The following is a 53,211-nucleotide window of genomic DNA, read 5'->3' on the forward strand; positions in this document are numbered from 1 at the left end:
TCGAGGTCGTGGTCGAGGACCACCAGCGGGTGGAAAAAGGCGACCTGCTGTTTCGTCTCGACCCCGAGCCCTACGAGATCGCGCTGGAAAAGGCGCAGTTGAATGTCGAGCAGGCCGGCCAGGAGAACGACCGGCTGCAAGCCGACCTGGCGGCGGCGCGCGCCTCGCTGACGGCCGCGAGGGCGAACGCCAGCGAGCTTAATAGCGAACGCCAGCGGGCGGAGTCGCTCATTGGGCGCCAGAGTATTTCCCGCCAGCAGTACGAGCAGCGGGTGGCAGCGGCGAACACCGCCGACTCCGACGTGCGCGCGGCCGAGGCGCAAATCACCAGCCTTGAAACCCAGTTGGGTGAGGAGGGCGATGCTAACCTGCGCCTGCGCCAGGCGCGCAATGCCCTTTCCAACGCCCAGCTCAACCTGGCGCGAACCGAGATTCGCGCCGCCGAGGCGGGGCAGGTCACCAACCTGCAGCTTCAGGCCGGCGACTACGTTCAGGCGGGCCAGCCGGTACTGGCGCTGGTCGGCATCGGCGCGGACATTATCGCGGATTTTCGTGAAAAGAGTCTGCGCCACGTGCATATCGGCGATGAAGCGAAGGTCGTGCTCGACGCGCTGCCCGGGCATATTTTCGAAGGCCACGTGACGGCGCTTGATGCGGGCGTGAGCGAAGGTCAGATCAGCGCCAACGGCCAGTTGGCGGATATCCCGACCTCGGATCGCTGGGTGCGCGACGCCCAGCGCCTGCGCCTGCACGTCAGCCTCGAGCATCCGCTCGAAGCCATGCCGCCCAGCGGCGCGCGGGCAAGCGTTCAGCTCTTGCCCGGCGAGCACCCGATCGCTCACCCTTTCGCCTGGCTGCAGGTGCACCTGATCAGCTGGCTGCACTATGTCTACTGATCCTCGGTCTACTGATTCCCGGTCGCCGGAACGCAAGCCTGGTGAGAGAGGGGGCATGGAGGTCCCGGCCTCCGGAAACGCGCCCAGTACGCGGGGCGGCATGTCGCTCAAGCGCGTGGTGGTCGAGGCGCTGGTCAATCTGTGGCCGGGGCGCCGTGCCGGACAAGGGGCGTCCAGAATGACGCTGGACGAAAACGGTCTACGCCAGTGCCTGCGCGTCGCCGGTGGCGCCACGCTTGGCTTTGTTATCAGTAAGGTCATGGGGTGGAACTACGGTGTCTTCTTTACTGTGTTTCCAATGTTTTTGCTGGGCATGGTGCCGATCCTCAGTGCCGGTATCATCCGCCAGTTCATGGCCAACGCCACCTTCAACGTGGTGGAGGTCAGCCTGATCATGGGGCTGTTACAGCACATGCCGGTGGTGATGACGCTGGTGGTGCTGTGTCTGTTTCTGTTTCGCTTCAACCTGATGGCCAAGGGGCCGCTGTTTCTGTATGCGGCCAATGGCGTAGTGACCCTGAGCGTGCTGCTTCACTTTGCAAGCTACCCGGGCGTCGACCTGGGTGAGCTGCTGATGGCCAACTGGCTGGCGAGCGTGCTGGCAGTGCTGCTGGCCATGCTGATGCACACGCTGTTTCCCGATGTGGCCCCGCGCCAGCCGCCACCTCGCGTCGCCAAGCCGCCCGAGCAGATCCGTCATGAAACGCTGATCGGCGGTATTACCGCAACGATCTCCTTCGTGGTGTTTCAGACTTTCGATCTACGCGACTCGCTCTCGGCGCAAATGGCCACGGTGCTGGTGCTGTTCGCCATGGGCTATGCCGGCGCCCAGGTATCGACGATAAAGCGTCTGGTGGGGACCTTACTGGGGTGCAACATGGCGCTGGTCATGCAGCTGCTTCTTTACACTCAGAGCAACCATTTTCTGCTGGCGATCGTGATCTTCTGGCTGGGGCTGATGCTTTTTTGCCGTGAGCACGTGTTCGAGGCGGGGGGCTCCGGGGTGGGATTCGGTGGTATGACGACCCTGGGAATACTGTTTGGCCAGTCGCTGGGCCCGAGTCAGGACATCATTTACAGCGCGCTCTACCGCTTCTCCTCGATGTTCGTAGCACTCGTGGCCACGATGATGGTGATGGGCTGCCTGCACAAATTACTCAACGCCTGGCCGCCTACATCGCTTACGAAAAGAAAGTGAGGCAACTTTTTCGACACCGGCTACTCTAAGAATTACCTGTACTGTTAAAAGACACTGATGTCTTCCCTACATACAGGGCTTTCCTACTAACGGATTAGAGGTAACAAGCCATGTCAGGTGCTAAAGAAGATAAAGCGAAAGGTGCTGCTAACAAGGCCGCTGGTAAAGTGAAGGAAGCGGTTGGTAAAGCCACCGGCAGCGACAAGACCGAAGCCAAGGGCCACGCTCAGCAAGCCAAGGGCGAAGCGCAAAAAGGCAAGGGCGAGCTGAAGGAAGGCCTTAAGAAATAGTCACTCCCAAATAACGAGACAGGGGCCGAAAGGCCCCTGTTTTAGTTTGAGTTACCTCCCATTGATACGGCGCTTCTCCCAAAACCGCTACTGATCGTTCAGCTCGGCAGCCAGGTTCACTTCCAGCCCGTACTCTCCTGCTTTAATCGTCAGTTCCATGTTGTCGTAAATCTCGCCCTGGCGGCGCAGGTTGTCGATCTCGGAACGAGCCAGCTCGCCGTTGTCGGTTTCGGCGATATCTGCCAGCGCCTGGAAAAACTCGCCGGTGAAGAAACCGTGCAGCAGCAGGTCTTCATCGACGACCGGTGCGTTCAGGCCCTCTTCAAGCGCCGAGGGGGCGTCCAGGCCAAAGCCCAGCGCCAGGGCGGACTCGGACATGGCCGCGTAAAGCTCGGGGGTTGAGGGCGGTAACATCATGCTTTTAACGCGCTGTGGGGCGCTGTTGGGGGTGAGCCCCAGCTGGCCGAGTTCCGGTACGAAGGCGCTGGCGGCTTGAAGCAGCGCCATCGGGTTGGCGGAGCCCAACGTCAGAAGGCCGTTGATCACGGGCTCGGCGTTCTTGACGTAAAGACGGTCGATACGCGCGTTCAGTCCGGAGAGCGACGGCGCCACCATCATCACCAGCGGGTTGCTCAAAAGCCCGTTGGCGTCGCTCCACATGCTATTGAGCCCGCTAAGCTCGGCACAGCTGAATGGGTTGTCGCGCAGCTGGCGCGAGTAGGTTTGAACGAGTTCGAGCAGCACCGGCAGATTGATGCTGAGACCGGCACTGGCAAGGCCCTGCTGGCGGCCCATCCCCGCGACCGGATTGGATAGCCGGCGAAGATCGGCAACGAGGTCGTCGTCGGTTTGTACGATCAGATTGACTTCCGAGCGCCCCATGAGATCGTACTCACGAGTACCCACTGCCAGGCCGGGAAGGCGGCGGGTCAGGCGGTCGATATCGGCCTGGCAGGAGGAGAAGTCCGGCGGCGCTTCGCCGGTAGACGCCAGAAGCGCGCGGGTGCCCGCGTGGCTGGGCGAGCCGAGCTCGTCGAAAACGCGCGCGGTACTGACCTGGCCGGCACCATACGGCGTGAAGCCGTAGCGGCTTTCGATCTCGGCAAGCTCGCCGGTGTCGGCAAGGGTCTCTTCCGGCAGCTCCTGCCCCAACACCTGGGTCATCAGCTCGTCGCTGGCGTTGGCGGGCATCAGCGCCAGCAGCGCCTGATGATCGACGATCGTGAGAATGATCTCGACGTCTCCCTCGGGGGTGAGCACCCAGTAGTCGGTTTCATCGAAGCGACCCGTGCGCGGCGCAAGTTCGGCGCGCGCCAGCACTCGCTCGAGGGTGTCACGAAACGCACTTTCGTCCTCGAGCTCGACGCGCATGACCGGCAGGATGCCCAGACCGTAAAGGCTCATGTGCGGCGAGGCCCTGAGCCCGCGGGCGTGCAGCTCGTCCAGCGAGTCGATGCTTTCGAACTCTTCACCCAGCGCGCGCACCAGTGCCAGTAGCGCCGCGTACTGCTCGTAGCGAGCGTCACCTTCGCGCTCGCGCAGCTCCTTGAGTTCGCGCTCTGCATCGCGCAGCTCCTCCAGATCCTGCTGGAAGCTACGGAAGACCTGGGTGCGCTGGTAGAAATCAAACGCCTCCTGTTCGGAGACGCTTTCGCGCGTGGCCATGAAGTAGGGTGAGTTCGCCGGAATATAGTTCAGCATCGACGCAGCGTTGGCCTGGTCATCGCCGCTACAGCCAACGAGCACGCTGCCGGAAAGCAGCGCAATCGAGGCCGCCAGGTAGGTTTTCTTGATCATGTTTAGTCCACTGGATGAAGGTCGCGGTTCAAGAATACCTAATCCCGATGAGCGCCTCCATCGCCTGGTTGTGTTGATACGTGCGGACTTGTTTGCCGTCAACGAACGCGCCGCCATTTACCAGAATACCCCCGGCCGATAATGGCAGGGGCATTCGGCTTATCCTTTCGAGCCCGGCGCTACACCTTCTGGTAGAGCGCACTTCCTTCGCGGCGAAATTTCTCCGCCTGCTCTTCCATGCCTTGCTGCGCCTCGTTCAACGTGTCGTGGTCCTTGTAGGTATCGCGAACCTCCTGGCTGATCTTCATCGAGCAGAACTTCGGCCCGCACATGGAGCAAAAATGCGCCACCTTGGCGGAATCCTTGGGCAGGGTTTCGTCGTGGTACTCCCGCGCCGTATCCGGGTCCAGCCCCAGGTTGAACTGATCCTCCCAACGAAACTCGAAGCGCGCTTTCGACAGCGCATTGTCGCGGCGCTGAGCCGCCGGATGCCCCTTGGCGAGGTCCGCCGCGTGGGCGGCAATCTTGTAGGTGATGATGCCGGTTTTGACGTCATCCTTGTTGGGCAGGCCCAGGTGCTCCTTGGGCGTCACGTAGCAGAGCATCGCGCAGCCGAACCAGCCGATCATCGCCGCCCCGATGCCGGAGGTAATATGGTCATAGCCCGGCGCGATGTCGGTCACCAGCGGCCCTAGCGTATAGAAGGGCGCCTCGTCGCAGTACTCGAGCTGCTTGTCCATGTTCTCCTTCACCAGGTGCATGGGCACGTGGCCGGGGCCCTCGATCATCACCTGTACGTCGTGCTTCCAGGCGATATGGGTCAGCTCGCCCAGGGTTTTCAGCTCCGCCATCTGAGCGTCATCGTTGGCATCGGCAATCGAGCCCGGGCGCAGGCCGTCGCCGAGTGAAAACGCCACGTCGTACTGCTTGCAGATCTCGCAGATCTCCTCGAAGTGGGTATACAGGAAGCTCTCCTGATGATGATACAAGCACCACTTCGCCATGATGGAGCCGCCGCGGCTGACGATGCCGGTGACGCGACTGGCGGTCAGTGGCACGTAGCGCAGCAGTACGCCCGCGTGAATGGTGAAGTAGTCCACGCCCTGTTCCGCCTGCTCGATCAACGTATCGCGAAACACTTCCCAGGTAAGGTTCTCCGCCACGCCCTTGACCTTCTCCAGCGCTTGGTAGATCGGCACCGTGCCGATCGGCACCGGCGAGTTGCGCAGGATCCACTCGCGGGTTTCGTGGATGTTCTGCCCGGTAGAAAGATCCATGATGGTATCCGCGCCCCAGCGGATGCCCCAGGTCATCTTGTCGACTTCCTCTTCGATGGACGACGTCACCGCCGAGTTACCCAGGTTGCCGTTGATCTTCACCAGGAAGTTGCGCCCGATGATCATCGGCTCGCTTTCCGGGTGGTTGATGTTGTTGGGAATGATCGCCCGGCCCCGGGCCACCTCGTCGCGCACGAACTCGGGCGTGATCTCTTCCGGGATGTTGGCGCCAAAGCTCTGGCCGCGGTGCTGGTGGCCCAGAATGCGCTCGACTTCCGCCGTTCCAAGGGCCTGGCGGCGCTGGTTCTCGCGAATGGCGATGAATTCCATCTCCGGCGTCACGATGCCTTTTCGAGCGTAGTGGAGCTGGGTCACGTTCTTACCCGCTTTCGCCCGGCGCGGGGTGCGCTTTAGATCGAAACGCAGCTGGGCAAGCGTAGGGTCATTGGCGCGGCGGTTGCCGTACTCCGAGGTCAGCCCCTCGAGAAATTCGGTATCGTCGCGCTCCTCGATCCACGCTCGGCGCAGCTCCGGTAGGCCTTTACGCAGGTCGATCTGCGCGGCGGGGTCGGTGTAGGGCCCAGAAGTATCGTAGACCAGCAGCGGCGGGTTCTCCTCGGCAGCATTGCTGGTGGTGGTCGGCGACAGCGTGATTTCGCGAAACGGCACGCGGATATCCGGGCGCGAGCCTTCGACGTAACGCTTGGTGGAGGCGGGCAGCGGGGCGATGGCGGCGGCGTCGACCTGGGCGGTTTCGGCCAAAAAATGCTGGGTGCGGCTCATGATGAAAGTCTCTCGTTGTGGTTGTTGTCGTACTAGTCGGTCAAATCCAGGCCCATCTGCCAGAAGTCGATCTCCAGGCGCGTGGCATCGCGGAATATCCGGGTAAGCTCCTCAAAGCGAGCGGGCGACACATCGGCCAAACGGGCGTTCAGCCATTCGAGCTCCGCGCGCATCGCAGCCTGGAACTCTTCGCCTTCATACATCGCGATCCAGGCATCGAATGGGTTGTCGCCCCCGCGCACGGTGCTTGCCTGGGCATTGAGCCAGTTGGCGATTTCGCCGTAGCCGACCAGGCACGGGGCGAGCGCGACGTGCAGATCCAGCAAGTCGCCGCGGCTGCCGGTATCCAGCACGTAGCGGGTGTAGGCGAGCGTGGCCCGCGCTTCGGGGAGTTCGGCAAGCTCCGATTCCGAAATGCCCCACTCGCGGCAAAAACCGATGTGCAGCCCCAGCTCCACATCGACGATGGCTTTCATGCCCTCATGGGCCTGGCGCAAATCCGCAAGTGTTGGGCTCTTGTAGGCCGCCAGCGCATAGGCGCGGGCGAAGTGAATCAGAAACAGATAATCCTGCTTCAGGTAGTGGCGAAAGGCGTCGTCAGGAAGGGTAGCGGTGCCCAATTGGCGGACAAAATCGTGCTCGATATAAGCGCGCCAATCGCTTTCGCAGGCGGTGGTGAGATCGGTAAAGCAATAGCCCATACATCCTCCGGGAGTAGAGATCCGAAGGGCAGGCGAGAAGATCGAGGGAGTGGCGCGGAAGGTGGCGAATTATCTTGAAAGAGGGTGCCGGCGCCATCGCTTGATCCCTACGCCGGTACCCGCGCTTTTCAAATAAGCGCATTAGCCGGATCAGGTTCAGCGGGACCAGCGCTTGGCGCTCTTAAAGAGCACGCCCTGCGCCATCTCAGCCGGATTCACCGGCACCCCGTCAAGCAAGTAGTTTGGCGAGTCTAGGGTGGGCTGAAAGGAGATGCAAGAGGGTATTCGAAGGCACTGCGTGTTAGTTTTAATTCGCTGCTGCCCTCAGGGGGCTCTCTATAAGCTTAAAGCTATCCGGGAATACCGACATTGAAGAAAAACAACGAAACCGGCTGGGAAGCCTTCTACACGGCCAATCAAACACGCCCCGCCTCACCGCTGTTACGGCGCGCCTTGGGTGAGCAATGCTTGCCCGTGGGTAACGGCCACGCCGTCGATTTAGGCTGCGGTAGCGGTATCGAAACGGCCATGTTATCGAGCGCAGGATGGAGCGTATTGGCAATCGACAAGGAGCCTAGGGCGATAGAACGCGTAGAGGCATTGAAAGCCGAGCTGCCCTCTACAGAGCTGATGGTTTGGGCATCGAGCTTCGAGGAGCTGGAAAGCCTCCCGCCTTCGGCACTCATTCATGCGGGGCTGAGCCTACCGTTCTGTCATCCAACCCGCTTCTCGGCATTATGGGGCTTGGTTCGTTCGGCGCTTGAGCCGGGCGGCGTATTCGCCGGCCATCTTTTTGGCAACGGGCATGACTGGGCTACCAACTCAGGTATGAACTTTCATTCGAAACGAGAAGTAGAAGCGTTATGCGATGGTCTGGAAATCGAGCTATTACGCGAAAGCGAAGGGGAGGGTGGGTTAGTGCTACATCACTGGCATCGGTTTGATCTGATCTTAAGAAAGCCGAGGAGGCGATGGAATAGCTAGTTCTGCGTGGTGACCGCCAAGCGCCGCCCAATTGCCAGGTATTCCAAAAATTGCTTTGCTAGTAATAGAATCAATAAGGTAGATTTGATCAGAGAGGCTAAATAATCTCAATGAACGCGCCTGCACGTTTATTAAGGTTATGCGGCCGGCTACATAATCGCTGTTAGCACTCAAGGAGCTACATCAATGAAACATACCCAAGAAGAAATAAGCCAAATCTGGGATCACGTGAAGAACAATAAATATGCAGGATCTTCAGCTCAACATCAGCCGGTGATATGCAGCGACGATGACGCGGAGCAATGTATTAGCATTCCGAACTCAGAGGGCACCGACCGAGAAGTTTATTCACGCAAAAACGAAGATGAAGAATGGAAAGTCGTACCATATGTAGGAGAACGTCACGCATGAAACTGGAGTTAACTTCTTACAAGGCCGGGCGCGGCTACGGTATCAGAAAGGAAAGGTAATGACGCAGTTGGACAAGCTTGCTCAAATAATCACTCGGCTAAAAACAAAAAAATTATCTTAGTTAAATTCGGGAATCCTCGCGGTCATAGGCTCAGCATCATTTCTTATCGCGGGTTATTGGGGGCTTATGCTGTCGACAGTCGTCCCAGATATGGTGAAAGCGAAAAATAAGCATGGTCTCCCTCCGCTGGCAATTGGGCTATGGCTGCTCTTGGGTGGATATTCGGCTATTGTATGGTATTTTGGCTGCATCGCCTCACGTTGCCATTCTTTATTATACGAGCGTTGGTTCAAGTGATCTGCTGTGCTAACAATCGCAGGCATGGCGACGTCTTTTCCATTGCGGCTTCGCCTCCATTCCAAAGCCGCGCATGCTGCGGGCGTTAGCCTCTATGATGATACGGGAATTTCAAGAAAGCGATTTTGAGAAAGTGAACGAAATTTACTCGCTGTCGAAGCTGGACGAACTTCGCTTTGAGCGAGAGGTATTCCAGTTATTGCCCCTGAAGGAGGACGAAAAACGACTTCGAGATCTCATGGAATCCGAAATTTTTGTTTATGAGGACGATGGTATTCTTGGCTATGGTGCTATTTACCAAAATGTAATTAGATCTCTTTTTGTCCATCCGTTGTATCGTGGCCAAGGGGTTGGTAGCGCGTTATTCGGTTATCTGATTGCTGAGGTTAGGACTCCTACTAAACTATACGTGGCGAAAAGTAACTTCCCAGCAAAATCCATGTACCATAAATACGGCTTTACGGTTACCGGGGAGTTTGAGGCGTCATATAACGGAAAATCAGTATTGGCAAACGAAATGGTGCGAATCAGTGAGTAAGGCTAACAAACGGCTGTTATCGCCCCTTCGGGGCTGGGACGGTCTTTCCGCCGCTGCGCGGCTACAAGTCCGCCCTAAAGCCGGGCGTTATACACAGCCCGAAACCAAATGAATAGAAGGTCGACTACTAACCATGAATCAATAATGATACCGAAGCTGCGCAATTAGCAGCGCATCGTTCGCTACCTTATAAACGATCCGATGTTCGTCGTTGATTCGCCGATACCAGTAGCCCGAAAAACCGTGTTTGAGCGGCTCTGGTTTTCCCACACCCTCGAAGGGCTGCCCTTGAATTCCCTTGATCAGCTTGTTGATGCGGGTAAGAATCTTCTTATCAGTTTTCTGCCAGTACAAGTAGTCTTCCCAGGCGTTCTCGGCAAAGATGGGCCTCACTCAAGCAGCTCCTTCTCTTGGCCGCCACCTTGTTCCAGCTCGGCCATAGCGTTCATCAAACGGCGTGCGTTATTGGGGGAACGTAGTAGATAAGAGGTTTCCTGTAGTGCCTCAAAATCTTCAAGCGAAAGCATGACTACCGAAGGCGCTTTGCCGCGCGTGATAATGACGGGTGAATGATCTTCGCAAACCTGCTCCATGATGCTGAGCAGCTCTTTGCTAGCGTGAGTATCGCTGATGGCTTTCATGGCGCGGCTCCCATATCCAGTTTTACATTTTGGCAGTATGTGTTCGTCTTGACGTACGTACCTTAAGGCGTACACTTTCTATGAGGCAACATACAAAAGGTGCGTCATGACCGCAATTACCGCCACTGAGGCGCGCAGCAATCTCTATCGGCTGATCGACGAGACCGCCGAGTCCCATCAGCCTATCGCGATTACGGGTAAGCGAAACAATGCCGTTCTAGTATCCGAAGAGGACTGGTCGGCCATTCAGGAAACGCTTTACTTGCTTTCCGTGCCGGGTATGCGCGAGTCGATTCGTGAGGGGATGGATACCTCTGTGAATGAATGTGCGGGGGAGCTGGACTGGTGACATGGAGGTTGATTTACACCAAGCAAGCGCAGAAGGATGCAAAAAAGCTGGCCTCCAGTGGCCTCAAGCCCAAAGCTCAGGAACTTCTAACGCTGATAGCGGAAGACCCTTACCGTAAACCGCCCCCATTCGAGAAACTCATTGGTGACCTGGCCGGAGCGTATTCGCGTCGTATCAATATTCAGCATCGTTTGGTCTACCAGGTACTCGAGGGCGAGTGGGTGATTAAAGTGCTCCGGCTCTGGAGCCACTACGAATAGAGTAAAACCACCCGCTGTCGCTAAATATTTTCTCTGTCGCTTCGCAGCTTTAACAGGCCGGGCCTTACTTCCTTCGGGCGCTTGATCCCCAAAGCGCCCGGCCCGTTCTACTCATCCTGCTATTGCTGCTTACTTAAACGCCCCAGCACCATCAACACCCCAAACTGCACCACCAGCCCCGCGATCAGTAGCACCCACACCGATTCCACCACCATCGAGGCCACGTACAGCAGCCCGCTGATGCTGGCAGGCACCAGCGCGTAGGGAATTTGCGTGCGCACGTGGGCGATATGATCCGAACCCGCGAAAATCGAGGCCATCACCGTGGTATCGGAAATGGGCGAGCAGTGGTCGCCGAAGATCGAACCGGAGAAAATAGCGCCAATCGCCATGCTGACCAGCGCCACGTCGCCGCCGGAAAGCTCGAACGCCAGCGGCACGGCAATCGGCGTGAGAATCGCCATCGCGCCCCAGGAGCTGCCGGTGGCGAACGAGATCACCATGGCGATCAGAAAGATCAACAGCGGCAGAAGGGCGGGCGAGAGCCAGTCGCGGGTCGCGTCGATCACGTGCTCGCCGGTGCCCAATGCCCCGGTCACGGTGCCGATGCTCCAGGCCAGCACCATGATCACCAGCGCCGGCAGCATGGTGCGAAACCCGGCCAGCAGCGTCTCTTCGCAGTCCTTTAGCGTCTGGCGCTGGAAAAGCGCCATGATCATGCCGGTGGCCACCATGGCGAACGCCGCCCAGGAGAGTGCGACACTAACGTCGGTGTCTTCCAGCGCGTCCATAATGGAAGCACCCTCGGCACCGCCGCCGGTGTACCAGAGCCCCCAGCAGGCCACGCTAATCAGCACCACCAGCGGCAGCAGAAAGTGCCACAGCCGGCCGCGACCTTCGGGTACTTCGCCCAGGTCCGCATCCACGTTGGAAAGCGGCGTATCGCCGGGGGCGACCAGCTCGCCGGTCTCCTCGGCGCGGCGCTGCGCTTTCGCCATGGGACCGAAGTCTCCAGCCAGCAGAATCATGGGTACGGAGGCGAGGCAGAGCAGGGCGTAGAAGTTCCAGGGAATCGACAGCAGAAAGAGCCGGTAGGGCTCCGCCGAGGCGAAGCTCAGCCCCACGAGTGCGCCGGCAATCAGCGAGACCTGATAGCCGATCCAGTCGGACACTGGCCCCAGAGTGGCCATGGGCGCGGAGGTCGCGTCCATCACCCAAGCGAGCTTCTCGCGGGACTGGCGCTGGCGCGCGGTCAAATCGCGCGTGGCGTTACCCACGATGACGGAGTTGACATAGTCGTTGAAGAAGATCACCACGCCCAGCACCCAAGTGAGCAGCAGCGAGCCACGCCCGGAGTGAATGCGCTTGGCAAGCGCGCGGGCCAATGCCTGGGAGCCGCCGGTGCGGTGCATGAAGGCCGCACCCGCGCCGAGTAGCGCCACCAGCGCCAGAAAACGGGCGTTCCACTCGTCGGTCATCACCTCGGCAAACCAGTCGAAGGTTTGCCCAACAGCGGCGATGGGGTTGCCCGCTACCAGCCAGCCGCCGATCCAGATGCTGACGAACAGCGAGACGTTGACCCGGCGGGTAGCAAGGGCCAGCGCGACCGCCACGATCGGCGGCAGTAGAGAAATGAGGGCTTCCATGGGGCGTTCCCTGTGATTATTAGCGTCTTTTTATTGTTAGCACGCTAAAGCAGGAATATGCAAAGACACTAACTTAGAGATATCACCCCAGGAAGCGAGTCTAAAGATTAGCCAAACACCTGCGGATTGAGCTGCCAAACGCTCCAGGTCAGCGCGCAGGCCAGACTCACCCAGGCCAAATACGGTATCAGTAGCACGCCGGCTAAGGCCTTCAGCCGCCAGAACATCACCAGCGTTACCAAAATCAGCACCCAAAGCGCCACCGTGCCGATGAATGAGATAGCGCCCAGATTCCAGACAAAGAACAGCCAACTCCACAGCGCGTTCAGCGCCAGCTGTACCATGAAGACGGTTAATGCAGCTCGCGCACCGCGTTCGCGCCAGGCAAGCCAAGCGGCTAGGCCCATCAACCCATAAAGCGTCGTCCACATCGGCCCGAACAGCCAAGTAGGCGGTGCCCAGCTCGGCTGCTGGAGCGATTCGTAAAAGTCCGCTGCGTTGATCGAGGCCACCGCGCCCACGGCGGCAGCGATATAGGCCAGCACCAGCCAGCCGATCAGGCCGAGGATTTGCTGCTTGCGGGAGAGTGCGCGCATTCGTATATCTGCCGATATCAGGGAAAACGGTTTCAATGGTAGTGCAACCCGCGAGTCGCGGCCACGGCCGTTCTGTTAAAGTACGGCCCCGGCTACCCGGCCTGAAAGCGCTTGAAACCGATACGGAGAGTGAATCGATGACCCCGCCACAGCCCAATAACCCGCTTCACGGCGTAACCCTGGAAACGGTAGTGACCCGGCTGGTCGAACACTATGGCTGGGATGGCGTGTACGAAAAAGTGCGCATCAACTGCTTTCACAACGATCCCTCCATCAAGTCTTCGCTCAAGTTTCTGCGTAAAACGCCGTGGGCCCGCGAGAAAGTAGAAGCGCTGTATATCGAGACGTTTAGCGCCGGATAAGGAACGTGGTAAAGCGTCATGACTTCGCGCGCCGGCCCCGGCCACGCGCTCTAACTTCATAAAAGGATCGCTTCATGCGTGATCGTTCGTTGTGGAAGCCGCTGACCATCGCGGGCGCCGTTTTGCTAATGAATAGCCTCGTGTTTTGGGTGCTTACGCTGGCGCTGGCAGACTCACCACTGTGGGGGGCAGCGCTGGGTTGTTTGATCGTCGGTGTCCCGCTGTTCACCCTGGGGCTGATATCACGGCGTCAGTGCTCGACGCGCGAGCGGCCAACGTTGTCAGGGTCAGCGGGCGCAGGAGGCAAGCGTTGACGCGTTCAGCATCACGCTGATAGGGCTGGCCTATACTCTTTAGATCGTTGAGGACGTTTATTCATAACGAAAGGAGCAACGCAGTGCCCACTTCCACCTTGACCCGCACGCTGCTGGCCGGCGCGATCGCAAGCGCCTTCGCCACAAACGCCGTTGCCAGCGCTGATGAGCTACCCACCTTCGACGGCGAGCTTTCCGGCTTCGAGTACGCCTACCCGGTCGAGCGGTTCGACTTCAGCTCCCAGGGACAGGACATGCAGATGGCCTATCTGGATGTTCAACCGGAAGAGGGCAGCGCCAACGGTCGCACCATGGTGCTGATGCACGGCAAGAACTTCTGCGCCGGTACCTGGGAAGGCACGATCGAGGTGCTGGTGAATGAAGGCTACCGCGTCATTGCGCCGGACCAGATCGGCTTCTGTAAATCCACCAAACCCGAACACTACCAGTTCAGCTTTCATCAGCTGGCCACCAACACTCAAGCGCTGCTCGACGAGCTGGGTGCGCAGGACGTGACCGTCATGGGCCACTCCATGGGCGGCATGCTCGCCACCCGCTTTGCGCTGATGTATCCGGAGGCGACCGAGCAGCTGGTGCTGGTCAACCCGGTTGGCCTCGAGGACTGGAAAGCGTTGGGCGTGCCGTATCAAAGCATCGACGACGGCTATCAGAGCGAGCTTGAAACCACGGCGGAAGGCATCCGCGACTACCAGCAGAGCACCTATTACGTCGATACCTGGGAGCCGGAGTACGACCGCTGGGTCGAGATGCTGGCGGGCATGTACGAAGGCGAAGACGGCGAGTTGGTTGCCTGGAACCAGGCGCTGACTTCGGACATGGTCTTTACCCAGCCGGTGGTGTACGAGTTTAGCGAGTTGGAGGTGCCTACGCTTCTGCTAATCGGCGAGCAGGACAACACCGCGATTGGTAAGGGCCGCGCCTCCGAAGACGTGCAGGAAATCCTGGGCCATTACGATGAACTCGGCGAGAAAACTCGTGACGCCATTCCCGATGCCACGCTGGTCAGCTTCCCCGAGCTTGGCCACTCGCCGCAAATTCAGGCGCCGGAGCGCTTTCACGAGGCGCTGCTGGAAAACCTTGACTTGTAGCGGCTCAGCCGGCCCTGGCCCCGTCAGCCAGAGCCGCCGGCCACCAGAATGTGCGAAGCCAGGAAGTTTCCTTTTGAGTAGTCGTGTGTATCGTGGGTTCAGCCGATACGCGCGCCGCCGTCCACGTTGACGACGGTGCCGTTGATGAAGTTGTTCTCCAGAATCATCAGCGCCGCGTGGGCGATATCCTGGGCCTGGCCGCGGCGGCCGGCAGGTACGTTGGCCGGGGTGGGGGGCTGCGGGCCCTTATCCCAGGTAGTGCTGTCGACCACGCCGGGGCAGATCACGTTGAAGCGTTTGGGCTTCATTTCGATTGCCAGGTTCGCGACCAGGCTCTCCAGCGCCATATTGATCGAGCCGACGATCGAGGTGCCTTCGGTCTGGCGGTAAGCGGCCACGCCGGAGAAAAAGAGTACCGAGCCCGCCGGCGCCAGGTGCTTCGATGCGGCCCGGGCCAAATTCACCGGCCCCATCAGCTTCGAGGAGAGCATGGTGTCGATCTCGCTGTCGTCGAGCTCGAGAAACGCCTTGAAAGTGAGGTCCGCCGCGCTGCACACGATGAAATCAAAAGGCCCGTGTTCGGCCAGCGCCGCGTTCACCTGATCGGCCTCATGCACGTCCAGCGTATAGCTACCCAGGGCCTGATCGCCCAACATCTCGACTACGCGGTCGAGCTTCTCCTGACGGCGTCCGGCCACCGCCACTTTTGCGCCGCGCGCCGCCGCCATCAGCGCGATCGCCGCGCCCATGCCGGAGCCACCACCGGCCACGAACAGCTTCGCGCCCTGCATCGCGCCCAGCCCATCGCCTCCCTGCGGTCGATTCGTTGCCATCGTCATCTCCTTATGTAGTAGGGTGCTCTGACAGCCTGGTATGCGAAATGGCTAAAGTAAATGTTCCTGGCCCGCTCGGTGGCAAGGCACCCCGCGTGGCAGCAAACGCTGCCACCCCTCTAAAACGAGTGACATTCCATGATCACACCGCTTTATCTGGATACCCGCGATTCACGCCATTTTTCATCCGCCGCGCGGGACGCCGTGGAGGCCGTGTGTGCTGAGGTAGAGCCCCGCGTGCGCGAACACCTGCCGATGTTGGCCGGGCATCTCGAGCTTGCCTGTCAGACAGGCAGTATGGTGATTCCGGAAACCGGTGAAATGGGGCTGGCAATATCCACCACACGAGTCGGCTGGACCGTCGACAACAAGCGCCCCCAAGGTGTGGCCGCCATTGCCCGCCAGGAGCTTGGTTATACACTTTTTCACGAACTACATCACTTGGCCCGGGGCTGGGTGATCCATCGTAATGAGCCGCGCACGACCTTCATGGAAGGCGTGGTCAGCGAGGGCCTGGCCACGGTATTCGAGCGCGAGATCGGCGGGCGGCGCACCCCTTGGGGCGAGTACCCTGACAATGTGCGTGACTGGGTCGAGGAGCTTTTGGCGTTGCCCGTCAGTGCCCCTTATCTCCCATGGATGATCCAACACGCGGATGGTCGACGCTGGATCGGCTACCGGGCGGGTGTTTTCATCGCAGAACAGGCGATTCGCGCTTCAGGCTTGTCGGCGGCGCGGTTGGTTAACGTGCCGACCGATGATGTACTCGCCATGGCGGGTTTTGTGGATCGCGCCCTCCATACGCTTGAAAACGATTCTCACGAGGCCTGAACGATGCAGATAGAACCCGTCTCCAGCGCCGACTACTCGGAGCTGATCACCCTCTGGGAAGCTTCCGTGCGCGCCACTCACGACTTTCTCGCCGAGGAGGATCTTCTGATGCTCAAGCCGCTGATCTTCGAGCAGTTCTTCGATGCGGTGGCGCTGCATGTGGTGCGCGCACCAGGCGGTGGCGCGCTGGGCTTCAGCGGCGTGGCGCAGGGCAAGTTGGAGATGCTCTTTATCGCCCCGGCAGTGCGTGGCGAAGGCATCGGCACGGCGCTGCTCGAGCACGCCCGGCAGGTGCAAGGAGTGACCAACGTGGATGTAAACGAGCAGAACGCCCCGGCGCTGGCTTTCTACCGCCGGCGCGGCTTCGAGGTGGTGGGCCGCTCACCGCTGGACGGGTTGGGCAAGCCGTATCCGCTGTTGCATATGGCGCTGGCGGCAAGCATCAAGGAAGCGGGTCGCGACAGTGAGGCTTGAGACGCTCCCTGCGCCCGGAAGTTATCGCCTGGCACAATAGCGCCAAACAAGGGGCTCTGCACGTTCTGAGAGGCGAGCCTCGCCGCTATGAGCCATCTAACCGGCGACGCCGGTATGCTCGGCCAGCACCATACAGCCAATGCCGATCAACACCACGCCTCCGATCAGTTCGGCCCAATGACCCGCCCAGCGGCCTAGCCGGTGGCCGAGCAGCGTACCGATCGAGGCCATCAGGGTAGTGGCCAAGCCAATCGCCAGGCTGGTAGCGATGATATCCACGTCGATGAAGGCCAGACTCGCCCCCACGGCCATGGCGTCCAGGCTGGTGGCGGTGGCGGTCAGCACCAATAGCCAGAGCGTCTGCTGACGATGCTCGATGGCCTCTTCTTTCTTGAGCCCATTGATCACCATATGAAGCCCGATGGCGCCAAGCAGCGTAAAGGCGATCCAGTGATCCCAGGCCTGCACGATGCGTTGTGACGCCACCCCCGCCACCCAGCCTAGAACTGGCGTGATCGCTTCGATGACGCCGAACACCAGGCCGATACCCAGCGCATGACGAAAGCGCGGCCGATCAAGGGAGGCGCCCTTGCTGATGGAGGCCGCGAATGCGTCCGCCGACATCGAAAAGGCGAGAAACAGTAAAGCGACAGGCGTCATGGGTCATGAACTCATGAAAAGAAGGTGGCGATCGAGGATAAAGAACCCTGGGTCGATATCGCCATGATTTTATCATGCGCTGCAACAAAACCCGCCAAGTCATTAAAAAATAAACTTTACTGGCGTTAACACCAATAGCCTTGGCTAACAATGTGGGCTCAGAGCAACCCGTAATAGGACGCCGGATTGCCCCAGTGTTTCAAGTGCATATCAAAGCGCCTGGAACGCCACTGCGCGAATCAGCGCGGTCACGCGTTGGCCGTAGGCAAGCCCCAGTTCGTCCCAGGCCTTGCGGGTGACGCGCGTGCGCAGCGTTTGACCGGCAACCTCGAGGCAGAGCTCGACGGTGTGGGGCGCATCAAACAGCACGGCGCTGTCGCGAATCACCGCGGGCAGCTGGTTCTGTGTACTCAAGGCGTCGCTCGGAGAAAGCGCCAGGGTGACATCGCGGGCGTGGACGCGCAAGCGCACTCGGGTACCGACCGGAGTTTGGGTGCCGGGCAACACCAGCTGATGCGCGTCGTCGAGCGCAACCCGGGTCAGGCCGTAGTCGGGGTCAATGGCCGCCACCTCGCCTTCCAGCCGCGAGGCGGCGTCGAAGCCGCCAAGCGCTCGGGTCAGGTCGAAGCGGTGCAGAAGCGTCGTCAATGCATCGCTTGCCACCACGCGGCCCGCTTCCATCACCACCAGGTGATCGGCGATCGTGGTGAGCTCGTCGGCGTCGTGGCTCACGTAGATCACCGGAATGCTGAGCGTTTGCGTCAGCCTGGTGATGTAGCCCAGAAGCTCCTCCTTGCGCGCACCGTCGAGCCCGGTGAGCGGTTCGTCCATCAGCAGAAGCCGGGGCTCGCTCAGAAGCGCCCGGCCGATCGCCACGCGACGCGCCTCGCCCCCGGAGAGCGTGCCTGGCATACGCGAAAGCAGCGGCTCGATACCCAGAAGCGCCACGATGTCATCGAAGCGCTCGGCGTCGACCCGGCGCTGGCCGTAGGTCAGGTTGCCGCGCACGCTGTAGTGGGGAAAAAGCCGCGCCTCCTGAAACACCACGCCGATGCGGCGCCGGTGAACCGGGATGAAAAGACGGCGCCGGGTATCGAGCAGCACCTGATCGCCCAGGGCAATCCGGCCGGTGGTCGGGCGGTCGAGTCCGGCGATCAGCCGTAGAAGACTGGTCTTGCCGCTGCCGGAAGGGCCGAACACCCCGGTAACACCGCGGCCGGGAAGCGTGAGATCGGCGCTCAGCGTGAACGCCCCCAGGCGCTGCTCGACACTCAGCGAAACGTGGGGAAGGGAAATCGAATCAGCCATCTCGCTCCTTGAGGCGTTGCCGGGTGCGCCGGGCCAGCCACTCCGAAGCCACCAGGGACACCAGCGCGATGACGATGGCGATCACGCAAAGACGCGCGGCGGCGCTTTCCTGCCCCGGGCTCTGAATCAGCGTATAGAGCGCCAGCGGCAGCGTTCGCGTCTCGCCGGGAATGTTGGAGGCAAACGTAATAGTGGCGCCGAACTCCGAAAGCGCGCGGGCAAACGCCAATACCGTGCCGGTCAAAAGTCCCGGCACCGCCAGCGGCAGGGTGATGGTAGTAAACACGCGCCAGCGCCCGGCGCCCAGCGTGCTCGCCGCCGCTTCGAGCTTGGGGTCCACCGCTTCGAGCGAAAGCCGAAGCGCGCGTACCAGCAGTGGAAACGCCATCACGCCGCTGGCCACCGCCGCCCCTTGCCAGGTGAACGGTAGCGAAACGCCAAACGTGCTATAAAGCCAGCTGCCGATCACGCCTTGCCGGCCCAACGCTATGAGCAGCAGATAGCCGACCACCACCGGCGGTAATACCAGCGGTAAGTGAATCAACCCATCGACGATGGCCTTGCCCTTGAAGTCGTACCGCGCGAGCCACCAGGCCGCCGCGATGCCCGGCGGCAGAATCCACGCCACCGCCGCCAGGCCGATCAAAAGACTCAGCCGAATGGCTTCCCACTCGGCAGGAGAGAGCGTCACGGGGTCTCGACGTCGGTATCGAAGCCGTACTCGGCAAAAATCGTTAGTGCCTCGTCGCTACCCAGCCACTGGCGAAGCGCGGCGGCGGCTTCGTTATCGTCGCCGATCAGGGCGGCGGGATAAGTGATGGGTTCGTGGCTATCGGTCGGGAAGAGGCCCAGCACGCGCACCGCGCTGCTGGCGAAAGCGTCGGTCTGGTAGACCACGCCTACGGGCGTTTCACCGCGCTCGACCAGCGTGAGGGCAGCGCGTACGTCGCTTCCGCGCGCGAGTCGTGGCGAGAGTTCGTTCCACTCGCCCAGCGCTTCCAGTGCCTGCTGAGTGTAAATACCGGCCGGCACGTGGTCCGGGTCGCCCACCGAAAGGCGCTCGTCGTCGCCTAAAAGCGAGACGATCGGTTCGCCCTCGCCGGGCGTGAAGGTGTCGGCCACGGCATCGCTTGCCGATACCAGCGCCAAGCGGTTTTGTAGCAGATCGCTTCGCTGTGCCACGTCCACGCCTTGCTGTTCGAGCCAATCCATCCACTCGACGTTGGCGGAAATGAACAGCGCCGCCGGGCTTTTATTGGCGATCTGGCGCGCCAGTGTGGAGGAGGAGGCGTAGACCGGCACGATCTCCACGTCGTGATCGCGCTCATAGGCCTCGATGGCGGCGTTGAAAGCATCGGTGAGCGAAGCGGCAGCGGCCACGTGGATGCGCTCGCCGGCAAGCGCCAGTGGCGAAAACGCCAGACCGATTGCGGCAGTGAACACGGGCAGTGAAACATGACGTGGGGTCATTGGAGGGTGTCCGTTATTTCCATTTGGATATAGCGGAGAGTAGCGGGTCGCTTACGGTGGATCAAGCGCGGTGTCGCTCTCCAGGCTGGAATCGCCGCTTTCGAGTAGCTCGATCAGCGCCCGCGCCTCGGGGGAAGCCTCGGGCGAAAGCGTGCGCTCCAGGGCGCGGTAGTGGGTCAACACGCGACGACCCAGTGCCGTCAGGTGCGCCCCGCCGCGCTCATGGCCACCGGCCTGGGTCGCGACCAGCGGCTGGGGAAAGTGGCCGTTCATGGTGTCGATGAGCTGCCAGGCTTTCTTGTAGCTCATGCGTAGCGACCGGCCGGCAGCGGAAATCGAGCCCGTGCGCTCGATCGCTTCGAGTAGCTCGGCCTTGCCCGGCCCGATGACGACGTCGCGGGCGAGCGCCAGGCGCAGCTGGAAGGTGGGGGCGGCGTGATGGGTGCGCGTCATGGCGGCTCCTCGGGCGAAGACGCGGACAGTGTAACAGCTTGACTCGATCGAGCCGCCGCCGCCCGCCGAGGGCAATACGCTTAGCCGTTGAGCACGCGCTCATCGGGCAGAAACACTCGGCTATGCAGCGGGCGTATCCAAGCGTCGCTGCCTTGAGAAAGACCCAGCGCGCGGTAGCGGTGCTTGGGCAGCTCGGCGTGAACCAGGGCGTCGCTCGAGTCGGTGTGTAGCTCCAGACGCACGGCGGGGCCGACCACCGATACCAGCTCCACCCTGGCGGGCAATGCGTCGGCGTGCTCCTGGCGCGCGAACACCTCGATCTCGTGGGGGCGCACGTAGGCGTGCCCGCGCTCGTTGCGTTGGTCGGCGTACTCAGGCGCGGGCAGGGCGATGCCGCCGATATGGGCGCTACCCTGGTGCACCCGCGCCTCGAAGAGATTGACGTTACCCAAAAAACGATAGACGAACGGGTTGGCCGGGTGGTCGTAGACCTCCTCGGGTGAGCCATCCTGCTCGACGCGCCCCTTGTTCATCACCACGACTCGGTCGGAGACTTCGAGCGCCTCCTCCTGGTCGTGGGTGACAAACACGCTGGTGACGTGGATATCGTCGTGCAGGCGGCGCAGCCAGCGCCTGAGCTCGGCGCGCACCCTGGCATCCAGCGCGCCGAAGGGCTCGTCGAGCAGCAGCACCTTGGGCTCGACCGCCAGCGCCCGGGCAAGCGCGATCCGCTGGCGCTGCCCGCCGGAGAGCTGATGCGGGTAGCGGTGGGCGGTCCAGTCGAGCTGGACGAGCTCCAGAAGGCGCATGACCTTCTGCTCGATTTCGGCTTTGGCCGGGCGCGCGGCGCGCGGGCGTACGGTCAATCCATAGGCCACGTTTTGAAACACCGTCATGTGCTTGAACAGCGCGTAGTGCTGAAAGACGAAGCCGACGCCGCGCTTACTCACGTGCAGGTCGGTGGTGTCTTCGCCGTGAAAGCGAATGCGCCCGGTATCGGGCTGCTCGAGCCCGGCGATGATGCGCAGTAGCGTGGTCTTGCCCGAGCCCGAAGGGCCGAGTAGAGCGGTCAGCTCACCTTCGCGAAAGGTCAGGCTGACGTCGTCCACCGCGACGAAGTCGCGAAAGCGTTTATTGACGCGGTCGATTTCGATGCTCATGAGAAAATCCCTGTTTAAAAGCGTTAAACGTTAGGCTCAGGCGGCGGCGCGGCGCTGGCGCCGCTCGTCCTGCCACTCGACGACGCTTTTGATCGCGATGGTGACCAGCGCAAGCCCGGTCAGCAGTGACGAAACGGCGAAGGCGGCGGTGAACATGTACTCGTTGTAGAGCACCTCGATATGCAGCGGCACGGTGTTGGTTTCGCCCCGAATGCGCCCGGACACCACCGCGACGGCGCCGAATTCCCCCATTGCGCGGGCGTTACACAAAATGATGCCGTAGATCAGCCCCCACTTGATGTTGGGCAGGGTGACGTGCCAGAAGGTCTTGAAGCCGCTGGCGCCAAGGGTAAGAGAGGCTTCCTCTTCCTCCTTGCCCTGCTGCTGCATCAAGGGAATCAGCTCGCGGGCGATGAACGGCAGGGTGCCGAAGGCGATGACGATGACGATACCCGGCACGGCGAAGATGATGCGCAGATCATGGGCGGCGAGCCAGGGCCCGAGCCAGCCCTGAGAGCCAAACAGGATGACGAAGATCAGCCCCACCACCACCGGCGAAATGGCAAACGGCATGTCGATCAGCGAGATCAGAATCGGCTTGCCGCGAAACTCGAACCTGGCGATGGCCCAGGCCGCGGCGATGCCGAACAGGGTATTGAGTGGCACCACGATGGCGACGATCAAAAGCGTCAGGCGAATGGCCGACAGCGCATCGGGGTCGCGAATGGCCTCGAGCCAGGTCGCGATACCGCGCTCGAAAGCCCCAAAGAGCACGACGCAGAGCGGTAGCACCAGAAACAGCGCGACGAAGGCGAGGGCAACGGTGATCAGCGTTACCTTGAGCCAGGCGGGCTCCTCGGTGGCGCGACGCCAGCGTTTGGCCAGCGCGTCGTTATCACTGGCCGCAGGCGTATCGGCTCGATCCACGTCGCTCGCCGCTTGATTGGATGTGTTCACTCTAAGCTCCCTTGCTGATTAACCGTGACGACGGCTGGTCCACCACTGCAGGCCATTGATGACCAGCAGCATCGCGAAGGCGACGACGAGCATCACCGCGGCGATGGCGGCGGCGCCGTGGTAGTCGTACTGCTCGGCCTTGGCGACGATCAATAGCGGCGTGATTTCGGTGCGAAAGGGCAGATTGCCCGAGATGAAGACCACCGAACCGTATTCGCCCAGTGCGCGGGCGAACGCCAGGGCGTAGCCGGTCAGCAGCGCCGGAAAAAGCGCGGGAAAGATGACCCGGCGAATGGTCGTGAAGCGGTCGGCTCCGAGGCTTGCCGAGGCCTCCTCCCACTCGGCTTCAAGATCCTCCAGCACTGGCTGTACGGTGCGCACGACGAACGGCAGACCGATATAGGTCAGCGCCACGACCACGCCGAGCTGGGTGTAGGCGACGCGCACGCCAAAGAGTTCGAGGTACTGCCCGACCCAGCCGGTGCTGGCGTAAAGGGTGACCAGCGCGATCCCCGCCACCGCCGTGGGCAGAGCGAAGGGCAGATCCACCAGCGCATCGATCAAGCGCTTGCCGGGAAAACGGTAGCGCACCAATACCCAGGCCAGCAGCGCACCGAAGAACAGGTTGATCGTGGCGGCGATGAGCGAGCCACCAAAGGAGAGCTTGTAGGAGGCCACCACCTGACGCTGGGTCACGGCGTGCCAGAAGGTGTCCCAGCTCATGGTCGTGGTGTAGAGCAGAAAGGCGCCAACCGGCACCAGAAAGATCAGCCCCATGTAGAGCAGGGTGAACCCCATGGTCAGGCCGAAGCCCGGTATGACGCGACGACGGGCAAGCGTGATCGACATGACGATACTCCTTCAACTGGCGTGATCCCTCGCCGAGGAGCGCGCCCCGGCGAGTGATGGAACGAGGTAACTATCAGGGCCGGTCAGGGCAGGTTGATCGCTTCCAGAATCTCGTCGAAGACGCCGCCGTCGTTGAAAAAGCGCGTCTGCGCCTCACGCCAGCCGCCAAAGACCTCATCGATGGTGAAAAGCGTAAGCGACGGGAAGGTATCGGCATACTCGGCCAGCACCGCCTCGTCGATGGGGCGATAGTAGTGCTGCGCGGCCAATGCCTGGGCCTCATCGGAGTAGAGATACTCGAGATAGCCTTCGGCGACATCGCGGGTGCCATTGCGTTCGACGTTGGCGTCGACCACCGCGACGGGCGGCTCGGCCAGAATGCTCTGCTCGGGCACTACGATCTCGAAATCGCCTTGGCCCAGCTGCTCCACCGAGAGAATCGCTTCGTTCTCCCAGGCAAGCAGCACGTCGCCCAGGCGGCGCTGAACGAAGGTGTTGGTGGCCCCGCGCGCGCCGGAGTCGAGCACCGGCACGTTCTCGAAAACCTGGCGAACGAAATCGAAGGTCTGCTCCTCGTCGCCGTCGAACTGCTCCAGGCCATAGGCCCAGAGCGCCAGGAAGTTCCAGCGCGCGCCGCCGGAGGTCTTGGGATTGGGCGTGATCACCTCGACGTCGTCGCGAATCAAGTCGTCCCAGCCCTGAATGTTCTTGGGGTTGCTGTCGCGCACCAGCAGTACGATGGTCGATGTATAAGGGGAGCTATTGTGCGGTAGCCGCGTCTGCCAATCGTCGGGAATCAGGTTGCCCCGGTCGTGAAGCGCATCGATATCGTAGGCCAGCGCCAGGGTGACCACATCGGCATCGATGCCGTCGATCACCGAGCGCCCCTGGGAGCCCGAGCCGCCGTGCGACTGGCGTACGGTCACTTCCTGGTCGTGCCCTTCGCGCCAGTGCTCGGCGAAGAGCTGGTTGTAGGCGCGGTAGAACTCGCGGGTTGGGTCGTAGGAGACGTTGAGCAGCTCGACGCGTTCTGACTGTGCCTGGGCGTGCGAGCTGGCGCCGAGAGTGGCGCCAAGAACGGCGCCGCCGATCAGAATCGACGCGGTGAGTTTGGAAAGTGACCAGAGCGTGGGCGGTGCGGTGAGATTCATGGCGGTTCCCTTGTGTCGTGAGTAAGTCAGTGACGTTATGGGGGACAGCCTACGCAATGCCTTTAGAATCAATAACGAATATAAAATGGATTACTTATTACTTTTTTAGCTTAAGCGCGCCGTCTCTATAGCCCAGCGAAATCGCCCTGGCGCCCTGCCAGTACCCGCTGCACGGTCTCTTCGTCCAGGTTCTCGCGGCAGAGCTTCAAGAACTGATAGGCATAACCGCGCAAGAAGTGGCCGCGACGCAGCGCCAGGTAGGTGGTGTTACGCGGGAACAGGGCGCTGGCATCGAGCAGGGTGAGGCCGCGGTCGCGCTGCTCGTGGTAGGCCATCGAGGCGATGACGCCTACGCCCATCTCGAGCTCGACATAAGTCTTGATCACGTCGGCATCCAGCGCCGTCAGCACGATGTCCGGATAGAGCTCGGCAGCGGCGAAGGCCCGGTCGATACGCGCTCGCCCGGTAAAGCCATCGTGATAGGTGACGATGGGATGCTCGGCGATACGCTCGAGCGTCAGCGGCGTGCCATCGTTCAAGGGGTGATGGTCGGGAACGATGACGCCGTGATACCAGTGGTAGAACGGAAAGCAGGCAAATAGCTGGTTCTCTTCGTGCAGCGCTTCGGTGGCGATGCCGATATCCACCTTGCCTGCTTTCAATAGCGAGACGATCTCGTCCGGGCCGCACTGGTGTAGCTCCAGGTGCACTTTCGGGAAAGCCTGCTTGAACCGAGCGATGATCGGCGGAAGCGCGTAGCGCGCCTGGGTATGCGTCGTCGCAATGCCGAGGCTCCCTTGATCCTCATGGGTCAACTGATGCGCCGAGCGTTTGAGGTTTTCGACGTCCAGGAGAATACGTTCGATGACCTCTATCAACCCCTGACCCGCGACCGTCAGGCCCAGAATGCGCTTGCCCCGGCGCTCGAAAAGCTCGACCCCCAGCTCCTCTTCGAGATCGCGGATGTGTTTGCTGGCGCCGGATTGCGAAGTGAACAGCGCATTGGAGGCCTCGGTCAGATTGAAGTGGCAACGCACGGTTTCACGCACGATGCGCAGTTGCTGAAAATTCATGGCAAGTAGGGTCCGAATGCATGTCGATTTAATATTCTAAAAAAGAATATTAAAAATAATTGTTATTCATTAATCATATTTTTAGCTATCCATATGGAGTTTGTCGATGAATCGGGCGCGGTGGCCGAACCGTTCGTCATCTCGTGACTCCAAGAGCCGCGGTGCCTGTTGGCGGATACCCGTTCACCGGCGATCCGATAAGCCTTTTTGGGAGAATGACGAATGAAAGCAAGTACGTTGATGCTGGGTGGATTCATGCTTGTCGGGGCCTCCGCCTTGCCGCTGAGCGCGGCGGCAAATGACGCGCTATGTGCCGACAAGGCGGCAGACGTCAATGCGCAGCTGGAACATGCCCGCGCGCAGAACGATGTACACCGTGTGGAAGGGCTCGAACGGGCGCTACACGCCATCGAGCACGATTGCACCAATGAAAGCGTACTGGACGATGCCCGGGAAGAGGTGCAGGAAAGCCTGCAGGACGTGCAGGAGCGTCAGGCCGATTTCGAGCAGGCGCTCGACGAGGGCGACGACGGCGATATCCAGAAACGTCGCGAAAAACTCGAAGAAGCCACCCGTGAGCTCGAAGAAGATACTGCCGCTCTGAACGCGCTCGAAAGCCGGCTTGGCGAATAGGGTCAAGGATTGCGAGTGCGACGGCTGTGTTGGCGGCCAAGCCACCAGGCGTCGAATCCGAAAGAGTAGAGCGAGGCGATGAGTGCGCTCAGCGCCAGAAGTGTCGCAGCGGTGTGCGAGGTAAGCGGCGTGAGCGCCAGCAATAGCGCCACGACCTGCCAGACGCACACCGCCTTGCGGCGAAAACTCTCGAAAAGCGGCGCCTTCAACCACTCGAGCCGCCAGCTCGCCGCGATGAACGCATAGCGCATACCGCCAATCATCAATACCCAAACGCCCAGCGATTCGAGCTTCAGCAACGCCACGCAAAGAAGCAGGATCATCAGCGCGTCCAGCTCCATGTCAAAGCGCGCGCCGAAGAGGGAGTGGCTGTGGGTCTTGCGTGCCACGAAACCATCTACCCCGTCGAGCAGTAAAGAGAGCATCGCCACACCCAGCCACAGCCAGATCGATTCGATAAAGGCGGTGTCCGCCAGCGCGCCGGCAACGATGGCGACCAACACGCCGCGTAGCAGTGTCACTCGGTTGGCCCAGCCAATGGGGCCCTGGGTCCAGTACAAAAGCGTCAGCAGTGTAATGGCGGCGTAGAGCGTTGCCATCGCCCCCCAGGTGGCTGCAGAGGGCAGCAGCTGCGGTAGGCAGGCGGCTAGCGTCAGCAGCACAAACGCCCCCAGTGCCAGTTCGAGCGCAGTGTAGAGGCGTTTGGGCAAGGTCTTATCCAGTGGTGAAACGGTGAACATGGCCACTCACGAAGCGGTGCGAAACCGCGTTGATGTTGTACTTTCTCTTTCCTGATACTATTTTTGTATAACTTTTGTTTAGCGTCGAGCGATGGCCCACCTGAATTGAATTTAGCGCACAGGATCCATCGTTACGCTTTCATGCTAAATCCACTGAAGTTGAATGAAAAGCGTCGATGACATTGAAAAGTAGCTGGAACCTGGCAATGCTGAGGTGAGAAGCACTTAAAAATGAATCGTTGTCAGGGAATTGTGATATGCCGCGGACGGATACCGCTACTGCTTTCTGGATCGTACGCCCGGGCGTCGGCGAGCTTCGACCTGAAACCCTGGAACCTTTTACCCGGGACCTGGTTCAGGTGCGCACGCTCTACAGCGGCGTCAGTCGGGGAACCGAGTCGCTGGTATTCAACGCTCGGGTACCGGAAAGTGAAGCCGAGCGTATGCGAGCACCTTTCCAGTCCGGCGATTTTCCTGCGCCGGTCAAGTACGGCTACTGCAGCGTCGGCGTGGTCGAGAAAGGTCCCGAAGCCCTACTTGATAAAACCGTTTTCTGTCTTTATCCGCACCAGAGTCGCTACGTGGTACCGCTGGAAGCAGTGGTGCCGCTGCCGGAAGCGCTGCCGAGCCACCGCGCGGTGCTGACTGCCAACATGGAAACCGCTATCAACGGCGTATGGGATGCCAACCCGCTACCCGGTGAGCGTATTTGCGTAGTGGGGGCGGGCGTGGTGGGCGCGCTGGTCGCTTATCTCTGCGCGCGTATTCCCGGCACCCGGGTGCATTTGATCGACATCAACGCCGAGCGCGAAACGCTGGCCAACGCCTTGGGGGTTGCCTTCTGCACGCCGGAAAACGCCCCGGCGGACCAGGATCTGGTGATTCACGCCAGTGGCCACGGCGAAGGTTTGCGCCTGGGGCTATCGCTTCTGGGCAACGAAGGCCGGCTGATCGAGATGAGCTGGTTCGGCGAAGGCGAAACGCGGCTTGCCCTCGGCGGCGCCTTTCACTCGAAGCGACTCTCTATTCGCGCAAGCCAGGTCGGCCAACTGCCCGCGGCGCTACAGTCGCGCTGGGACTATCGCCGGCGCCTTACGCTGGCACTCGAGCTTTTAAAAGATCCTTGCCTTGATCACCTGGTCAGCAGCGAGTGCGCCTTCGAGGACTTTCCAGCGCTGGCGCCGACCCTTTTCGGCCTCGGCAGCCAAGCGCTTTGCCACCGCATTCACTATCCCGTGCCCGAGTGATTCGACGGCGCGTTCAATCAGCAACAAAGGAAAGGAGTTCCCATGTACCGTCTCTGCGTTCGCGATCACTTCATGATCGCCCATAGCTTCAAGGGCGATATTTTCGGCCCGGCCCAGCGCACCCATGGGGCCACTTACGTGGTCGATGTGATCTTCAAGCGCCCGGAACTCGACCCGGACGGGCTGGTGATCGACATTGGCCTGGCCTCCGAGACCGTCAAGGAGGTGCTGGCGGAGTACAACTTCCAGAACCTCGACGACGTGCCGGCCTTCAAGGGCAAGAACACCACCACCGAGTTCATGGCGGGAGTGATCTTCGAGGCACTCGCCAAGGGCATCAAGGAGGGACGCATGGGATCGACCGCCCAGGGGATCACTCACATGGAAGTGAAGCTGCACGAATCCCACGTCGCCTGGGCAAGCTACGAAGGCGCCTTATGAGAAAGCGCGTCACCCTGATCGTGGCGGGCTCGCTCGAGCAGCGCACCGGCGGCTATGTCTACGACGCCCGCATGGTCGCATCCTTGCGCCGCCAGGGCTTCGAGGTCAAGGTCGAGGAACTCGCCGGGCGCTTTCCGCTCGCCTGCGATGAGGCGACGGGCGAACTCGCCCGGGCGCTGGGCGCGCTCGAGGAGGGCGAGCGGGTGATCATCGATGGCCTCGTAATGGGCGGCTTGCCGGATATCGTCGCAAGCCACGGCGCACGGCTCGATGTCACCGCGCTCTTGCACCACCCGCTCGGCGACGAGCAGGGCCTCGATGATGAGACTCAGGCGCGCCTTCACCGCAGCGAGCTCGAAGGGCTCGCGAGCGTGGCGCGTATCATCGTGACCAGCCGCTTCACCGAGCGGCGGCTGCAGGCACTGGCAGAAAGTTACCAACTGCCCCTGAGTGCGCCGGTCCTTGCGGTGGAGCCCGGCGTCGAACCGGCGCCTATCTCGGCCCCTGCCGAGCCGGGCGCGCCGGTCAATCTGCTCTGTGTCGCTACGCTCACCCCGCGCAAGGGTCAGGACGTGCTGATGCGGGCGCTGGCCGCCCTGGACAGTCAAACATGGCGCTGCGATCTATTCGGGGCGCCTCGCGACCCCGCCTTTGCCGCCGAGGTCGAGGCGCTGATCGAGCGCGAAGGGTTGGACCTCGTCACGCTGCACGGCGAATGCGACGCCGAAGCACTCGAAGCCGCCTATCGAGGCGCCCACGCGCTGGTGCTGCCCTCCTGGTACGAAGGCTACGGCATGGTGGTGACCGAAGCATTGGCCCACGGCCTGCCGGTGATCACCACCACCGGCGGCGCGCTGGCAGACACCTTGCCCGAAGGTGCCGGTATCGGGGTAGCGCCGGGTGATGTCGCGGCGCTGGCAAAGGCGCTCGAGGACTTTATCGGCAGTCGCGACGTTCGCGAGGCGTTGCGCCAGGGCGCGCTCGAGGCCCGCGAAGCCCTCAACGATTGGCAAGCCGCAGGTGAAGCCTTCGCTCGGGCGCTCGCCACACCCCGGGCGCTGTCGGCGGGCAGCGAGTTCGCCGCCGATTGGCTGACGCTGCGCGAAAGCGTGGATATCGCCGCACGAAGCCCAACGCTTGCGCAAAAGGCGGGGGCCTGGCTTGCCGAGCAGCCCGGCGAGGCGGTCATTGCCGATCTTGGCTGCGGGCGGGGCAGCAACGGGCAGTATCTCGCCCCGCGCTTTAAAGGCGCGCAGCGCTGGCATCTGCTCGATCACGACGAAAAGCTACTGGCCGAGGCGCGAGCGCGGCTCGAAGCGCTTACCAGCGCCAGCGGCGAGCCCGTTCAGGCGCACCCTCACTGCACCTCGATTACCGAGCTCGACCATGAGGCGCTCGCGGCGGCTAAGCTTGTCAGCGCCTCGGCGCTTTTGGATCTGGTGTCCCATGAGTGGATCGAGGCGCTGGCCGAGCGCTGCGCCGCCAAGCGCCAGGCGGTTTTGATTGCGCTCACCGTGACCGGCCAGTGGTGTTTCACTGATGCCAAGGGCGAGGCGCTCGAGGATGACGAGGACCGCTGGGCGCTGGGGCTGTTCAACGCCCACCAGGCGCGGGATAAGGGCCTGGGGAGCGCGCTGGGCGGCGCGGCGCATCAGGCGCTTTTTGAATCGCTCGAGGCGCGCGGCTATCAACTGGAGCAGGCGGAGACCCCCTGGCGGCTCGCCGCGGGCGACGGCGAAACGCTGCCGCTAACCTGCTCGCTGATCGAAGGCTTTGCCGAGGCGATGACCGAGCAGGCGCCGATGGAGGCGAGCCGTATCGCGCAGTGGCGCGATATGCGCCTGGCCGCAGTGCGCGCCGGCGAGCGCGGCATGTGGGTGGGTCATAAGGACTTACTCGCGCTGCCGCCGGTGGCGGTGTAACCATGCGCTTCGCTCGATGGCTAAAGACCGCCTGGGTGCGGCGCGTGCTGATCAGCCTTGTACTTCTGGGGGCGGTAGCGCTGTGGGTCAACCCCGGCGAGATCGCGCGGGAAGTGACGCGGCTGTCGCCGGCCTGGGTGGCGCTGGCACTGGGTATTAGCGTACTGCAGGTAATGCTCAGCGCTTGGCGTTGGAAACTGACGGCGGGGCTCGTGGGCGTGCCGCTGCGCTACCGCTACGCGCTGCGCGAGTACTATCTGGCGCTGCTGGTCAATCAGCTATTGCCCGGCGGCGTGCTGGGCGATGCCGGGCGCGCCCACCGTCACGCCAGCCAGTCCGATAGCCGCGGCAGCGCCTGGCGGGCGGTGGTGTTGGAGCGTGCTTCGGGTCAGGCGGCGGTCGCACTACTGTTGATGTTGGCGCTTGGCGTGTCGCCGCTCTGGCACCAGGCGCTGGGCGCCACCGGCATCGCCCTGTTGGCGGGTGGAGTGGTCGCCGTCGGTATCGCGCTGGCGCTTGTGGGGCGCTTCGTTTCGCGCAGCGAGACGCTCACGCTGCCGACGTGGTGCGGCGCGCTCAAGCGCGATCTGCGCAGAAGCCTTTTACGACGCGGCGTCTGGTACTGGCAGTTATCGTCATCCCTGGCCATTGTTATTAGCTACGGCCTGGTCATGGTCTGCGCCGCCCGCGCCCTGGGGATCGAGCAGAGCGCCTTCACCATCCTGGCGCTGGCACCGCTTTTGCTGCTCGCCATGCTGGTGCCGCTGTCGGTGGCCGGCTGGGGGCTACGTGAAGGCGCGGCGGCGGGCATCTGGCTGTTCGTCGGGCTACCTTCGGCTCAGGGCGTGGCCATTTCACTGGCTTATGGTGTGCTGATCATGCTGTCGAGCCTGCCGGGGATCTGGGTGGCATTTGCCCGGCGGGGCCGGGCCACGCCTTCAGGCGGCGGGCGTCAGGCAGATATCGAACAGCGTGTCGTCGCCGCAGGCGAAGATGCGCATACGCGGGCGCAGCGCGCTTTCCAGCGTGTCGATCGGCGTCATTTGAAGACCGGGACGGCCGGAGCCGATCAAAAGCGGAGCTACCAGAAGATGCAGCGAGTCGATCGCCCCGGCTTCGATGAATCGGGAAATCGTGATACCGCCGCCCTCGACCAGAATGCGCCGGTAGCCGCGCGCCTGGAGCAGGGCGATGACATCGAGAGGGTCGAACTGGCCCGCCGCGTCGAGCGGCAGCACGTAGCGGGTGGCACGGCTGTCGGCGCACTCGGCGCTTTCACCGGTGACATGCAGGGTAAGCGGGGCATCGCCTTGCAGCACCTTGAGAGTGGCGGGCGCGCGGCCGCGGGGGTCGAGCACCACGCGCACCGGATGCTCGCCGTCGACGTGGCGCACGGTGAGCTGGGGGTCGTCGGCCACGGCGGTGCCCGCACCGATCACCACCGCATCGGCCAGCGCTCTGAGCCTGTGCAGATGGACCAGACTTTCAAAGCCGTTGATGTAGTGGGAGTGGCCGCTTTCGGTGGCGATACGCCCATCCAGACTTTGCCCCAGCTGGGCAAGCGTCCAGCGCTCACTCGTGGCCAGAGGGGCCAGGCAGTCAAGAAGCGCCTCGGCTTCGCCACTCACGCTCATACCGGGGGCGCACTGCCAGCGACCTTCGTCATCCAACGACAGAGGTGCCTCGCTTCTCGCTCCGGTTCTGGTGGCCAGCAGCCAGCGCCAGGCCGTATCGAGCGTGAGCGTCTCGTTATCGCATACAGCACCATCGAAGTTGGGCATGACGCCTCCTTGAAGAAATCAACGTGGAATCATGCCGGGGCCGAGCGGCCAACGCAACAACCCAACAACGCTCGCACGATCAGGCAACCTGGAGGCCTACATGTATCACATTGAACGCGCTATTTTCGACATCCGCCGGGGGCTACCGGTGGTGCTTGCGACCGGTGACCAGCGCCTTCTGGTGCAGGCGCTGGAAGGCAGCGACTCGGTCGATACGCTGGCCGAACTTTCCGGCGCGCGCCCTTCGATGGTGTTGACGCGTCACCGGCTGGAGGCCATGGGTATGTCGCTCAAGGCCGAGGCGGCGAGTTTGCCGCTGCACGAGCAGGTCAGCGAAAGCGAGCTTCATCAGCTGGCCGTGGCCAGGGAGAACGAAAAAGCCTCCCGGTCGCTTTTGGCCGGACTCAAACCCGCTGCAGCGGGCGAGCGCGCCGCGCTCACGCTGATGCGCCGGGCGCTTTTGATTCCCGCCGCACTGTGCGCCGAAATCAGCGAGCGCCAACAAGGCGTGATCGACCAGAAGCTCGGTAGTGGCGAGCTCTTGCAGATCGACGCCGAGGACGCGGCGAGCTGTCTGGCCGGCGCCACGGGCATGCTCAAGCGGGTCAGCGAGGCGCGCATTCCGCTGGAAGAGGCGGTGGAGAGCCGGTTCGTGCTGTTTCGCGAGCCGGACGGGCTGCGCGAGCACGTGGCGGTGGTGATCGGTGAGCCGGAAAGCATGGAGGGCCCGGTACCGCTGCGCCTGCACTCGGCGTGCCTGACCGGCGATCTGTTCGCGAGCCTGCGCTGCGACTGCGGCGAGCAGCTTAGAAACGCCGTGGCGGACATTCAGGCGATGGGCGGCGGGGTGCTTTTGTACCTGGCCCAGGAGGGGCGCGGCATCGGCCTTGCCAACAAGCTTCGCGCCTACACGCTGCAGGATGGCGGGCTCGATACCGTCGACGCCGACCAGGTGCTGGGCTTTGGCGACGACGAGCGCCAGTACGCCGTGGCGGTGGACATGCTGCGCTCGCTTGCGATCAACCAGGTGCAGCTTCTGACCAACAACCCGCTCAAGATCAGCGCGCTCGAAGAGGGCGGCATCGAGGTCGCCTCGCGCCACGCGCTCTACGGCAGCGTAACCGATCAAAACCACCGCTACCTGAGCGCGAAAGCGAACCGGGCGGGCCACCTGCTCGACGACGTGCTCGACGGCCACGGCCGCTAGTGTGCGCCGCGGGGTGACCCGCGGCGTTGATCAGCCAAACGCCGGCAGCGCCGCGGTCTCCTTGACGACCCGGGCCAGCTGCGCGGCGTAGTGCTCGATCAGCCGGCGGCCAAGCTCGGCGTCGGCGCCGGTGGCGTTACCGGAAACGCCGTGAGCGCTCAAATCCTCCCCCAGCCAGGCAAACGCCGCCGCACCTTCCGCCGCGACCAGGTCATTTCGGGCGGCGGGCAGCGCCGGTGACGCGGCCTGATAATTCGCCATATCCACCAGTTCCGGCGTCAGATGCAGCATCATCGCGGTTTCGAGCAGCCCGCCGTGCAGCCCGTAGCGCAGCTCCTCGAAGTCGATGGCGCCGTCGAGCGGCGGCAGGCGGGTGTAGGTGGCCTTGACCACCCGCATATCGAAGCGCTTTCGCAGCGTGAGGGCGGCCAGATCCATCACCGCCTTGTTGCCGCCGTGGCTGTTGATCCACACCATTTTGCGAATCCCCGCCCGGGCCACGCTTTCGCCCAGCGCCTCGAGAGTGGCGATGGCAAGCGGATGGGGCAGGCTCAGCGTACCGGCGAAGTGTGCGTGCTCGTCGCTGGCGCCCACGGCAAGCGGTGGCAGGCAGACCACGTCGAGTTCAGGGTCGAGGGCTTTGAGCGTGGCCGCCTGCAGCCCTTCGCCGATGATCAGATCGGTGGCCAGCGGCAGGTGCGTGCCGTGCTGCTCGATCGCGCCCAGGGTCAGAATCGCCACCGGGTCGCGCTCGGCGAGCGCCTTTAACGTCGGCGCGCTCAGCGCCTGCCAGTGATAAATCATGCCGCTCCTTGTCATTGACTAGCGTGAAGATGAAGCGAAAAGCGAGCGCTCAGACGCGGCCAGGGCCGGATGCCCGACGCGGCAGGCGTAAAGATCGCCGGAGGCAAGGCCTTCGGCGCCGTCGTCGAGCCAGCGGCGAATCGCCTCCGGGGTCTGCCACTCGTCAAAGCGGAAGTCGCGCCGCTCGCCGGCCACCGCGTTGAAGCGGTAGTCGCCCAGGCGGGTAATCTCCTCGACGCAGGCGTGGCTGACCTCCAGCACGCCGGCCACGAACTCCACCGACAGCGCGGCCACGGGGTGGCTCAAGCCCTTGAGCACCTCGGCTTCGAAGCCTTCCACGTCGATCTTGATAAAGCAGGGCATCCCGTATTCGTCGATCAGGCGGTCCACGGTGGTCACCTCGACGCGCAGCGTTTGCTCCCAGCTGATGCGTTTGAAGCCCGCGTTCTGGCTGCCCACGCGGCTGCGCCAGTCGTGGGCCAGGGTGGAGAGCGTGGGGTTGGCGCTGCTGATCGCGATCTCGGCGTGGCCCGGCTCGACGCCGGCGGCCAGCGGCAGCAGGGTGACGTCGTCATGCTTGATCACGCGGCGAAACCAGCGCGCCAGCGCCGGCTGGGGCTCGAGCGCCACCACCTTTGCGCCCAACGCGCGAAACGCCGCGCTGCGATCGCCCAGGTGCGCGCCGATATCGAACGCCGCTTCGCCCGGTACGATAAAGGGGTGATAGAGCCGCTTCAGGCCTTTCTGCCGTCCAGGGCGCCAGTAGACGATCAGCGAGCGCGCCACGCCCCCGGCGCCGCGAAATTTATCCAGAAGCGATAGCGGCATCAATGCGGCTCCCTGGCTGAGTCACTCACCAGCCGCCGGTCGAAGCGCCGAAACGACTGGCAGGGCATGTCGCCGGGAAGCTCGCCGGGCAGCGGTTGGATGGCGCCGACCAGCGGTGCGGCGGATGAAAGGGTATGATCGCGCGCGCCAAGTGCGGCGAAGTCCTTCAGCAGTGCCGGCTCGAAGGTCATGCTCGGCGTGCGCAGAAGTAAAAATCGCTCGCCGAGAAAGCCGCCCCAGGTGGCGCTGCTGGAGTATTTGACGATGGGGGCGGCCATCAGCAGGCCAAACCAGGCCGGCGCCAGCCAGGCAAACGCGTGGGGCGAGAAGAACCACATCGCCACCGCCCAGAGCGCGCCGCAAACCGTCATCCAGCGGGTGTGCCACCACACCTCGCGCCAGGCAAGCGAACGCTCGCCGCGGTGCTGGGTCTGCCATTCGATCGAGCGCCCAAACAGCACGTTGATAATGAAAAGGCTATGCCAGGCCATCATCAGCGGCGCGGTGAGCGCGGCGAACAGCACCTCGAGCACTACGCTCACCGTGAGCCTGACGCGGCCACCGAAGGCGTGCGGGCACTGAAACAGGGTAAGCAGAAAGCCGAGCAGTTTGGGCGCGAGCAGCATGAACAGCGTCACCGATAAAAGCCCGAGCGAAAGCGGCTGGGGCAGGGGCTGGTGGGGTGTGGTATCCAACGCCGTCAGGCAGACCAGAAGCCCCGTGCACACCAGCAGGGCGAGCCACACCATCGACGAAAGATACGCGAAGGCGCCGAACAGAAAGTGCAGGCGGCTGATCGGGTGAAAGCCGGCGCCGGTCAGAAGGCGCAGGTGCTGCAGGTTGCCCTGGAGCCAGCGCCGGTCGCGCTTGGCGAAATCGAGAAAGTTGCTCGGCATCGCCTCGAAGCTGTTGTGGCTGGCGCCGGTGTGGGGCGCCTGGCGCGACACCGCGGTGGTGGCGCCGGTGTCGAGCAGCACCTGCCAGCCGCCGCGTTTCAAAAGCGCCGCCTCGACGAAGTCGTGGCTCAAGAGCTCGCCGCCAAGTGGCGCCTTGCCGGGCAGAGCGGGGAGCCCGGCGTGCGCCATGAAGGCACGCGTGCGGATGATGGCGTTATGGCCCCAGTAGTTGGCCGCATCGCCTTGCCAGAAGCTCTGCCCGGCGGCGAGCATCGGGCTGTAAAGCGCCGAGGCGAGCTGCTGGAAACGCCCGAACAGCGTGCGCTGGCCCACCGGAATCGGCACCGTTTGAATCAGCCCCACTTGGGGCTCGCGCTGCATGCGATGCACCATGTGCAAGAGTGTGGCGCCGCTCATGAGGCTGTCGGCATCGAGCACCACCATGTAGTCGTAGAGCCGCCCCCAGCGGCGGCAGAACTCGGCGATATTGCCCGCTTTGCGCCCTTCATTGTTCTCCCGGCGGCGGTAGTAGACGTTGATTTGCCCTGCCAAGCGCTGCTGCAGCGCCGTCACGTGGGCCGATTCTTCCCGCGCCTTTGCCGGGTCCTGGGTGTCGCTGAGGATGAACACATCGAAGTGTTCGGAAAGCTTGTCGGCTACGCTTTCGCTCTGGGCGCTGGCCTGGTTCAACAGCGAACGGCAGGTCGCCTCCAGCCCGGCGATGGTCGAAACCGGCGGCTCGGCGTACACCGGCATCACCAGCGCGGTCTTGCTGACCAGCCGGTAGGCGTTGGGCGCGGTGGGGCGTTGGCGGCGCAGGGTAAGCGGGTCAAGGCGCAGCGCGCAAAGTAAAAAACCGCACATCGCACCCCAGAACGCCATGGCGATCCAGCTGAAGGTCAGGGTAAAAAGCGCCAGTAGCACCACCTGCCACCCGAGGGCGAGATCGGCGACCATCCGCGCCATGGCCAGTCCGCCGGTGACGCTGGAGCCGAGCACCAGCAGAGCGAAAAGCGTACGGCGCAAGGCGAGCCCGGGAATGGCAACGGCGGTTGTGGGTTGTTCAGACATCGGGGTACCACACGTAATTCCAGGTTTCGCTGACCGGCTCGCCGCCGAGTTCGAGATGCAGGCGGATATCCGCGACGTTATCGCTTGGCACGCGAAAGCTCGCGCGCCACTGGTTGTCCGGAAGCGCCAGTACGTGAGGTTCGAGCGCCTCGCCGGTGGTCGTTTCGATCGCAAGCGTTACCGGGGCGTCGCCGTCGAGCCGGGAAAGCTCGCCGCCTTCGAAATCGACGATGAACTGGCGCTGGGCGCGGGAGGCAGCGTCGTTGGTGATACCGGCCCGCCCCTGGCGGGTGCGCACTGCCCGGGCAAGCGTGTGATCATCCGGGGTGGCGCCAAGCGTCGTGGTGCGGTAGTGCAGATCCAGCGAATCGCCCGCCGCAAGCGGCGTGTCGCTGACCCAGTAGGCGACGATATTGTCGTGGGTTTCATCCGGGGTGGGGAGCTCGACCAGCTCTACATGGCCCGCGCCCCAGTCACCCAGCGGCTCGACCCACTGGCTTGGGCGCCGGTGGTAGAGCGCCTCCATGTCCAGGTAGTGCTCGAAGGCGCGCTCGCGTTGCATCAGGCCAAAACCCCGAGGGCGCTCGTCGCGAAACGCCGACACGCGAGGCGCTTCGGGGTTGCTCAGTGCTCGCCAGATCCACTCGCTCTGGCCGGTGTGCATCAGAAGCCCATCGGAGTCGTGGACCTGGGGGCGAAAGTCGTCCGGCGCCTCGGCGCTCGACTCGCTATAGGCGAACATGCTGGTGAGCGGCGCGATACCGAGCTTGTCGATATTCTCGCGGGCAAACAGGCGCGCCTCGACCTCGAGCGCAGTCTGCTCACTCGGGGTGAGGGTGAAGCGGTAGGCGCCGCTGACCGAAGGGCTATCGAGCAGCGCCATAAAGGTCAGCGCTTGGGCGTCGTCGCCGGGCTTGACGAACCAGAACTCGCGAAATGCGGGAAACTCCTCTGCCTGGTCGGTGGCGGTATTCAGCGCCAGCCCGCGCGCCGAGAGGCCGTAGATCTGATCACGCCCGACCAGGCGAAAGTAGCTCGCGCCCAGAAACGCCGCGACTTCGTCGTGGTACGCCTCGTTATTGAGCGGGAAGTGAACGCGAAAGCCGGCGTGGCCGCTGCCGGCCAAGTCACTGTCGGTCAGCGCCTGAGCCTCGCCGTCGTAGCTAAAGTCATCGCGTTTGAAGGGCAGCGGCTCGACGCGTTCGCCGTCGATGACGTTGAGCGTGACCGGTGTTTGAAAGAGAAAACCGCTGTGAAAAAGCTGCAGCGAAAAAGGGCTTTCGTCGCGCCAGTAGGCGCGCTCCGGGTCGAAGCGAATTTGACGATAGGCGTCGTAATCAAGCTCTTGAAGTGCTTTCGAGAGCGCGGGTTCGGGCGCCTGGTAAGGGGCGTTGGCAAGCGACTCGGCGCGTGCGATCACCTCATCGAAATAGGCGCCTTGCCCGAAGGCGAGCGGCGCATGAGCCAGCCCCAGCCCCACAAGCCACCTTGCGCCAATACGACCTTTCATAAGCGAGTTCCCTTCCTTTAAAGGCCACGGTCGACTAACCCCCTGGCGGCTCTATTTATTGCATGATGTCTGATTTAACAGAAATTTTGACTATAGTAATGTTCCCGGTCAGGCTCGGCGTCCTATGCGTAAACCTCACACCACTATAGCGAGCGAGGGGCGTTTAATGCCAGCTTGACCCGCCCAGCCTTCACTATAGGGCGTTACCGCCGACTCCGCCTACAGGGTTTTTTTTCAATGGATTCGATGCTTCCATGCTACGTGTTTTAATCGCCGCTCTCGTTCTCAACCTGATGCTGGTCGCGCCGCTTTGGTGGCGCTACGGTGGTCCCCATGTGCCGCTCATCGCGCTGGAAGCCTGGGTGATCGCCCCGCTTTTGATGCTGGTTCCTGCCGGGCGGTTGCGCCGGTTCATCACGGTGTGCGTGGTGGCCCTGGCGGGGCTAGTCAGCGCCGCGGGCCTGGGCGACGCCGCCACCCATACCGCTTTCGGCCGCTCGCTCAATCTCTATCTTGACGTGCCGCTGCTGCGCTCGGTGTATCACCTTTTGGCCGGCAACGCCGGCGACGTAGTGGCAGTCGTCGTCATGACCCTGGGGGCGCTTTTGATTCTGGGGGTGCTGCTGCTGATAAGCGCGCTGCTCTCGCCCAAGCGGGCGCTGTCACCCCGGCGCCTGCCGGGGGCGTTGGCGCTGGGGCTTGCGCTCGTGGCCCTGACGCTTGCGCTGCTGCAAACCCAGGGCGTGAGGGTGTTGCCGCGCAGTGCGCTGCCCATGGTCGATACCACCCGCTTTCAGTTCGAGCAGATCGTCGCCACCCACCGGGCGCGGCAGGATTTCGAGGCGCTGCTCGAGCACGAGCCGCTCGAGCCTACCGCGCTTCCCGGCCTTGCCGGTCGCAACGTGCTGGTGACCTTCATCGAATCCTATGGGGTGACGGCGCTGGAAAAGCCGCGCTACGCCAAGCTGATCGGTCAGACCCTCGACGAGATGGGTGAGCGCCTGGACGAGCGCGATATTCAGGTGGTGTCCGGACTGATGCAGGCGCCGATTCGCGGCGGCCAATCCTGGCTTGCCCACGCCACCATTCTCAGCGGGCGCTGGATCGATAACCAGCTCTGGTACCGGCTGATGCTCGACAACGGCCACTCCAACCTGGTGGAGGATTTTCACGCCACCGGCCAGCGCTCGCTGACCGTGATGCCGGCGATTACGCTGGCCTGGCCCGAGGGCATCGCCTACGGCTTCGAAGAGATTCGCACCGCCAACAACATCCCCTACGAAGGCCCGCCCTTGAACTGGGTGACCATGCCGGATCAGTACACCCTGGGTTACGTGGCGCGCACCCAGCTCGACGATGCGCCGCTGTTCGCCCAGATCACGCTGATCTCGAGCCACGCGCCCTGGACACCGATTCTGCCGGTGCTGGAGAACTGGTCGATGATCGGCGATGGGACGATCTACGGGCCCTGGGAGAACGCCGCCGACCCGCCGGAAGTGCTATGGCAGGACCTGGAGCGGATTCGCGATCACTACGGCTGGTCGGTGAACTACTCACTTGCCAGCACCGCCCGGTTCGCCGAGCGCGTGGTCGACGACCGAACCCTGATGATCGTGCTGGGCGATCACCAGCCCGCGCCCTTGATCACGGGTGACGACGCCAGCGCCGCGGTGCCGGTGCATATCATCAGCGGCGACCCGGCGCTGCTGGAGGCCTTTCGCGCCCGCGGTTTCGTCGATGGGCCAATACCGGCGATCGATGACCCGCAAGGCGCGCCGCGCATGAGCGAATTTCGCCGCTGGCTGCAGGAGGATTTTGGCGAGCCAAGCGGGCAGGCTCGCGAGCAGAATTTGCAAGCTAGTACAGACGATAGCCCTTGACGTTCTCAACGCCTTGGGTCTCTTCGATCACCTTGCGGTAGCGCTTGTACTCCCACTGATACTGCTCAGGGGCGAGCGCAATCGAGGCTTCCACGCTTGCGTTGACGCCGGTGGCGGAGGTCGCGTCGTCGTCGCTATAGACGCGCTCATCGGCGTCGAGAAAGTGGATCGCAAAGCCCTTGCCCGGCACTCTGAGCGCCACCCCGGTGACTACTCGCGCCTGGGTGCGGGCAACCAGCTTGGGCAAAAGCGTCGCGGTGTAGGCGCCGCGGCCGAAAAACGGCGCGAACACGCCGCTGCCCCAGCTCGGTTCCTGATCCGGCAGAATGCCGATCGCCTCGGAGCGCTTGAGCGCCTTCAAAAGCGCCGCCACTCCGCGCGGGTTGGTCGGCACCAGGCTCGCCCCCATACGTTCGCGGCCGTGGCGAATGATAGGCTCGAGCTCTTCGATCTTGGGCGGCTCGTACATCGCGGTGAAGGGGAAGTGGCTCGAGAGCCAGAAGTTGAGCACTTCCCAGTTGCCGAAGTGCGGCGCCAGCACGATCACGCCGCGCCCCTCGGCGCGAGCGCTGTCGAGCTTGTCGCGCCCGTGCACTTCGAGAATGTGCGCCTCGACCGCTTCCGGCTTGGCAAGCCAGGCGTGGCCCAGCTCCAGCATGGTCGCCGCCGAGTGGCAGAGGCTCTTTCTGGCCAGCGCCTTGCGCTTCTTTACCGAAAGCGCTGGGTAGACCACGTCGAGGTTCAAGTGCGTTACCCGGCGCTCGCGCTTGCTCAGTGCGTACACCGCTGGGCCCAGCAGCCTGGCCGCGCGCCAGAGCGCCGCCAGCGACCAGCCCGACAGGCAGCGCCAGAGTGTGTTGATGGCGCGGGCCTGAAGCGCCTGCCAACGGTTGGAGTCGTGCTCGGCCATGACTACAGCAACCAGCCGTTCACATCGCTCGGGGCGCGCTTTTCCTGAATGGCCTTGAAGCCCTTCACACAGCGCACGATCAGCCAGACTGCCACTGCCAGCAGCAGCGGGAAGCCGACCAGCACCAGGGTGAGCAGGGTGGCAACGCTCAAGTACAAAAGGCCGATCCAGAAGGTGCGGATCTGGTAGCGGTAGTGCTCGTCGAGCCAGTGCGGGCCCTTGCCGTGGTAGACGTAGGCCACGATCACGCCGACGATGGCGGTGAAGCCGGTAAAGAAGTTGGCCAGATAGAGCGCGTAGACGACCAGCGCTACGGTGGTGTCGGCCTTGGGTTCGGGATCGCGGCGTTCGTGAACGCCTTCGTTGACGACTTCGCCCTCGATGGGCTCTTCATTGGCGTTATGTCGCATGCACGCTCCTTCAAAGATAAACGCCCGCCCGGGGAGTTGGGCGGCCATGATAGCGGCTCAAACGGGGGCTGGCATCACTCGGGCAAGTGGGTGCGCCCGGCAGGCCGGCAGATTTCCAGCAGGTTGCCGTCCGGGTCGCGAAGATAAACCGACTCGATGGCGCTGTTGGCACCCTGACGTTCGACCGGGCCGAGCTCCACCTCGATGGAAAGCGCCTGAAGGTGCGCCATGAACTCCTCGAGCGGCAGCTGACAGCGTAGGCAGAGATCCAGGCTGCCCGGCGTGGGCGTGGCGGAGACCGGTGCGATATCGGTATCGGTCTGGTGCAGGCGCAGCGCGGTGTCGCCAAGCATGAGGTCGACCCGCTGCGCGTCGCGGTAGCGCACGTCGAGCCCCAGCACGCGGGAATAAAAGTCCACGGCGCGCCCCATGTCGGTCACCGTCACTACCAAATGGTCCAGGCCTGAAAGCATGCCACCTTCCTTCGATCCGTTTTGAAAGCCCCATCTTACCCTGGCGCGGCCCTGGCGGGCATGGAAAATGACGCGCCGCTTTGGCGCTCAAAGCGATAAAATGCGTTGACTTTAAGGCGCTGAGCGCAATAATTGCGCGCCCGTTTTCCTGCCAGGATATGTCGTTGGCAAGTGAGCAGGTACGAGACAGTCGATAAACGAGCGGCCGGTGCAAAACGGCCGACGAAAAAACGGTGGGCGTTTGGGCTTGGCAAGACGAGGTGGGGCATGTCGCGGCAACTGTTGTTAATGGCGCTTGCGCCGCTTTTGGGTCTTTTCATTCTGGGCATCGGCAACGGCTTTCTGGCCGCGCTGATCACGCTGCGCATGGACGCCGCGGGCGAGTCCGCCACCCTGATCGGGATCGTGTCGTCGGCCTACTTCATCGGGCTTGCCTTCGGCGCGATGTTCAACGACCGCCTGCTGCTGCGCATCGGCCATATTCGCGCTTACGGAAGCTTTGCTTCGCTCGTGGCCGTCACCGTGCTGCTGCAGGGGCTCTTCTTCGATCCCTGGGCCTGGTTTGCGCTACGCCTGATCGGCGGCTGGGCCACGGTGGGGGTGTACCTGGTCATCGAAAGCTGGCTTCTGACCGCCGGCGATCAGCGGGTCCGGGGGCGGCTGCTCGCGCTCTACATGATCTCGCTCTACGCCGCCGGCGTGGTCGGCCAGCTCCTGTTGGGCGTGACCAACGCGATGGGCGAGACCGCGCCGTTCATGGTGATCGGCCTTCTGGCGTCGCTTTCGGTACTGCCGATGGCGATGATTCCGCGCGTTTCGCCGCTGATCGAGCACGCCGAGCCGCTGCCGCCGCACCGCTTGATCACCATGACGCCGACCGGCGTGATGGGGAGCCTGGGCTCGGGCATGGTGGTGGCCGCCGCCTATACGCTGTTGCCGCTCTATTTGCAGCGAATCGGTATGAGCGTCAGCCAGGTGGGGCAGATGATGGCGGTAGTAATTCTCGGCGCGATGCTGCTTCAATACCCGATCGGGCGCTGGTCCGACCGCCACGACCGCCAGATGGTGCTGATCGGCATTAGCGCGTTCTGTATCGTCATTTCCGGGACGATTCTGTGGCTCCCGCTTTCGATGCCGGCGCTGGCGGCGCTGCTGTTTCTGCTCGGCGGCGGCGTGTTCGCCTTTTATCCGGTGGCGGTCAGCCACGCCGCTGACCGCGCGCCGGCCGGCGCTCTGGTGCGCATGAGCCAGGGGCTTTTATTGATCAACTCCATCGGCTCGACCGTCAGCCCGCTTTTGATCTCGCCGGTGATGGGGGCGGTAGGCGATGCCGGGCTTTTCTGGGCGTTTGGCGCCATGAGTTTGTTCTTTCTGCTGTTCTTCGGCTGGCGTCGAAGCGTGCGCCCGGCACCGCTACCGGTGGCGCCCTTTACCGCGACGGCGCCGATGTCCAGCGCCGGCGCCGAGCTGATCGTTACCGAGGAGCTGGTACAGGGGGCGCTGGAGCACGAGCACCTGGAGGATCTTTCGAACGTACTACCGGAGGTGGACGTGGCAGAGCCGGTGGTGGGCCCGCCGGCGGCGGACGAGGTGCACATTACCTATTTTGATGACGTCGAAAGCGTCGAGATCCGCCGCCCCGGCGCGCACTGAACCAGGCCCTGCGCGCGAGTGGCCTGGCGGCAAGGCTGTGATACCTTGGATGAATAGTGTGAAAACGCTCGTTTGATTACCATGCGGTCATCGAACGTCACTCTGTTCAGGTTGAGGGGTTGCCATGATGGACTATGCTGCGCCGGTTCGCGATCTGCGCTTCGTGCTCGAGGAGATGCTGGAGCACCGCTCGCTCTCGCTACCCGGCTTCGAGGAGGCCACGCCGGATCTGGTCGAGGCGGTGCTCGAGGAGGCCGCCAAACTCGCCGGCGACGTATGGGGGCCACTCAACCGCGTGGGCGACCAGCAGGGCGCCAGGCGCCAACCCGACGGTAGCGTCATCACGCCGGAGGGCTTCGCGGGCGCTTATCAGGCTTACGTCGAAGGCGGCTGGAACGGTATCGGCGTGAGTGAGAGACTCGGCGGGCAGAATCTCCCCGAGGTAGTGGCAAGCGCGGTACAGGAGATGCTTCACGGCGCCAACATGGCGCTTGGCCTCTGCCCGATGCTCACCGCCGGCGCCATCGAAGCGCTGGCCCATCACGGAAGCGGCGCGCTTCAAACGACCTATCTCGCGCCGCTGGTGGAAGGGCGCTGGACCGGCACCATGAACCTCACCGAGCCCCAGGCGGGGTCGGATCTCTCCAAAGTACGCACCAGAGCCGTTCCCGAAGGCGATCACTACCGCATCAGCGGCCAGAAGATCTACATCACCTGGGGCGAGCACGACGCCGCCGAGAACATCATCCACCTGGTGCTGGCGCGCAAGCAAGGCGCCCCGGAAGGCAACAAGGGCATTTCGCTGTTTCTGGTGCCGAAATTTCTCGTGCATGATGACGGCTCGCTCGGCGAGCGCAACGACGTCGTCTGCGCCTCGCTCGAGCACAAGCTCGGCATTCACGGCTCGCCGACCTGCACGCTCAGCTTCGGTGAGCAGGGTGGGGCCGTGGGCTATCTCGTCGGCGAAGAGGGTCGCGGGCTCAACCACATGTTCACCATGATGAACGAGGCGCGCCACAAGGTCGGCATTCAGGGCATCGGTGTCGCCGAGCGCGCCTGCCAGCATGCTCTGGCCTATGCCAATGAGCGCGTGCAGGGCAAACTTTCCAAAGCGCGCGGCGGCGTTGATACCACCATCGGCGAGCATTTCGATGTTCGCCGCATGCTGCTTTCGATGCGCGCGCGCACCGACTCGCTGCGGGCGCTGGCGCTTTTCTGCGCCGGCCAGCTCGATATCGCGCGCAAGAGTGAAGACGCCGCCGAGTCCGAGGCGGCTCAGGCGTTGGTCGACGTGCTGATTCCTATCGTCAAGAGCTTCTCTACCGATCAGGCGGTGGAGATCGCCTCCTTGGGCATTCAGGTGCACGGCGGCATGGGCTACGTCGAGGAGACCGGCGCCGCCCAGCTGCTGCGCGACGCCCGCATCGCGCCGATTTACGAAGGCACCAACGGCATTCAGGCGCTCGATCTGGCCGGGCGTAAGCTCCAGCGAGATAGCGGCCAAGCGATGACCCGGCTGATCGAGCGCGTCGAGCAAACCGCTCGGGCGCTCAGTGATGAACAGACGCTCGCAGGGCTTGGCAAAGCGCTCGGCCAGGGCGCCGAGGATCTGCGCGCGGCGATGGCCACTGTGCTCAAAGAGGGCCGGGACGAGACCCGCGGCGTCGACGCCGTGCAGGCCTACGCCACGCCGTTTCTGAATCTGGCCGGGCACGTGCTGTGCGCCTGGCAGATGGGCGAGGCGGCGCTGATCGCACTCCGCGCCGACCAAAGTGACCCGTTCTATCGGGCCAAGCTCGCCAGCGCCCACTTTGCGATCACCCAGTGGCTGCCGGTGGGTTTGGCCCAGCGCGCGGTGATCGAGGCGGGCTTCGAGTGTCTCGAGGCGTTCGAAAGCCGGGCACGTTAAAGTCAATTGATTTATCGTCGCCATGGCGGCGGCGCTGTAGGCCAGTTCAACGACAAAAAGGAGCCAGCATGAGCGACAACGTAATCGAAAAAAACGACAACGACGGCGTCGTGACGCTGACCATCAACCGCCCGAAGGCGCTGAACGCGCTCAACAGCGACGTATTGGACGCCCTCGGCGCGCATCTCGACGAGCTCGAGCGCCAGGGCGATTTGCGCCTGGTGCTATTGACCGGCGCCGGCGAGAAATCCTTCGTCGCCGGTGCGGACATTACCGAAATGCGCGACAAGACGCCGGAGCAGGCGCGCGCCTTCGCCGCCCAGGCGCTTTCCACCATCAAGCGCCTCGAGACATTGCCTGTGCCGGTCGTGGCGCTGGTCAACGGGTTCTGCCTGGGCGGCGGCTGCGAGCTGGCGCTGGTCTGCGACTGGGCGGTGGCCAGCGACAACGCCGTGTTCGGCCAACCCGAGGTGCTGCTTGGCGTGATTCCAGGCTTTGGCGGCACCCAGCGTCTGCCGCGCCGGGTCGGCCCGGCCATGGCAATCGACCTGGTCACCACCGGGCGCAAGATCGATGCCGAGGAAGCGCTGCGCATCGGGCTGGTCAACCGCGTGATGCCCCAGGCCGAGCTTGCGGCCTACGCCGAGGAGCTTACAAAGCAGCTCCAGGGCAACGGCCGCCAGTCGGTGCGCGCCGCCAAGCAGGCGGTCCACGACGGCATGGATCAGGACCTGGACAGCGCGCTGGCGCTGGAAACCAGCCTGTTCGCCTTCTGTTTCGCCGGCGACGAGCAGAAAGAGGGCATGAGTGCATTCGTGGAGAAGCGCAAGGCCCGCTTTTAGGTTTTTCGTCTTCGACACTTTCCACGCTCGCAGCGTCAGGGTGACCTTCGCGTCACCCTTTTTTTTCATTGTCGGTCACGTCAGGGTGCCTTTGAGCCTTTGGCGCGCGGCCTTCGTTCAAGACCCGCTGAGTCAAATCCGCTACACTGGCGCTCAAACGAAACTGGACGACTTTCATGGCCTTGAGCGCGACTCCTTATAAAGTGGATCTGAACCTGACCGACCTGGACCGCAACGTGTTTGAAACGCTGCGTTTCACCGTGGCCCGTCATCCTTCCGAAACCGAGGAACGCCTGTGCGCGCGGCTGCTGGCGTTTATTCTCTGGTACAGCGAGGCGCTCGCTTTCGGGCGTGGGCTTTCCGATGTCGACGAGCCGGCGCTGTGGGAGAAGAGCCTGGATGGCCGCGTGCTGCACTGGATCGAGGTAGGCCTGCCGGACGCCGAGCGCCTGACATGGTGCTCGCGTCGCGCCGAGCGGGTGTCGCTTCTGGCCTACGGGCGCACGGATCTCTGGGAAACCAAAGTGCTGCCCGGCGTAGCGTCGCTCAAGAACCTTCACGTGGCCGCGCTCCCGCAGCAGGCACTGGAGGAAATAGCGCGCGAACTGCCGCGAGCGATCAACTGGGCCGTCATGATCAGCGACGGTTCGCTGTTCGTTACCGACGACAATGGCCAACATGAAATTACGCCGCAATGGCTGCTACGCCAGCGCTAGGCGTTTCTTGCGGCCGCTCCCGTAGGAGGGCGGCGCAGGCGGGGCGGCCGCATAAAAAAGCACGCTTGCTAAACAAACGTACGATTACATACAATCAAAAATGTTTATAAGCTTTGATGCTCGAATCGCCTGCTTCCTCAACGCTTTTCTCAAGGGACGAGACATGACCGACTCTCTCACGCTGCGCTGGAAACCGCTGGCCGCAGCTTTTTCGCTTGCGCTTTTGTCACCCGTGGCTGCCGCCCAGAGCGCGCTGACCGTCAAGGTCGAAAACGACGGCATGGCCAGCAGCGACGATGGCCACTTCACCAGCGGCTTCGAGATTAACTACGGCTATACCCCGGCCGAACAAAGCTGGACCCAACGGCTGGCCACCGCGCTCCCCGATGCGGTGATCGGCCAGGCCGACCAAGTGGCGTTTCGACTGGTGCATCAGATCTATACCCCGAACGATATCGAAGAGCCGCGGCTGATCGAAAGCGACCGGCCCTATGCCGGGCTGGTGTTCGGCGGCATGTCGCTTTACGAAGACGCACCGATCACCCAGAACATCACCCGCTCGACGGATCTGCACCTGGACGCGGGCCTGGTGGGACCGTCGTCGCTGGCCGACAGTATCCAGCGCGAGGTGCACCGCATCACCGACAGTGACCGACCGCGCGGCTGGGACAACCAGCTCAGCGACGAGCCGCTTTTGAACCTGACGCTGCGCCGTCAGTGGTGGGTCGACATGCCCTTGGCCGGTAAGCAGTTTTCTCACGGGCCGAGCGCCGGCGCGGCGGTGGGTAATCTCTACACCTACGCCAGCGCCGGCTACAGTGTGCGCTGGGGCGACGATGCCAGCGGCGTACCCACACTCACGCCGAACCCGGGCAATCGGGGGCAGTTCGCCAGCACCCAAGGGTGGCAGTGGTACCTGTTCGCCAACGTCGACGGTTACTACATGGCGCACAACCTGACCCTCGACGGTAACGTCTTCTCCTCGAGCCACTCGGTGGATCGCAAGGAGTGGGTTGCGGATGCTTCCGCCGGGCTTGCGCTGGGCTATGATGACTGGCAGGTCACCTACGCCGCGCTCAAGCGCACGCGCGAGTTCGACGGCCAGGAAAGCCACGACACCTTCGGCTCGCTCACGCTGACCAAACGCTTCTAAACCGCCGCGACCGTTTACCGCGAGGCCACCGATGCCAAAAGCGCCGTTTCCCCACACCCCGGATGGCCGCTACTTCGTGGCGAAGAACCGGCTCTGGCGCTGTACCGACCCGCGCCTGGACAAGGACGAAGAGCAGCGCCACGTCAACGCCTTGATGAAGGCGCGCCGGGCGGTCAAGAGCGCCAAGGACGCAGGCGACGACGTCGCGCTGAAAAAGGCTCGGGCCGAGGTGCAGAGCGCCAAGGAGGCGCTGGGCGAGCGTGGCCCGGTGTGGTGGGACGACGGCGCGCCGGATGAAAACGAGCTGGCCCCGCACAATAGCTCCTACGCGCAGTGGTGGCGCGACTACCAGAAGCGCCACCCCGAGAAGCAGTGAGGCGCAAGTGCCGGGTGTCGAACGCGGCGCTGCGTGTCTACACTCAACGTCCATGCATCGACTCGGGGCGTTTCTTCAATGGATATGATGTTTTTCAGCGGCTGGGAGAGCCTTCTTCGCACGCTGGTGGTCGGCGTACTCGCCTACGTGGCGCTGATCGTGTTTCTGCGTATTTCCGGCAACCGTACGCTGTCCAAGATGAACGCCTTCGACATGATCGTGACCGTAGCGCTGGGCTCGACGCTTGCCACGGTGCTTTTATCGAAAGACGTGGCGCTGGCCGAGGGCACGCTGGCCCTTGCGCTTCTCATCGCGCTTCAGTATCTGATCACCTGGCTCAGCGTTAGGGTGAGCTGGGTCAAACGCGCGGTGACCGGCGAACCCTCGATGCTTTTCTACCAGGGCGAGTTTCTGACCAGCGCTCTCTACCGCGCGCGAGTCACCGAAGACGAAGTACGCTCGGCGGTGCGCGCAAGCGGGCTTGGCAGCGTCGACCAGGCGAGTGCAGTCGTGCTGGAAACCGACGGCTCGCTTAGCGTAGTGACCCGCGAGCTTACCCGGAACCGCTCGAGCCTCGAGGACGTAAGCGGGAGCTTTCGTTAAGCGAATCCGCCGCCGGGCATCGACGCCCACCCACGAAAAACGGCTCCCGAAGGAGCCGTTTTGCGATCAGGCGTTGGGTTACATCTTGCCTTCGAAGTCGCTCGCGTCGTGGCGCTCCTTGAGCTGTTCGCTTTCATCGCCCCAGGTCTTGTTGACCATGCGACCGCGCTTGACCGCCGGGCGCGCGTCGAGCTCATCGGCCCAGCGGATCACGTTCTTGTAGGTGTGCGTCTGCAAAAACTCCGCCGCCTCGTAAACGCGGTTCTTGACCAGCGCGCCGTACCAGGGGTAGATCGCCATGTCGGCGATGGTGTATTCGTCGCCGGCCATGTAGCGGTTATTCGCCAGATGCTGATCCAGCACGTCGAGCTGGCGCTTCACTTCCATGGTGTAGCGGTCGATCGGGTATTTATAACTTTCCGGCGCGTAGGCGTAAAAGTGGCCGAAGCCGCCGCCCAGAATCGGCGCGCTGCCCATCTGCCAGAAAAGCCACGACAGCGCTTCGGTGCGTTTGGCGGACTCCGTGGGCAAAAAGGCGCCGAACTTCTCGGCAAGATAGAGAAGAATCGAGCCGGACTCGAAGATCCGCTGAGGCGGATTGACGCTGTGATCCATCATCGCCGGGATCTTGGAGTTGGGATTGATCGCGACGAAGTCGCTACCGAACTGATCCCCTTCGCCGATATCGATCAGGTAGGCGTCGTACTCGGCCTCCTTGATACCTTTCTCGAGAAGCTCTTCCAGAAGGATCGTCACCTTGACCCCGTTGGGCGTAGCCAGCGAATAGAGCTGCAGCGGATGCTTGCCCACCGGAAGCTCTTTTTCTTCCCGCGCGCCTGCCGTGGGGCGGTTGATGTTGGCGAACTTGCCGCCGTTGCCGGCTTCCCATTCCCATACGCGGGGCGGTGTGTAGCTATCGCTCATCGATACTGCTCCTTGATTGTACCTGCCGGGCTGAGACCGCGCGGCGCGAATTTTAGTGGTTTAAACGTAGCGCCTCGGGCAAACATCGGCTAGTGAAAACCCGTTATCGAACGTATATGCTAAATTAATTTGCAAACAAACCAATAGTCCCTGGAAGGAGAGCGTATGCGTACGATCGGTGTTCTGGGCGGCATGAGCTGGGAGTCCACCCAAAGCTACTACCGGGCTCTGAACGAAGGCGTCAATGAGGCGCTGGGCGGCTTTCATTCGGCCTCGATCGTAATGGAGAGCCTCGACTTCGCCGAGATCGAAACGCTGCAGCGCGCCGGCGACTGGGACGAGGCCGGAAAGGTACTCGCCGACGCGGCAATGCGAATCGAGCGTGCCGGCGCCGGCTGCCTGGTGCTCGCCACCAACACCATGCACAAGGTGGCACCCGCCATCGAGGCGGCGATCGACATTCCGCTTTTGCATATCGCCGATGCCACTGCCGAGCAGTGCCGCCAACAAGGTATCCAGCGCGTTGGGCTGTTGGGCACCCGCTTTACCATGGAGCAGGAGTTCTACCGGGCGCGACTCGAGCAGCGCTACGGTATCGACGTGGTGATTCCCGACGATGCCGAGCGTGAAAGCGTTCACCGAATCATCTTCGAAGAGCTTTGCCGCGGCGAAATCCATCAAGCCTCGCGCGAACGTTACCTCGAGATCATCGAAGGTTTGCAGGCCCGGGGCGCCGAGGCGGTCATTCTGGGCTGTACCGAAATCGCGCTACTGGTCGAGCAAACGCACACCCGCGTCCCGCTGTTCGATACCACCGCCCTACACGCGGCGAAGGCGGTGGCCTGGTCGCTCGAAGGCTCAAACAAGCCTTAAACGACGCTCAAGGTAACGTCGATGTTGCCACGGGTGGCGTTGGAGTAGGGGCAGACCGTATGCGCTTTCTCTACCAGCGAATGAGCCGCCGCTTTCTCCATGCCGGGCAGGCTCACCTTGAGCTCGACTTCGATGCCAAAGCCCATGTCGATGGCGCCGATACCCACGCCGGCGTCGATGCTCGCATCCTTCGGAAGCGTCACCTTCTCCTGGCTGGCAACGTGCTTGAGCGCCCCCAGAAAACAGGCGGCGTAGCCCGCGGCGAAAAGCTGTTCCGGGTTGGTGCCGCTGCCGCCGGCGCCGCCGAGCTCTTTGGGCGTGCTGAGCGTCACGTCCAGCGCGCCGTCAGAGGTTTTGGCGTGGCCTTCGCGCCCACCGGTTACGTGGGCTTCGGCGCGGTAAGCGATCTTCTCGATGGACATGGTGCCTCCTCTATTTGCCATTGATCCGGGATTAATTTAGTCCGGCTTTGTTTAGCGCGCAAGATAAATCCGCCGGGTTCTAGTAGCGCAGAGGTAACGAGGAGAGCGCTATCAGCGGTGGATCAAAGCGCCTTGTGCAGCTGCTCGCGAAGGGTTACCAGCGCCTCTTTCAGCGCCAGAAGCTCTTGGGGCGAGTGGGCGCTGGCGTCGATCATGCAGCCGGGTATATGGCTCGCTCGGGCCTTCAGCTCGCGCCCCTGGGTGGTGAGCCACACCTGTACCACGCGCTCATCGTGCTCGGCCCGAACGCGCTTTAGCCGCCCGTCGGCCTCCAGCCGCTTGAGCACGGGAGTGAGCGAGCCCGGGTCGGTCATCAGCCGCTTGCTCAGCGCTCCCACGGTCAGCCCATCCTGCTGCCATAAAATCAGCATGGCCAAATATTGCGGATAGGTCAGCCCGAGCGCTTTCAACAGCGGCTTGTAAACGCGCGTCATGGCAAGCGAGGTAGAGTGAAGCGCAAAGCAGAGCTGCTGGTCGAGTTCGAGCTCGTCAGAAGGGTGGTCTTGCTCGGCCATAACGACTCCGGGTAAACGTATGCGCCAATGTAACGTTTAAGCGCCTGGCGGGCCATCCTTCTAAGGCGCTTCTTTAAAACGCGCCGGGCCAACGGCCTCGAGTGCCGTCGCTATTCGGAAAACCGTAATGGATGCCCAGCTTCTCATCACTGAAACTTGAGTCCGCAAAGTCGGTGCTCGCATGGTGTGGCTCATCGAGACGCCAGCCAGTCGGTATGCGTTGCTACCGTCACCATCTCTTTCCTTTTGACGCTTTTCCCTATTAACTCTTTTTTCTGTTAACTCTCTTTTTTCATGATCTTGAACCAGCGTTGATACTTTCAGGGAGACGATACCAATGACGCCCACCTCTTATCGCGTTCTGGTCATGGGCGTTTCCGGGTGCGGCAAATCCCTGGTAGGGCGGTTTGTTGCCGAGGCGCTCGAGGCGGCGTTCATCGATGGCGACGACCATCACCCGGCGGCCAACGTGGCCAAAATGGCGCGCGGCACGCCGCTCGACGATAGCGATCGCCAGCCGTGGCTTGCGGCGCTGGCGGGACTTTTCGAACGTTACCGCCGTCAGGACGAGAGCGTCGTGATCGCGTGTTCTGCGCTCAAGAAACGCTACCGCGACCGCCTTCGAAGCGGCGATTCCGGCCTGAAAATCCTGTTTCTGGAGGGAAGCTCCGAGCTTCTGCAAA

At 62.6% G+C, this 53,211-nt stretch carries 58 protein-coding genes, 1 pseudogene and 1 riboswitch (2 of these 60 running past the window's edge); of the genes and pseudogenes, 29 read left to right on the plus strand and 30 right to left on the minus strand.

Going from position 1 to position 53,211, the window contains the following annotated elements:
- The 3 genes from ACGK9R_RS03960 to ACGK9R_RS03970 all read left to right on the plus strand — a co-directional run.
- On the plus strand, window positions 1–896 hold the 3' portion of the coding sequence (locus ACGK9R_RS03960; RefSeq protein ID WP_394578365.1) for an HlyD family secretion protein. Its footprint begins 166 nt before the window's first position; only the last 896 of its 1,062 coding nucleotides appear in the window; its start codon lies beyond the left edge, outside the window; it ends in the stop codon at window positions 894–896.
- Between the two features lie 178 nt (window positions 897–1,074).
- Window positions 1,075–2,094, plus strand: coding sequence for a DUF2955 domain-containing protein (locus ACGK9R_RS03965; protein ID WP_394578587.1), 1,020 nt, complete (start codon window positions 1,075–1,077; stop codon window positions 2,092–2,094).
- A 110-nt stretch (window positions 2,095–2,204) separates the two neighbouring features.
- Entirely contained in the window at window positions 2,205–2,384 is a 180-nt protein-coding gene (locus ACGK9R_RS03970) for a CsbD family protein (protein WP_394578367.1), read from the plus strand.
- Window positions 2,385–2,471: 87 nt separating this feature from the next.
- Here ACGK9R_RS03970 and ACGK9R_RS03975 read toward each other — a convergent pair whose 3' ends face one another.
- The 3 genes from ACGK9R_RS03975 to tenA all read right to left on the minus strand — a co-directional run bounded on the left by ACGK9R_RS03975 (window position 2,472) and on the right by tenA (window position 6,942).
- Window positions 2,472–4,181, minus strand: a complete 1,710-nt coding sequence (locus tag ACGK9R_RS03975) for a hypothetical protein (RefSeq protein ID WP_394578369.1) — start codon at window positions 4,179–4,181, stop codon at window positions 2,472–2,474.
- Window positions 4,182–4,360: 179 nt separating this feature from the next.
- Window positions 4,361–6,241, minus strand: coding sequence for a phosphomethylpyrimidine synthase ThiC (thiC, locus tag ACGK9R_RS03980; RefSeq protein ID WP_394578371.1), 1,881 nt, complete (start codon window positions 6,239–6,241; stop codon window positions 4,361–4,363).
- Window positions 6,242–6,273: 32 nt separating this feature from the next.
- Entirely contained in the window at window positions 6,274–6,942 is a 669-nt protein-coding gene (gene tenA, locus ACGK9R_RS03985; RefSeq protein WP_394578373.1) for a thiaminase II, read from the minus strand.
- Between the two features lie 87 nt (window positions 6,943–7,029).
- Window positions 7,030–7,181: riboswitch (TPP riboswitch) on the minus strand.
- Window positions 7,182–7,311: 130 nt separating this feature from the next.
- Between tenA and ACGK9R_RS03990 the strand changes: the two genes are divergently transcribed.
- From ACGK9R_RS03990 to ACGK9R_RS04000, 3 genes are all read left to right on the plus strand, one after another.
- Entirely contained in the window at window positions 7,312–7,926 is a 615-nt protein-coding gene (locus ACGK9R_RS03990) for a class I SAM-dependent methyltransferase (RefSeq protein ID WP_394578375.1), read from the plus strand.
- 186 nt (window positions 7,927–8,112) lie between these two features.
- On the plus strand, window positions 8,113–8,337 hold the full coding sequence (locus ACGK9R_RS03995) for a hypothetical protein (protein WP_394578377.1): 225 nt from the start codon (window positions 8,113–8,115) through the stop codon (window positions 8,335–8,337).
- Between the two features lie 452 nt (window positions 8,338–8,789).
- A complete protein-coding gene (locus ACGK9R_RS04000; protein WP_394578379.1) occupies window positions 8,790–9,233 on the plus strand; it encodes a GNAT family N-acetyltransferase in 444 nt (147 codons plus the stop codon).
- 138 nt (window positions 9,234–9,371) lie between these two features.
- On the opposite strand, the gene ACGK9R_RS04005 is transcribed toward ACGK9R_RS04000, so the two are convergent.
- A complete protein-coding gene (locus tag ACGK9R_RS04005; protein ID WP_394578381.1) occupies window positions 9,372–9,626 on the minus strand; it encodes a Txe/YoeB family addiction module toxin in 255 nt (84 codons plus the stop codon).
- Entirely contained in the window at window positions 9,623–9,874 is a 252-nt protein-coding gene (locus ACGK9R_RS04010; protein ID WP_394578383.1) for a type II toxin-antitoxin system Phd/YefM family antitoxin, read from the minus strand. Before ACGK9R_RS04010 ends, ACGK9R_RS04005 begins: the two co-directional genes overlap by 4 nt.
- Window positions 9,875–9,980: 106 nt before the next feature.
- Here ACGK9R_RS04010 and ACGK9R_RS04015 point away from each other — a divergent pair, with 106 nt between their 5' ends.
- Together ACGK9R_RS04015 and ACGK9R_RS04020 are read left to right on the plus strand one after the other, a co-directional pair.
- The gene (locus ACGK9R_RS04015; protein ID WP_394578385.1) at window positions 9,981–10,223 is read left to right on the plus strand and encodes a type II toxin-antitoxin system Phd/YefM family antitoxin; all 243 of its coding nucleotides are present in this window, start codon (window positions 9,981–9,983) and stop codon (window positions 10,221–10,223) included.
- Window positions 10,220–10,483: a Txe/YoeB family addiction module toxin gene (locus ACGK9R_RS04020; protein WP_394578387.1), complete on the plus strand. Its 264-nt coding sequence runs from the start codon at window positions 10,220–10,222 to the stop codon at window positions 10,481–10,483. The genes ACGK9R_RS04015 and ACGK9R_RS04020 overlap by 4 nt, the downstream gene beginning before the upstream one ends.
- Before the next feature lie 119 nt (window positions 10,484–10,602).
- On the opposite strand, the gene ACGK9R_RS04025 is transcribed toward ACGK9R_RS04020, so the two are convergent.
- Together ACGK9R_RS04025 and ACGK9R_RS04030 are read right to left on the minus strand one after the other, a co-directional pair.
- The gene (locus ACGK9R_RS04025) at window positions 10,603–12,129 is read right to left on the minus strand and encodes a Na+/H+ antiporter NhaC family protein (RefSeq protein ID WP_394578389.1); all 1,527 of its coding nucleotides are present in this window, start codon (window positions 12,127–12,129) and stop codon (window positions 10,603–10,605) included.
- A gap of 107 nt (window positions 12,130–12,236) precedes the next feature.
- The gene (locus tag ACGK9R_RS04030; RefSeq protein ID WP_394578391.1) at window positions 12,237–12,725 is read right to left on the minus strand and encodes a TspO/MBR family protein; all 489 of its coding nucleotides are present in this window, start codon (window positions 12,723–12,725) and stop codon (window positions 12,237–12,239) included.
- Between the two features lie 137 nt (window positions 12,726–12,862).
- On the opposite strand from ACGK9R_RS04030, the gene ACGK9R_RS04035 reads away from it, so the two are divergent.
- The 3 genes from ACGK9R_RS04035 (at window position 12,863) to ACGK9R_RS04045 (ending at window position 14,510) form a co-directional block, all read left to right on the plus strand.
- Window positions 12,863–13,087 carry a VF530 family DNA-binding protein gene (locus tag ACGK9R_RS04035; RefSeq protein WP_394578393.1) on the plus strand — a complete coding sequence of 75 codons (225 nt, stop codon included), beginning with the start codon at window positions 12,863–12,865 and terminating at the stop codon, window positions 13,085–13,087.
- A gap of 74 nt (window positions 13,088–13,161) precedes the next feature.
- Entirely contained in the window at window positions 13,162–13,401 is a 240-nt protein-coding gene (locus ACGK9R_RS04040) for a hypothetical protein (RefSeq protein WP_394578395.1), read from the plus strand.
- 83 nt (window positions 13,402–13,484) lie between these two features.
- Window positions 13,485–14,510: an alpha/beta fold hydrolase gene (locus ACGK9R_RS04045; protein WP_394578397.1), complete on the plus strand. Its 1,026-nt coding sequence runs from the start codon at window positions 13,485–13,487 to the stop codon at window positions 14,508–14,510.
- Between the two features lie 98 nt (window positions 14,511–14,608).
- Here ACGK9R_RS04045 and ACGK9R_RS04050 read toward each other — a convergent pair whose 3' ends face one another.
- Window positions 14,609–15,343, minus strand: a complete 735-nt coding sequence (locus tag ACGK9R_RS04050) for an SDR family oxidoreductase (RefSeq protein ID WP_394578399.1) — start codon at window positions 15,341–15,343, stop codon at window positions 14,609–14,611.
- A gap of 138 nt (window positions 15,344–15,481) precedes the next feature.
- Here ACGK9R_RS04050 and ACGK9R_RS04055 point away from each other — a divergent pair, with 138 nt between their 5' ends.
- Together ACGK9R_RS04055 and ACGK9R_RS04060 are read left to right on the plus strand one after the other, a co-directional pair.
- On the plus strand, window positions 15,482–16,174 hold the full coding sequence (locus ACGK9R_RS04055; protein ID WP_394578401.1) for a DUF2268 domain-containing putative Zn-dependent protease: 693 nt from the start codon (window positions 15,482–15,484) through the stop codon (window positions 16,172–16,174).
- Between the two features lie 3 nt (window positions 16,175–16,177).
- On the plus strand, window positions 16,178–16,648 hold the full coding sequence (locus tag ACGK9R_RS04060; protein WP_394578403.1) for a GNAT family N-acetyltransferase: 471 nt from the start codon (window positions 16,178–16,180) through the stop codon (window positions 16,646–16,648).
- Between the two features lie 96 nt (window positions 16,649–16,744).
- Here the strand turns inward: ACGK9R_RS04060 and ACGK9R_RS04065 are convergent, their stop codons facing one another.
- The 10 genes from ACGK9R_RS04065 to ACGK9R_RS04110 all read right to left on the minus strand — a co-directional run bounded on the left by ACGK9R_RS04065 (window position 16,745) and on the right by ACGK9R_RS04110 (window position 25,729).
- Window positions 16,745–17,308, minus strand: a complete 564-nt coding sequence (locus ACGK9R_RS04065) for a manganese efflux pump MntP family protein (RefSeq protein ID WP_394578405.1) — start codon at window positions 17,306–17,308, stop codon at window positions 16,745–16,747.
- Between the two features lie 210 nt (window positions 17,309–17,518).
- Window positions 17,519–18,616, minus strand: coding sequence for a molybdenum ABC transporter ATP-binding protein (modC, locus tag ACGK9R_RS04070; protein ID WP_394578408.1), 1,098 nt, complete (start codon window positions 18,614–18,616; stop codon window positions 17,519–17,521).
- Entirely contained in the window at window positions 18,609–19,307 is a 699-nt protein-coding gene (modB, locus tag ACGK9R_RS04075) for a molybdate ABC transporter permease subunit (protein ID WP_394578410.1), read from the minus strand. Before modB ends, modC begins: the two co-directional genes overlap by 8 nt.
- Window positions 19,304–20,086 carry a molybdate ABC transporter substrate-binding protein gene (gene modA / locus ACGK9R_RS04080; RefSeq protein ID WP_394578411.1) on the minus strand — a complete coding sequence of 261 codons (783 nt, stop codon included), beginning with the start codon at window positions 20,084–20,086 and terminating at the stop codon, window positions 19,304–19,306. The genes modB and modA overlap by 4 nt, the downstream gene beginning before the upstream one ends.
- 51 nt (window positions 20,087–20,137) lie before the next feature.
- On the minus strand, window positions 20,138–20,539 hold the full coding sequence (locus ACGK9R_RS04085) for a winged helix-turn-helix domain-containing protein (RefSeq protein WP_394578413.1): 402 nt from the start codon (window positions 20,537–20,539) through the stop codon (window positions 20,138–20,140).
- Window positions 20,540–20,619: 80 nt separating this feature from the next.
- Complete coding sequence (locus ACGK9R_RS04090) at window positions 20,620–21,699, minus strand: sulfate/molybdate ABC transporter ATP-binding protein (protein WP_394578415.1); 1,080 nt, start codon at window positions 21,697–21,699, stop codon at window positions 20,620–20,622.
- Between the two features lie 36 nt (window positions 21,700–21,735).
- A complete protein-coding gene (gene cysW / locus ACGK9R_RS04095) occupies window positions 21,736–22,626 on the minus strand; it encodes a sulfate ABC transporter permease subunit CysW (RefSeq protein ID WP_394578589.1) in 891 nt (296 codons plus the stop codon).
- 48 nt (window positions 22,627–22,674) lie between these two features.
- Window positions 22,675–23,505 carry a sulfate ABC transporter permease subunit CysT gene (cysT, locus tag ACGK9R_RS04100; RefSeq protein ID WP_394578418.1) on the minus strand — a complete coding sequence of 277 codons (831 nt, stop codon included), beginning with the start codon at window positions 23,503–23,505 and terminating at the stop codon, window positions 22,675–22,677.
- An 83-nt stretch (window positions 23,506–23,588) separates the two neighbouring features.
- Window positions 23,589–24,656 carry a sulfate ABC transporter substrate-binding protein gene (locus ACGK9R_RS04105; RefSeq protein WP_394578421.1) on the minus strand — a complete coding sequence of 356 codons (1,068 nt, stop codon included), beginning with the start codon at window positions 24,654–24,656 and terminating at the stop codon, window positions 23,589–23,591.
- A gap of 125 nt (window positions 24,657–24,781) precedes the next feature.
- The gene (locus tag ACGK9R_RS04110; protein WP_394578423.1) at window positions 24,782–25,729 is read right to left on the minus strand and encodes a CysB family HTH-type transcriptional regulator; all 948 of its coding nucleotides are present in this window, start codon (window positions 25,727–25,729) and stop codon (window positions 24,782–24,784) included.
- Between the two features lie 222 nt (window positions 25,730–25,951).
- Here ACGK9R_RS04110 and ACGK9R_RS04115 point away from each other — a divergent pair, with 222 nt between their 5' ends.
- Window positions 25,952–26,362 (plus strand): DUF1090 domain-containing protein, encoded by a 411-nt coding sequence (locus ACGK9R_RS04115; protein ID WP_394578424.1) that lies wholly within the window; start codon window positions 25,952–25,954, stop codon window positions 26,360–26,362.
- A 2-nt stretch (window positions 26,363–26,364) separates the two neighbouring features.
- Here the strand turns inward: ACGK9R_RS04115 and ACGK9R_RS04120 are convergent, their stop codons facing one another.
- A complete protein-coding gene (locus tag ACGK9R_RS04120) occupies window positions 26,365–27,102 on the minus strand; it encodes a CDP-alcohol phosphatidyltransferase family protein (RefSeq protein WP_394578426.1) in 738 nt (245 codons plus the stop codon).
- A 257-nt stretch (window positions 27,103–27,359) separates the two neighbouring features.
- Here ACGK9R_RS04120 and ACGK9R_RS04125 point away from each other — a divergent pair, with 257 nt between their 5' ends.
- From ACGK9R_RS04125 to ACGK9R_RS04140, 4 genes and pseudogenes are all read left to right on the plus strand, one after another.
- A complete protein-coding gene (locus ACGK9R_RS04125) occupies window positions 27,360–28,349 on the plus strand; it encodes a zinc-binding alcohol dehydrogenase (RefSeq protein WP_394578428.1) in 990 nt (329 codons plus the stop codon).
- A 42-nt stretch (window positions 28,350–28,391) separates the two neighbouring features.
- A complete protein-coding gene (locus ACGK9R_RS04130; RefSeq protein WP_394578430.1) occupies window positions 28,392–28,790 on the plus strand; it encodes a 6-pyruvoyl trahydropterin synthase family protein in 399 nt (132 codons plus the stop codon).
- Window positions 28,787–30,712: a glycosyltransferase gene (locus tag ACGK9R_RS04135; RefSeq protein ID WP_394578432.1), complete on the plus strand. Its 1,926-nt coding sequence runs from the start codon at window positions 28,787–28,789 to the stop codon at window positions 30,710–30,712. The genes ACGK9R_RS04130 and ACGK9R_RS04135 overlap by 4 nt, the downstream gene beginning before the upstream one ends.
- Before the next feature lie 2 nt (window positions 30,713–30,714).
- Window positions 30,715–31,581 (plus strand): annotated as a pseudogene (locus tag ACGK9R_RS04140) (lysylphosphatidylglycerol synthase transmembrane domain-containing protein); the annotation flags it as partial.
- Between the two features lie 69 nt (window positions 31,582–31,650).
- Here the strand turns inward: ACGK9R_RS04140 and ACGK9R_RS04145 are convergent.
- Complete coding sequence (locus ACGK9R_RS04145) at window positions 31,651–32,493, minus strand: RibD family protein (RefSeq protein WP_394578591.1); 843 nt, start codon at window positions 32,491–32,493, stop codon at window positions 31,651–31,653.
- A gap of 100 nt (window positions 32,494–32,593) precedes the next feature.
- Here ACGK9R_RS04145 and ribA point away from each other — a divergent pair, with 100 nt between their 5' ends.
- On the plus strand, window positions 32,594–33,700 hold the full coding sequence (ribA, locus tag ACGK9R_RS04150; RefSeq protein ID WP_394578434.1) for a GTP cyclohydrolase II RibA: 1,107 nt from the start codon (window positions 32,594–32,596) through the stop codon (window positions 33,698–33,700).
- A gap of 30 nt (window positions 33,701–33,730) precedes the next feature.
- On the opposite strand, the gene ACGK9R_RS04155 is transcribed toward ribA, so the two are convergent.
- From ACGK9R_RS04155 to ACGK9R_RS04170, 4 genes are read right to left on the minus strand one after another with little or no spacing between them, the layout of a single operon-like run.
- The gene (locus ACGK9R_RS04155; RefSeq protein WP_394578438.1) at window positions 33,731–34,504 is read right to left on the minus strand and encodes a creatininase family protein; all 774 of its coding nucleotides are present in this window, start codon (window positions 34,502–34,504) and stop codon (window positions 33,731–33,733) included.
- Window positions 34,505–34,522: 18 nt separating this feature from the next.
- Window positions 34,523–35,332, minus strand: a complete 810-nt coding sequence (locus ACGK9R_RS04160; protein WP_394578439.1) for an FkbM family methyltransferase — start codon at window positions 35,330–35,332, stop codon at window positions 34,523–34,525.
- A complete protein-coding gene (gene mdoH, locus ACGK9R_RS04165) occupies window positions 35,332–37,299 on the minus strand; it encodes a glucans biosynthesis glucosyltransferase MdoH (protein WP_394578442.1) in 1,968 nt (655 codons plus the stop codon). The genes ACGK9R_RS04160 and mdoH overlap by 1 nt, the downstream gene beginning before the upstream one ends.
- The gene (locus tag ACGK9R_RS04170) at window positions 37,292–38,809 is read right to left on the minus strand and encodes a glucan biosynthesis protein (RefSeq protein ID WP_394578444.1); all 1,518 of its coding nucleotides are present in this window, start codon (window positions 38,807–38,809) and stop codon (window positions 37,292–37,294) included. Before ACGK9R_RS04170 ends, mdoH begins: the two co-directional genes overlap by 8 nt.
- Window positions 38,810–39,063: 254 nt before the next feature.
- Here ACGK9R_RS04170 and ACGK9R_RS04175 point away from each other — a divergent pair, with 254 nt between their 5' ends.
- Window positions 39,064–40,689, plus strand: coding sequence for an alkaline phosphatase (locus ACGK9R_RS04175; RefSeq protein WP_394578446.1), 1,626 nt, complete (start codon window positions 39,064–39,066; stop codon window positions 40,687–40,689).
- On the opposite strand, the gene ACGK9R_RS04180 is transcribed toward ACGK9R_RS04175, so the two are convergent.
- From ACGK9R_RS04180 to ACGK9R_RS04190, 3 genes are all read right to left on the minus strand, one after another.
- Entirely contained in the window at window positions 40,667–41,599 is a 933-nt protein-coding gene (locus ACGK9R_RS04180) for a lysophospholipid acyltransferase family protein (RefSeq protein ID WP_394578448.1), read from the minus strand. The two genes, ACGK9R_RS04175 and ACGK9R_RS04180, sit on opposite strands and share 23 nt — an antisense overlap.
- A 2-nt stretch (window positions 41,600–41,601) precedes the next feature.
- Window positions 41,602–42,009: a DUF4870 family protein gene (locus tag ACGK9R_RS04185; RefSeq protein ID WP_394578450.1), complete on the minus strand. Its 408-nt coding sequence runs from the start codon at window positions 42,007–42,009 to the stop codon at window positions 41,602–41,604.
- Window positions 42,010–42,083: 74 nt separating this feature from the next.
- Complete coding sequence (locus ACGK9R_RS04190) at window positions 42,084–42,482, minus strand: VOC family protein (protein ID WP_394578452.1); 399 nt, start codon at window positions 42,480–42,482, stop codon at window positions 42,084–42,086.
- A 267-nt stretch (window positions 42,483–42,749) separates the two neighbouring features.
- Between ACGK9R_RS04190 and ACGK9R_RS04195 the strand changes: the two genes are divergently transcribed.
- The 7 genes from ACGK9R_RS04195 (at window position 42,750) to ACGK9R_RS04225 (ending at window position 49,734) form a co-directional block, all read left to right on the plus strand.
- Window positions 42,750–44,135, plus strand: coding sequence for an MFS transporter (locus ACGK9R_RS04195; protein WP_394578453.1), 1,386 nt, complete (start codon window positions 42,750–42,752; stop codon window positions 44,133–44,135).
- A gap of 124 nt (window positions 44,136–44,259) precedes the next feature.
- Window positions 44,260–46,044, plus strand: coding sequence for an acyl-CoA dehydrogenase (locus ACGK9R_RS04200; protein ID WP_394578455.1), 1,785 nt, complete (start codon window positions 44,260–44,262; stop codon window positions 46,042–46,044).
- 68 nt (window positions 46,045–46,112) lie between these two features.
- Window positions 46,113–46,886, plus strand: a complete 774-nt coding sequence (locus ACGK9R_RS04205; protein WP_394578457.1) for an enoyl-CoA hydratase-related protein — start codon at window positions 46,113–46,115, stop codon at window positions 46,884–46,886.
- A 176-nt stretch (window positions 46,887–47,062) separates the two neighbouring features.
- On the plus strand, window positions 47,063–47,602 hold the full coding sequence (locus ACGK9R_RS04210) for a YaeQ family protein (RefSeq protein WP_394578459.1): 540 nt from the start codon (window positions 47,063–47,065) through the stop codon (window positions 47,600–47,602).
- Between the two features lie 163 nt (window positions 47,603–47,765).
- Window positions 47,766–48,755: a lipid A deacylase LpxR family protein gene (locus ACGK9R_RS04215; protein ID WP_394578461.1), complete on the plus strand. Its 990-nt coding sequence runs from the start codon at window positions 47,766–47,768 to the stop codon at window positions 48,753–48,755.
- A 31-nt stretch (window positions 48,756–48,786) separates the two neighbouring features.
- The gene (locus ACGK9R_RS04220) at window positions 48,787–49,131 is read left to right on the plus strand and encodes a hypothetical protein (protein WP_394578463.1); all 345 of its coding nucleotides are present in this window, start codon (window positions 48,787–48,789) and stop codon (window positions 49,129–49,131) included.
- A gap of 78 nt (window positions 49,132–49,209) precedes the next feature.
- The gene (locus tag ACGK9R_RS04225) at window positions 49,210–49,734 is read left to right on the plus strand and encodes a DUF421 domain-containing protein (RefSeq protein WP_394578465.1); all 525 of its coding nucleotides are present in this window, start codon (window positions 49,210–49,212) and stop codon (window positions 49,732–49,734) included.
- Window positions 49,735–49,812: 78 nt separating this feature from the next.
- On the opposite strand, the gene yghU is transcribed toward ACGK9R_RS04225, so the two are convergent.
- A complete protein-coding gene (yghU, locus tag ACGK9R_RS04230; protein WP_394578467.1) occupies window positions 49,813–50,658 on the minus strand; it encodes a glutathione-dependent disulfide-bond oxidoreductase in 846 nt (281 codons plus the stop codon).
- A gap of 165 nt (window positions 50,659–50,823) precedes the next feature.
- Here yghU and ACGK9R_RS04235 point away from each other — a divergent pair, with 165 nt between their 5' ends.
- On the plus strand, window positions 50,824–51,531 hold the full coding sequence (locus tag ACGK9R_RS04235) for an aspartate/glutamate racemase family protein (RefSeq protein WP_394578469.1): 708 nt from the start codon (window positions 50,824–50,826) through the stop codon (window positions 51,529–51,531).
- On the opposite strand, the gene ACGK9R_RS04240 is transcribed toward ACGK9R_RS04235, so the two are convergent.
- Window positions 51,528–51,953: an organic hydroperoxide resistance protein gene (locus ACGK9R_RS04240; RefSeq protein ID WP_394578471.1), complete on the minus strand. Its 426-nt coding sequence runs from the start codon at window positions 51,951–51,953 to the stop codon at window positions 51,528–51,530. The genes ACGK9R_RS04235 and ACGK9R_RS04240 overlap by 4 nt on opposite strands.
- A gap of 122 nt (window positions 51,954–52,075) precedes the next feature.
- Window positions 52,076–52,528 carry a MarR family winged helix-turn-helix transcriptional regulator gene (locus ACGK9R_RS04245; RefSeq protein WP_394578473.1) on the minus strand — a complete coding sequence of 151 codons (453 nt, stop codon included), beginning with the start codon at window positions 52,526–52,528 and terminating at the stop codon, window positions 52,076–52,078.
- 337 nt (window positions 52,529–52,865) lie between these two features.
- On the opposite strand from ACGK9R_RS04245, the gene ACGK9R_RS04250 reads away from it, so the two are divergent.
- On the plus strand, window positions 52,866–53,211 hold the 5' portion of the coding sequence (locus ACGK9R_RS04250; RefSeq protein WP_394578475.1) for a gluconokinase. Its footprint extends 170 nt past the window's final position; the window shows 346 of its 516 coding nt (coding positions 1–346); it begins with the start codon at window positions 52,866–52,868; its stop codon lies off the right edge, out of view.

This window comes from Halomonas sp. HNIBRBA4712, from assembly GCF_043558675.1.
Lineage (GTDB): Bacteria > Pseudomonadota > Gammaproteobacteria > Pseudomonadales > Halomonadaceae > Vreelandella.

Excerpts from the sequence above, each read along its gene's own strand:
- ACGK9R_RS04015 (WP_394578385.1), top strand. The coding sequence starts at position 9,981 with ATGACCGCAATTACCGCCACTGAGGCGCGCAGCAATCTCTATCGGCTG.
- tenA (WP_394578373.1), bottom strand. The coding sequence starts at position 6,942 with ATGGGCTATTGCTTTACCGATCTCACCACCGCCTGCGAAAGCGATTGG.
- ACGK9R_RS04235 (WP_394578469.1), top strand. The coding sequence starts at position 50,824 with ATGCGTACGATCGGTGTTCTGGGCGGCATGAGCTGGGAGTCCACCCAA.
- ACGK9R_RS04090 (WP_394578415.1), bottom strand. The coding sequence starts at position 21,699 with ATGAGCATCGAAATCGACCGCGTCAATAAACGCTTTCGCGACTTCGTC.
- yghU (WP_394578467.1), bottom strand. The coding sequence starts at position 50,658 with ATGAGCGATAGCTACACACCGCCCCGCGTATGGGAATGGGAAGCCGGC.
- ACGK9R_RS04215 (WP_394578461.1), top strand. The coding sequence starts at position 47,766 with ATGACCGACTCTCTCACGCTGCGCTGGAAACCGCTGGCCGCAGCTTTT.
- ACGK9R_RS04225 (WP_394578465.1), top strand. The coding sequence starts at position 49,210 with ATGGATATGATGTTTTTCAGCGGCTGGGAGAGCCTTCTTCGCACGCTG.
- ACGK9R_RS04160 (WP_394578439.1), bottom strand. The coding sequence starts at position 35,332 with ATGCCGCTATCGCTTCTGGATAAATTTCGCGGCGCCGGGGGCGTGGCG.
- ACGK9R_RS04185 (WP_394578450.1), bottom strand. The coding sequence starts at position 42,009 with ATGCGACATAACGCCAATGAAGAGCCCATCGAGGGCGAAGTCGTCAAC.
- mdoH (WP_394578442.1), bottom strand. The coding sequence starts at position 37,299 with ATGTCTGAACAACCCACAACCGCCGTTGCCATTCCCGGGCTCGCCTTG.
- ACGK9R_RS04190 (WP_394578452.1), bottom strand. The coding sequence starts at position 42,482 with ATGCTTTCAGGCCTGGACCATTTGGTAGTGACGGTGACCGACATGGGG.
- ACGK9R_RS04030 (WP_394578391.1), bottom strand. The coding sequence starts at position 12,725 with ATGCGCGCACTCTCCCGCAAGCAGCAAATCCTCGGCCTGATCGGCTGG.
- ACGK9R_RS03995 (WP_394578377.1), top strand. The coding sequence starts at position 8,113 with ATGAAACATACCCAAGAAGAAATAAGCCAAATCTGGGATCACGTGAAG.
- ACGK9R_RS04195 (WP_394578453.1), top strand. The coding sequence starts at position 42,750 with ATGTCGCGGCAACTGTTGTTAATGGCGCTTGCGCCGCTTTTGGGTCTT.
- ACGK9R_RS04200 (WP_394578455.1), top strand. The coding sequence starts at position 44,260 with ATGATGGACTATGCTGCGCCGGTTCGCGATCTGCGCTTCGTGCTCGAG.
- ACGK9R_RS04010 (WP_394578383.1), bottom strand. The coding sequence starts at position 9,874 with ATGAAAGCCATCAGCGATACTCACGCTAGCAAAGAGCTGCTCAGCATC.
- ACGK9R_RS04060 (WP_394578403.1), top strand. The coding sequence starts at position 16,178 with ATGCAGATAGAACCCGTCTCCAGCGCCGACTACTCGGAGCTGATCACC.
- ACGK9R_RS04115 (WP_394578424.1), top strand. The coding sequence starts at position 25,952 with ATGAAAGCAAGTACGTTGATGCTGGGTGGATTCATGCTTGTCGGGGCC.
- ACGK9R_RS04105 (WP_394578421.1), bottom strand. The coding sequence starts at position 24,656 with ATGAATCTCACCGCACCGCCCACGCTCTGGTCACTTTCCAAACTCACC.
- modC (WP_394578408.1), bottom strand. The coding sequence starts at position 18,616 with ATGGCTGATTCGATTTCCCTTCCCCACGTTTCGCTGAGTGTCGAGCAG.
- ACGK9R_RS04130 (WP_394578430.1), top strand. The coding sequence starts at position 28,392 with ATGTACCGTCTCTGCGTTCGCGATCACTTCATGATCGCCCATAGCTTC.
- ACGK9R_RS04055 (WP_394578401.1), top strand. The coding sequence starts at position 15,482 with ATGATCACACCGCTTTATCTGGATACCCGCGATTCACGCCATTTTTCA.
- ACGK9R_RS04065 (WP_394578405.1), bottom strand. The coding sequence starts at position 17,308 with ATGACGCCTGTCGCTTTACTGTTTCTCGCCTTTTCGATGTCGGCGGAC.
- modA (WP_394578411.1), bottom strand. The coding sequence starts at position 20,086 with ATGACCCCACGTCATGTTTCACTGCCCGTGTTCACTGCCGCAATCGGT.
- ACGK9R_RS03965 (WP_394578587.1), top strand. The coding sequence starts at position 1,075 with ATGACGCTGGACGAAAACGGTCTACGCCAGTGCCTGCGCGTCGCCGGT.
- ribA (WP_394578434.1), top strand. The coding sequence starts at position 32,594 with ATGTATCACATTGAACGCGCTATTTTCGACATCCGCCGGGGGCTACCG.
- cysT (WP_394578418.1), bottom strand. The coding sequence starts at position 23,505 with ATGTCGATCACGCTTGCCCGTCGTCGCGTCATACCGGGCTTCGGCCTG.
- ACGK9R_RS04000 (WP_394578379.1), top strand. The coding sequence starts at position 8,790 with ATGATGATACGGGAATTTCAAGAAAGCGATTTTGAGAAAGTGAACGAA.
- ACGK9R_RS04125 (WP_394578428.1), top strand. The coding sequence starts at position 27,360 with ATGCCGCGGACGGATACCGCTACTGCTTTCTGGATCGTACGCCCGGGC.
- ACGK9R_RS03975 (WP_394578369.1), bottom strand. The coding sequence starts at position 4,181 with ATGATCAAGAAAACCTACCTGGCGGCCTCGATTGCGCTGCTTTCCGGC.
- ACGK9R_RS04050 (WP_394578399.1), bottom strand. The coding sequence starts at position 15,343 with ATGGCAACGAATCGACCGCAGGGAGGCGATGGGCTGGGCGCGATGCAG.
- ACGK9R_RS04180 (WP_394578448.1), bottom strand. The coding sequence starts at position 41,599 with ATGGCCGAGCACGACTCCAACCGTTGGCAGGCGCTTCAGGCCCGCGCC.
- ACGK9R_RS04110 (WP_394578423.1), bottom strand. The coding sequence starts at position 25,729 with ATGAATTTTCAGCAACTGCGCATCGTGCGTGAAACCGTGCGTTGCCAC.
- ACGK9R_RS04135 (WP_394578432.1), top strand. The coding sequence starts at position 28,787 with ATGAGAAAGCGCGTCACCCTGATCGTGGCGGGCTCGCTCGAGCAGCGC.
- ACGK9R_RS04220 (WP_394578463.1), top strand. The coding sequence starts at position 48,787 with ATGCCAAAAGCGCCGTTTCCCCACACCCCGGATGGCCGCTACTTCGTG.
- ACGK9R_RS04170 (WP_394578444.1), bottom strand. The coding sequence starts at position 38,809 with ATGAAAGGTCGTATTGGCGCAAGGTGGCTTGTGGGGCTGGGGCTGGCT.
- ACGK9R_RS04155 (WP_394578438.1), bottom strand. The coding sequence starts at position 34,504 with ATGATTTATCACTGGCAGGCGCTGAGCGCGCCGACGTTAAAGGCGCTC.
- ACGK9R_RS04175 (WP_394578446.1), top strand. The coding sequence starts at position 39,064 with ATGCTACGTGTTTTAATCGCCGCTCTCGTTCTCAACCTGATGCTGGTC.
- ACGK9R_RS04145 (WP_394578591.1), bottom strand. The coding sequence starts at position 32,493 with ATGCCCAACTTCGATGGTGCTGTATGCGATAACGAGACGCTCACGCTC.
- ACGK9R_RS04035 (WP_394578393.1), top strand. The coding sequence starts at position 12,863 with ATGACCCCGCCACAGCCCAATAACCCGCTTCACGGCGTAACCCTGGAA.
- ACGK9R_RS04025 (WP_394578389.1), bottom strand. The coding sequence starts at position 12,129 with ATGGAAGCCCTCATTTCTCTACTGCCGCCGATCGTGGCGGTCGCGCTG.
- ACGK9R_RS04040 (WP_394578395.1), top strand. The coding sequence starts at position 13,162 with ATGCGTGATCGTTCGTTGTGGAAGCCGCTGACCATCGCGGGCGCCGTT.
- ACGK9R_RS04210 (WP_394578459.1), top strand. The coding sequence starts at position 47,063 with ATGGCCTTGAGCGCGACTCCTTATAAAGTGGATCTGAACCTGACCGAC.
- ACGK9R_RS04245 (WP_394578473.1), bottom strand. The coding sequence starts at position 52,528 with ATGGCCGAGCAAGACCACCCTTCTGACGAGCTCGAACTCGACCAGCAG.
- ACGK9R_RS04120 (WP_394578426.1), bottom strand. The coding sequence starts at position 27,102 with ATGTTCACCGTTTCACCACTGGATAAGACCTTGCCCAAACGCCTCTAC.
- thiC (WP_394578371.1), bottom strand. The coding sequence starts at position 6,241 with ATGAGCCGCACCCAGCATTTTTTGGCCGAAACCGCCCAGGTCGACGCC.
- ACGK9R_RS03970 (WP_394578367.1), top strand. The coding sequence starts at position 2,205 with ATGTCAGGTGCTAAAGAAGATAAAGCGAAAGGTGCTGCTAACAAGGCC.
- ACGK9R_RS04240 (WP_394578471.1), bottom strand. The coding sequence starts at position 51,953 with ATGTCCATCGAGAAGATCGCTTACCGCGCCGAAGCCCACGTAACCGGT.
- ACGK9R_RS04205 (WP_394578457.1), top strand. The coding sequence starts at position 46,113 with ATGAGCGACAACGTAATCGAAAAAAACGACAACGACGGCGTCGTGACG.
- ACGK9R_RS04085 (WP_394578413.1), bottom strand. The coding sequence starts at position 20,539 with ATGACGCGCACCCATCACGCCGCCCCCACCTTCCAGCTGCGCCTGGCG.